Source organism: Acinetobacter sp. YH12227, from assembly GCF_013417785.1.
In the GTDB taxonomy this organism is placed as follows: Bacteria; Pseudomonadota; Gammaproteobacteria; order Pseudomonadales; family Moraxellaceae; genus Acinetobacter; species Acinetobacter gandensis.
The window spans coordinates 1-57,671 of the sequence record NZ_VPDH01000013.1 but is presented as its reverse complement, the minus strand read 5'-3'; the positions used below and the strand labels follow the sequence as shown (position 1 = coordinate 57,671).

Below are 57,671 nucleotides of genomic sequence, written 5' to 3'. Positions count from 1 at the left end.
AAGGTTAAGGGTAAAAATTACAAGCACGAAAAATGCCAAAAAATACCTTGAAAGTTTAACAATTCGAATAAAAAAAATGCAAAAAAAAACGACCCAGAAAGGCCGTTTTTTTCAAAAAACTAAAATTATTTGATTTTAGCTTCTTTGAAGATTACGTGTTGACGGATTTTTGGATCAAATTTTTTGATTTCCATTTTTTCCGGCATAGTACGTTTGTTCTTAGTGGTAGTGTAGAAATAACCTGTACCAGCAGAAGAAACTAGGCGAATTTTATCACGCATGTTCGTAGCTCCTTAGATCTTTTGACCTTGAGCACGAAGGTCAGCAATAACCTTTTCGATACCCAATTTGTCGATAATACGCATACCTTTTGTAGTTAGACGAAGACGTACAAAACGTTTTTCGCTTTCTAACCAGAAACGGTGGTGATGCAGGTTCGGCTCGAACCGGCGTTTAGTTTTGTTGTTGGCGTGTGAGACGTTGTTACCAACGACTGGACGCTTGCCGGTAACTTGGCAAACCTTAGACATGGTGTAACTCCATTGATTTAGCCAACAGCAAATCTGTATGGCCAGTCAAAAAAAACATTGAATTCATTCAAGGGGCGTTTTATACCAAAAATGCGCTTAAAAGACAAGCGATTTTCCACAAAACGAAGCATCAACTGGTGTGATCGTTCATGCCTTGATCGTTTATCGAAGAAGTGTCTTCGAAATCAGTTTGTGAATCGGCTTATTAAACGGTGGCAGAATGAATTTCAAACTATAGAGTTTTGGATTCGACATTACCGAGCGTTCATGCGACAAACTGAAGAAACCTTCTGGACCATGATATTTACCCATACCCGAGGCACCAACCCCACCAAATGGTAGGTCATCCTGAGCAACATGAGTCAATACCGTGTTTTGTCCGAAATGTCCTGAATGGGTACGTTGCGCGACATAGTCGGCACGCGCCTGATCAAAGTCGAAGTAGTATAATGCAAGTGGACGAGGACGGCTATTAATAAAAGCAATAACCTCATCTATTTGATCATATTCCATGATTGGAAGAATTGGACCAAAGATTTCGTGTTGCATAATTTGCATATTTGGTGTGACACCCGTCAAAACAGTTGGTGCAATTTTGCGCACAACATCGACATCTTCTTGTTGCGGGTTGAAACTAATGATTTGTGCACCTTGATCACGCGCATCTTCTAAATAGCCTTGTAGGCGATTGTACTGCTTGTCGTTAATAATCGAAGTATAGTCCTGATTATGAGCAATACTTGGATACATCGCTTCAACGCAAACTTTGTAGTGATCTAAAAAGTCAGCAGTTTTACCACGTGGTAAGAACACGTAGTCAGGTGCAACACAAGTTTGACCGGCATTCCATAATTTACCAACCGCAAGACGTTGGGCAACATCTGCTAAATCAATAGACGGATGTACCAGTACAGGTGATTTACCACCAAGCTCTAAAATGACAGGGACGAGATTTTCTGCAGCTGCTGCCATCACGGTTTTACCGACGTTAGTTGAGCCCGTAAAAATCATCTTGTCGAAAGCCAAATGGCTAAAATCATCTGAAATTTTACCGCCGCCATTTACAACAGCCACCAGCTCTTGTGGAAATGCTTCAGCTAAGGCTTTTTCAAGCACGGCACCAAATGCTGCAGATGAGCTTGAAATTTTAATCATGGCATGGTTACCCGCTGCCAAGGCACAAATCAGTGGCCCAATAGACAAAAGCAGTGGGTAGTTCCATGGAGTAATGATACCGACCACGCCAAGTGGTTGATATTGTACCCATGCTTTTGCTGGCTGATGAATAATGCCGACATGACGTTTGGATGGTTTCATCCAGTCAGTCAAATGCTTGCTATAATATTTGATGTGTTCAAGGCAGGTGAGCAGCTCACCAATCTTGGTTTCACCGACAGAACGATTACCATAGTCTTGATTAATTGCATCAGCAAATTGATCTTGATACTTAACTAAGATACGCTTAAGCCGAGCCAAACGGTCAATACGCTCTTTTGCCGTTGGCAATGGGTAACGTAAGTAAGCCTGTTTTTGCTGTTCCAACATGTCATTTAAGTGTTGGTTATCAAAAGAATGTGGTGTCATTGAAGTTGTTTTTGTCTGACTGTTCATGTCGCACGACCATATCGAAATTTAGCGATTAATTAAATTTTTAGAGCAAATACTCTAAATAGTCAAGTTACTTTATGTGTTAGGGTTCTAATACATTGAAAAAATGGTTGTTTTAGGATGTCTCACACCAAAACTTTAAAAACGAAAGAACGTATTTTGCAGCTGAGTTTGCAGTTGTTTAATGAGCGTGGAGAGCGTTCAGTCACAACCAATCACATTGCAGCTGAACTCGGTATGAGCCCGGGTAATTTGTATTATCACTTCCGTAATAAAAGTGAAATTATTAAGGAGTTGATGGAGCAATATCAGCAAGAAACCTTGGAAATGTTAGCTTTACCTGACGATCGTGCATTGGATGCCAATGACAAGATTCGTTACTTTCAGGTGTTAAGTAGTCAATTATGGGCTTATCGTTTCCTACACCGTGATGTTTATCATTTGGTGGAAAATAACGAAGACTTCCGCAAAATGTACCCACGTTTTGCAGGCCAAGTCATGCAGCAAGGTCAAAAAATTTATCGTGCCTTCGTTGATGCTGGTTTAATGCAAATGACTGAATCTGAAATTGAGGCTTTGACCATCAATTTATGGATTGTACTGACCAACTGGACCAACTTCCTTTATATGTCTGGCCATATTACCGACTCAAATACTTTAGAAGAAAAGTGGGTCTGGCAGGCATTGCGTCAAATGGTGTTTTTGGAAGGTGCGTATTTACGTGGTGAAAGCCGTGAAACCTATGAGCGTCTGCTAGAAACCCTAGGGCCATCAGATTTATTTGCCAGTCTTTCTAGTGCAAAAAAATCGGAAGCTGAATAAGACTATTTAGTCTGGCTTTAAAAAGGGTTAGAATACTCGGCTCTTTTTTCAATTTAACTGATTAGTGATATAAACCAACATGAATATGTCGACCGCTAACACAGCACGCTTACTCATTACTTGTGAAGATAAACCGGGTATTGTGCAAGCTGTATCGAGCTTTTTGTATCATCAAGGTGCAAATATTACTGCACTTGATCAATATGCCACTGAAGCTCAGGGCGGGCGTTACTTCATGCGTGTTGAGTTTGAGCTAGATAACTTACAAAGCCGTAAAGAAAACTTAACCCAAACCTTCGCATCAAACGTGGCAGAGCGTTACAGCATGCATTGGCGTTTGGCTTTGGTGAGTGATGTTAAGAAAGTCGGTATTTTAGTATCTAAAGTTGACCATGCTTTGCTAGAGCTACTTTGGCGTCATGCACGTGGCGGTTTGGCATGTGAAATTACCAAAGTTGTTTCAAATCACGAAACATTACGTGAGTCGGTAGAAAACTTTGGTATTCCGTTTGAAGTTGTTCCTGTGAGCAAAGAAAACAAACGTGAAGCGTATGAGCAAATTGATCAGTTGATGCAAGGTAATGATTTACTTGTACTTGCACGTTATATGCAGATTTTGGATGAAGAATTCGTTCAAAAATGGGAAATGAAAGTCATCAACATTCACCATTCTTTCTTACCTGCATTTGTTGGTGCAAATCCATATAAGCAAGCGCATGAAAAAGGTGTGAAACTGATTGGTGCAACAGCGCATTATGTGACTGCTGACCTAGACCAAGGTCCGATTATTGAACAAGACGTAGAGCGTGTGAGTCATGACTTTACGGTTGAGCAATTACGTGAATTAGGTCAAGACGTCGAACGTAATGTACTCGCACGTGCAGTAAAGTGGCACCTAGAAGACCGTATCATTGTAGATGGTAATAAAACGGTGGTATTCCAATAATTCGGATACACATCGAACAAAAAAAAGGCATACAATAGGTATGCCTTTTTTTATTTGTGATTAAAAAAAGTCATAAAAACGACCGAATTAATAGTTGCAAATGAAAACACTTCTCATTTATTATTGCGGTACTTTAATTGTGCTAACCGATGAGCATGATTGCATTTTCAAAAATTGAACTGTAGTCGCTTCTTCAAGGTAACTGATTTTAATGAGTCAATCTCCCGCTCCAATGATGCAATCTTCAAACCCAATGAAAAAGAAAATCATTACTGCACTCGTTGCCGTTGTGGTTGGGCATGTGGGGGTATTGTGGGCTGTTGGCAACATGAAAACACCTGAACTGAAACCGGTTGATAAAGACCCGATTAAGGTGCGTTTTGTGAAAATTAAGGAGGAGAAGAAACCTGAACCTCCGAAACCAAAACCAGAACCGAAGAAAGAGCCACCGAAGCCAAAAGAAGTCAAAATTGTAGATAAACCGCTACCACCTCCACCGAAAAAAGTGGAAAAAGTAGAACAGGTGAAAAAGAAAGATGCGCCAAAACCAACAGTTGAAGCGGTCAAAAATGTTCCTCCAACACCGGTTGTTTCAACTGTAGTGTCTGAAACTAAAGTCGTGCGTGTTGAACCAAAACCGCCTGCACCTGTTTCACCACCACCTGCACCTCCAGCACCGCCTGCGCCACCAACGCCTAAGACAGTGAGTATTGGTAATGGGGTAAGTTGGATCAAATCGCCAAATGTACAATTTGAAGATGGTGAGTTGAAAGCATCTTGCTCTGTTGAAGTGGCAATTTCAGCGAGTGCAGAAGGTAAGATTGAATCTGCAACAGTGAAAAACTCAACTTGTGGCGCTGCGGTAAACCGTAAAGTAACGGCTGCCGTGAAGCGTGCACGTTTGTCCAAATATATAGATAATGGTGTGGCTACGCCGACGCGTGTAGATCAACCATTTAACTTTAAACTTAAATAAGATTCCGGCTAACCCATTAGGAGTTCGAATATGAACTTTTCAGTTTATTGGCAACATGCAGATGCAGTCAGCAAAACACTGTATTTCGTGTTACTCGCAATGTCGATTGCGACTTGGACCGTTTTTGTCCTGCGCATTATGGGCACTCGTCAGTTAAAGCAAGTAGCGTATGATCACCTTGCAGATGCACTAACTAAACTGAAAGCAAAACTTACTCCTCTTGGTTTTGAGCAACGCAAAGCTGTAGCTGAACAAGCATTGTTACGTCAAATCTCAGTTGAAAAAGCCAATGCAGAAAAGGGCGTTTCAGTCTTAGGTACGATTGCTTCAATTGCACCATTCGTAGGTTTGTTTGGTACAGTTTGGGGTATTTTCCATGCACTTGTTGCAGTAGGTAAAAGTGGTCAAGCGGGCTTAGCGCAAGTGGCAACACCTGTAGGTGAAGCACTGATCATGACGGGCTTAGGTCTAGCTGTCGCAATTCCTGCTGTATTGGCATATAACATCTGTGTTCGTTTTAACCGTACACTTTCAAATGAATTGCAAGATCAAGCACATGGCCTATTAATTGACACCATGTTGCAACAAGAATCTGCTGTAAAGAAAGATGACGTTAAAGCAACTCAGCAAAGTTTAGCTGGAGGTCAAGCTTAATGGCTTTTCAATTGGGTGAAGACAACGATGCTGGCATGAATGAGATGAACCTCATTCCGCTCATCGATATTATGTTGGTATTGATGATCATCTTTTTGGTGACAGCAACTGTTGCTAACCCATCAATTCCATTAACCTTGCCACAAACGACTGCGGAAGTGATTGATCTGCCACCTGAAAGTGTGACGATCAGCATTAACTCAGCAGGGGATATTGCTTGGAATGGCGATATCGTCAGCCTTCAAGACCTAGAAAGCCGCTTAAATGCAGCGGGTCAACAAGAGCGTAAACCTGCGTTAGTGCTAAAAGCAGATAAAGAATCACGTTATGACACTGTAGCGCAAGTGATGTCTCGTGCGAGTGGAGCCGGACTCAGCGATATTGCATTTGCCAGTGATAACTAAGTTTCTAATAAAAAAAAAGCGACCTTAAAAGGTCGCTTTTTTTTTATAAAATAATTACTCTGACTTGAGTAAATCTTGGAATTTACTACGGAGCTTCATTAGTTTGGGTGGAATTGAGAAATTGCAGTAACCCTGATTCGGATTACGTGCGAAGAAGTTCTGATGATAGTCTTCGGCAGGATAGAAGCTTGGCATTGGACTGAGTTCAGTCACAATGTTGAGTCCTTCAGCCTTGAGTTCATCTATACGTTGTTGTGCTTCTTGCTGTTGTAATTCATTTTGATAATAAATTACTGAGCGATATTGTGTGCCAACATCATTGCCTTGGCGGTTCAGTGTCGTCGGATCATGCGTCGCAAAAAAAACATCAAGCAATTGACTAAAGCTAATCTTACTCTCATCAAAATGTATTTGAATTACTTCTGCATGTTGTGTGTCGCCCTCGCAAATTTGCTCATAGGTCGGGTTAACAGTGAGACCACCGGCATAACCACTCACGACTTTTTCCACACCAAGGAGTTGTAGAAAGACTGCCTCTACACACCAAAAGCAGCCACCACCAAAAACAGCCTGTTGCATATCTATACCTATTATTCATTTCTGAATTTTATATGGGGGTTATAACCAATTACTGCAATATACGTCTGTATATTTAAAGCAAATTTCTGTGTCAAAAAAGCACTTTTATTGACGGATCAGTAATAAAAAAGCCTGCAAATGCAGGCTTTTTATAAATGAGTTTAGCGTGGTTGTACTGCGCTTTCATATTGAATCAGTGGGTTACCATAACGATCTAACAATTTGAGTGTTTTACCAAAAACTTGATAGTGCGTCACTTTGGCAAGTGCTTCATTGTACTTTCGATCTAGCCCATTATTATTGAGGCATGCCATTTGTGTACCTGCAAGTGGGCCGAAAGTTAAAGTATCTTTACCTGCGTTATAACTACCCATGATGCGATTACAACCATCCGCACCTGATACCCGTTTTGTTGCGGCATCAAATTGAAGGCTTGGAATATTGTGGGCACTTGGTGCAGTTTTGATTTCTTGATTGCCGATGTAAGTCGCAATCCATGTGCGGTTTTGGAGTTGGTTAAGATTGGTGGTGACATTGTCTTGTGGCGGAACAGTTTCACAGCCTGAAATAACAAGAGAAGAAGACAGTGCTGCAATGACAAATAATTGTTTTAACATGGAAATTCTCTTTAGAATGCACTTGTTCTATATAAACAAATAATGTGCATGACAGCCAGTAAAAATTGTATCAATTTTTAAAATTTAAAAATGATTGACGTTATTTTCACTATTACTATGTGGCAATCCCATCCGAATTTTTTCGGAATATTCTTGGCTACTTAAATGCTTGAGTTGAGATACGCGTGGATTGACGTGGGCTTTTTGGTACCAAGTTTTCATATCCCATTGCGGATTGATCGCTTGTAAGTCATGTAAATAATTAGGTAAATAACCTGAAGCAAATAAGCGATAATCGGTTGGTAATTCGTGCTTTGAAACGGCTTGCACCATGTCAAAAACCAATGTGGTGCAGTTCGAAGTTAGGGTGTTATACCATTTAGGTTGCTTTTGTAGCTCATCAGCTTTATGTAAATATTCAACAAATAAAGCCTGCATTTCAGCTTTAGGCATATCAACGGGAAAGAAATAAACTTGTTCACCACGAGTGTTGCTCCGCGTATAAATTAAATCTTTTTCATCCGATGCAATCAGGCTAAGTTCATATTTGCGAAAGAAACCGCCAATCGCTGAAAATTCTTCATTCTTTTCTTTACGAATTTCAATCGAAAAGGTCAGTGGTTTACGGTCACTAAAATCAAAACTCACCAAAGTGTGGGCAATTTGAGGCCCCATCCAGTAAGAAGTCACAATATTGACCCCATTGATTTTACTGAGATCAAACTGTCGTGTTTCCCAACGTGCACTATAGGAGCCATCGGCGTGCCAATCAAAGTTTCGTACATTGTGTAAGGTGATCAGGTCGCCTTGCTTTTCATAATGTAGTATTTCAGCAACTTCTGGATTCCAGTCACGGTCTTGGCGTGGTGCCATGCCAAAATACCAAAATAAGCTACAAACAAAGCCAATAATATAAATCAGAACGTCTTTACGGCGACTAAAGAAATGTTGGGTGATATAAATGCCAAGAATACTTAATGCGAAGGCAATCCAAATACCAATAATGATACGACTACCGAGCCAGCCAGCAGGTAGTTGAATCCATAAGGCCAAGCACAGCCAAATGGATGAGCAGATGACAAACAAACTAAATAAAGCATGCAGGGTACTGCTGCCTATTCTTTTTAAAATGTAGCTTTTGTCATACTGCTGCATAGTTATTTTTTCTTGGGATTTTGCTTTATTTTCGGTAAGTTGCGAACTCAAAAGCAATATTGGTTTTGTCGTCAATATGTTGTTCTGAAGCGACTTTTTTAAAGTTTGAAGGTATTTCTGGATAGTGTGCATCGCCTTGCACATCCAATTCAACATGCGTCAGTTCAAGACGGTCGGCAATATCCAACGTTTGTTTAAAAATTTCACCACCACCGATAATGAAAATACTGGTTGGTTTGTCAGATGTGGCTACATCAGCAACGGCCTGAGTTAAGGCATCTTCAATACTGTAAGCAACTTTAGTGCCCTCAAAAGACCAAGATGTATCACGGGTAATCACCCAATTGACACGTTTTGGTAAGGTACGTCCCATCGACTCTAAAGTCTTGCGTCCCATCACTACAACGCCACCTTGGGTGATTTCTTTAAAATGTTTTAAGTCAGCGGAGATGTGCCAAGGTAAGTCATTACCCTTGCCGATACAGTGTTGTTGATCCATTGCAACCACATGAACCACTTCTAAATTTTGGAATGACATACCTAAACTCAAACACACATAAAAAGTGTCTCTATTAAAATGCAAAATCCCGCTTTTCGCAAAGCGGGATTTCATTTTTCATTCTGAAATTATGTTTTAAACCGCAACTGGTGCCTTAATCGCAGGATGTGATTCATAGTCTACAATTTCAATGTCTTCAAATTTGAAATCAAAGAGATCTGTAATTTCAGGATTTAATTTTAATTGGCACAGTTCTAACGGGTCACGACTTAATTGGAGTTGCGCTTGTTCGAAGTGGTTGGCATATAAATGGGTATCGCCACCTGTCCACACGAAGTCACCGACACCTAGACCACAAACTTGTGCAATCATATGGGTTAATAACGCATAGCTTGCAATGTTAAATGGTACGCCTAAAAATACATCTGCACTGCGTTGGTAAAGCTGACAAGACAGTTTTCCATTTTGTACAAAGAATTGGAACAATGTATGGCATGGCGGTAAGGCAACATTGCCCGCTTCATTTGGATTCCAACCCGACACAATTAAGCGGCGTGAGTTTGGATTGGTTTTAATTTCATTCACAAGCCATTTAATTTGGTCAAACCCATCTTGCTCGTATAAACCATCCACTTTTTTGGTTGCGCCAAAATTACGCCATTGATGACCATAGACAGGACCCAGTTCGCCTTCAGGACGACCAAAACGTGCAGTTTGTTCCGCCGTTGACCATTCATCCCAGATTGAAACTTTGTTGTCCTGTAGGTATTTAACGTTAGTGTCACCTTTTAAAAACCACAACAGTTCAATCACAATTGAGCGGAAATGAACCTTTTTAGTGGTCAGTAAAGGGAAACCTTTAGAAAGATCAAAACGCATTTGATGACCAAATACAGAACGAGTCCCCGTACCTGTACGGTCGCCTTTATCGCCGCCGTTGTCGAGAATGTGTTGTAAAAGGTCTAAATATTGGCGCATGTCTCTCTCATAGTGGGTGAATTTCTTGAGGCACATATTAGCGTGTTTTTGATGTTGATGAAACAACTCGCAAGCATGCAAAAATGACAGATCTTTGATAGGTCGTTCTCAAATAAGTCTAAAGTGATGACTTTAAATTGATGCTCGATCAGGCTGTTTTTTTCTAATGGTGCATTATAAAGTTGATCATTTAAATGAGAGCGGAAGACGACTTTTGATGGCATTAATGACGCTGTACAAAGAATAACATTGTGATGGATTTTGCATTTTATCAGCAAAGAATTACTGCAAATGCTATGTAGATTTGATTAAAAATTAAACATGTTTTATTTTTTGTAATGACAATTTTAAGATTGAAAATAAGATTTATAAATTAAGAATTTAACTAATGTTTGACCTTGTTGGCTTAGTAAGCAATTAACGCATTTTTAAGCTATTTGTTTAAGAAATCTTACATTTTTTACATGAAAAAACATTCTTTAGGGGTTACTATCACTGCCGTTATCAAATTTGAAGTGCCTCAAAATAAGGCAGGAGTGTGGGTTTTAGAATGGCTTATGATCACAACGTAAACTTGAGTGAAGTGCATGCTCCAGTTCAAGCAAACATCATAATTCGTTCTCAGTCTGGCAAAAATGCGGGAAGACCGAACAGCACAAAAGCTGAACAAAAATCATCCTCCAATGTGATTTCTAAAAATGGTCAGCGTATCGATATCGATCGTCTTACAGGATTTTTACAGGGCATTACCCGCCAATCGAGTACGCAAAAATGTGCACGCAGTGTGCGTTTGGCATTAGAGTCTGCGGGTGCTCGTTTTAATGGGCATCCTGTTGCTGCAGCAGATTGGGGTAGTACACTTCAAAAAATTGGTTATCAGAAAATTAACTTGTCTTTTGATCGTCCAAAGAAAGGCGACATTTATATTATTGACCGTAATCAAAGCAGCCGTTACGGGCACATTGCAGCATATTCAGGCAATGGCTGGGTGTCAGATTATCGTCAGTCTGGTTATGCGGTTTACCGTAATCCAAATGTCAAATATACCTATTATCGTTTGCAGCAGTAATCCCCCCAATTTCAGTTTCAATTGCTTTCACTTCATGAGATTAATATTCAATGCGAAGTGGTATGCGAATCAAGATTTTAATCAAAACGTTTCGCACGATGGCTATATATCGAGACAAGAAAAAATCCAATTAAAGTAAAACTGATACATTGCAGTACCAATAGGCCGTGCATTTCATTGGGTAAAAAATAGATTAAGCACAATAAACATAGAATAGGCAGAATAGCCAAACACCATTTCAATGCCTGTGGAAGCGCTTTGAGTTGATTTATTCTTAGTGTATAAAGCACATCAATCATTAAACCAATGACGAGGCAGAGTCCCACAAAAATGGGCGCTAATTGTGCTTGTTCTGAGCAGATAAAAATGAGAATACACGTGCCTATGCACAATATGAGTTTAATTTGGCGTGTGCAACGTTCGGAATACCAAAAATCTAGCATTTAAGCCTTTCCGTCGTCATGCGTTAGATTATTTTTATTGAGCAGGGCAATGGGGGAAAGTAAGCAAATTGCCAATGCCATAAAGCCAATACCTTGTGCACCTGGAATTAGAATTTCACCATTATTCATGTTGATAAAGACCAAGGCAAGTAACAGCGCAATCGGAATCCAAGTGAGTAGGCGGTAGAGTAAGCCAGTCGGATTTTTTGAGGCAAAATGAATTTTGCAATAACGGCAAATCAAAAAAATCACACCAGTGCCTAAGAACATAAGTATGGCATCGAGTTTTAATGGCTCCATCCAATACAGCACACCTGTAAGTACCACCATTGCAATAAAAAATAAGACTTTCTTTACAACAGCAACCGTCGGATCGAACCAAAATTCAAGCATAAGTGTATGTTTATTGAAATAAGCAAACTAAACTTTAGCATAGTTCGAGCATTGAGTTCAGTGACTGTATTGAAGAGAAAATACAGCACATAAAAAAGCGAGGCATTGCCTCGCTAAATTTGCTTTTAATTAACTATTTTTTTGTGGGCCCCAGTCATATATTTTTTTCTGGTAGGCATACCACATCATCCATAGACCAATCAGAATCATTGGAATTGTTAAGAATTGTCCCTTACTCATCCAACCAATGAATAGTTGACCATTGTCCGGTTCACGGAAGAATTCCACGGTAAAGCGTGCAATACCATAACCAATCAGGAACAATGCTGAAACCGCAAAGCGTGGGCGCGGTTTAGAACTAAACCACCACAACACAATAAATAGAATTAAGCCTTCACACAGCGCTTGGTAAAGTTGAGAGGGGTGGCGTACCAATTGCAGCGGATCTGTCGGAAATATCATGCCGAATGCAAAGTTTGGGTCGCTTACCGCACGGCCATAGAGTTCACCACCAATAAAGTTACCAATTCGACCAAACATTAAGCCTGTAGGGACACAGGGTGCAATAAAATCGAGGGTTTGAAACCACGTCATTTTGTATTTCTTACACCACAGCAGCATGGCGATCATCACACCCAAGAAACCGCCATGGAAACTCATACCACCAGTCCAGACTTGGAAGAGCCAGAGGGGATTGGCAAGGAATTGTTCAAAGCCGTAAAAGAATACATAGCCAATACGACCGCCAACAACCACACCCAAAGCACCGTAAAAAATCAGATCAGAGACCATTTCTGCTGTCCAACCACGCTGTTTAGCGCGGTAAGTCGCAAGCCCCCAAGCAAATAAAAATGCCAATAAGTACATCAGGCCATACCAGTGCACCTGTAAAGGGCCCAGTGATATCGCCACAGGGTCGATATTTGGATAAGTCAGCATTGCTGTTCCTTGTCATTATGTTTTGCACAGATTTTAGCTGAAAGCTTGGAAAAATGTTGTACATTCAATGTGTAAAGATTTTGAGAGTCTATTATGTGCATCGTGGCTTTTGCTTGGCAGGTGTTGGATGACACACCACTTTGTCTGATTTCAAACCGAGATGAGTTTTACCAGCGCCCCACTGCAAGTTTGCAACAATGGGCGGATAGTCCAATTATTGCGGGACAAGATTTGCAGTCTGGCGGCACATGGATGGGTATAACGCCAACAGGACGTTGGGCCGTTTTAACGAACTTTCGCGATGGCACTGATCAAACCAGCTATCCAACGTCTCGTGGACATTTGATTCAATCCTTTTTAGAGTCTGAACAAACCCCGATTCGTTTTGCTCAAGACTTAGAGAAAAAACAATGTGACTATGCGGGCTTTAATCTTTTTATGGGGGATCGGCATCAGGCGGTCTACATGAGCAATCGTGGTGAAGCACCACAGGTTCTTCCGAAAGGCGTGTATGTGGTGTCGAATGGTTTGATGACGGAACATTGGGAAAAAACCAAACATTTACGTAAGCGCTTTACCCAAGAGTTCTTACCGATGTTGCAACAATCCCATATCTTACAAAGTGAGTTAGAGAAGACAGCTTGGGATATTTTGGAGGATGAGCGCAAGATTATTACAGACTTATTGCCGCAAACTGGCATTAGTCAGGATATGGAAGAGCTATTGTCTTCGACCTTTATTCAAAGCCCTATTTATGGGACACGCTGTTCTAACTTCTTACGCATGACCCATGAACAATGGTCTTGGCTTGAAAAGCAGCAGCAGGGTGAGTTCAAAGGAAAAATCACGGAACAAGTGGTATTTTTTAAATCATAAAAAATGCCGACATAAGTCGGCATTTTTTTTGGAATGACTTAAGAGGCTTTGGTTTCAGTCTTTTTCTTTTCTACTGATGGCATCAAGTCTGCTGTTAAATAACCGACACTTGCACTATAGCCATTGTTGTAATTGGCTAAAGTTGCTGCTTTTAAGTCCTCAGATAAGCTCTTCATGTCACCCGCATGTTGGAAGTTACTCATGATATAAGTCCAACCATTTACTGAGTCTACTGCATGTAAACCAGTCGATTCTGCACCTGCAGGGGTTGAGAGTAAACGTACAGGATCTGCTTTGGTATCCACGTTATAAGCCCATAAGAAGTTATTTGGATGGTTACCACTGTCTTCACCAATGAATAAGGTGCGTAGTGTTTCAGAGAACTTCAAATTGTCAGGGCTTGCAATTTTATCTGGATTTGCTGTGTTACCTAAGCTATCCACTGTGATGTCCTCACCCATCAATAGCATTTTCGATTGATACGGAATCCATTCACTGTTGATAGGCTGCCCATCGGTTGTGTTCTGTCCTGCTGTTAAATCGTGTGCTAGTACGCCACCTGCAGTGATTTTCTTCGTGAATGAAACATTGTGTGCGGCAACCCAAGCTGCATTGTCTTTGATCATTGAATCTTGAATATTTGCTAAAGCAGAATACGCAACTTTGTCTTTAATGTTGATGGTGGTTCCCTCCATCTTCGTGAAGGCCATGCTGCCACCTTTGAGTGCTGCGTAGCGGTGGGTTTCAAGGAAGGCTGCTGCTTTTTCCATACCTGGTTTTACTTTTACCCAAAGCTTCTTCTTGGCCAAAATAATTTCGGTATATGATGCGTCATTTGGATTAGTTGTTAAACTTTCCATGATGTCGCTAGGTTGGATATTGTCAACATTAACCATTTTTTCAATTTCTTGACTAGTTGCATGACCTAGCTCAATCCATTTGATTTGTCCTGTACTGCTCTCTGTCAGTTCAGATACATATTTAGCGACATAAAGTTTACCTGCTGACAAATCTTTTGCGACATCGGCAATGAACATAAAGAAGCCACCGTTGGTGTAGTCATCACCCATAATTACGGTACGGTTATCGGGCATGACATGTACCAGTTCATGCGAAATACGGCCCATACAGAAGTGTTTAACAATACTACCACTGCCGTCTTTATTTACGATCACTTCAGGTAAATGACCATAGTTATATGGTTTAGCTGCGGCCTCATCACCAAAGAAGTTTTTGCTGATTCCTTTTGGACTTGGTCCACCAATGCCTTGTTCAAATGCATCAGGTTCATATTCTTCACTAGATAAATGTGTGTTCCACGGTGACATGCTTGCACCACAAGTAATCCATAAACCATGAACTGCAGAGGTATCGACATTAAAGTATTTTTTAAGCTCTAAATGACCTGTTGTTTGGTTCTGGTCTAATGTCAAAATTGCAATTGGGGAGGGTAAGTTGCCATACTCGCTCGCGCCTGCTAGGTTTTGTGAGGCATATTCAAATTGCACAACATGGAATACTGGGTTATTCACACCTTCGACTTGAGCACCGTCTAAATGAATAAGTGAGGAGCCATCTGGGCAGTCTGAAAAGAATTGGCGTGGCGACGCTGGAACAGATGTATCCATAATTGGGTCGCCGTTGGCGTTAAAATATCCCCCAGCAATAATTTCACCACCGCCCCATTTAGGCACAGTATTGCCTGTTTCAAAAAAGCTTTTATAACCAAGTTGATACTCTGAACTGGTTGAGTCATCCCAGTCGATTTTGAGTTTCGAACTGACTGATGTTTTAGCACGGTCTGCAATTGCAATAGGCGCTGCCATCGCTGTAAATGTTGCAGCTTTTAGATTTGCAGGTTTTGTTACAGGTGGTGTTACCGCTGTGTCATTGTCACTATCATTACAACCGCTCAATGCTGCTGCAGTAGTCATTGCCCCAAGCGGTAAAAAAGGGATTCCCGCAAACCATTTTAGAAGATCACGACGACTTGGCTGATTTGTTGTGGCTGTCATAGTAAGTCCATATCAATAATTGTAAGTAAGTCGAGCTAGATTGTATGAAGCAGAAGTGACGTTTTATTTACAGTTTAGGGTCAATTTGAAGACAGTATTTGATAGGGCAATAGATACGACATGAAATAAAAAATCCTCCATACAGTGTTGGAGGAAATAAGATAGAAGTTTGTAATTCTCAAGTTTTAGTGGCTTGTTGTTTTTCTTTTCTCTAATAATTTTCCGAAAAATAAACCAATTTCAAATAACAGCCACATGGGTACCGCAAGCATAATCATCGAAAGTGCATCAGGTGGTGTGACAAACATCGCAATGAAAAAGCATCCCACGACAATGAAACGACGCTTTTCAGCGAGACTCTGTGTGCTAACGACACCAATTAAAATTAGGACTAAAGTAATAATTGGGATTTCAAAAGTGAGTCCAAAAACCAAAAAGAGTTTCAAACAAAAACTGAGATAACTATTGATATCCGTCATTGGAGCGACGCTTTCAGGCGAGACACTGATAAAAAAATGTAAAATTGCTGGAAGCGTAATGAAGTAGGCAAACGCGATCCCGATATAAAACAGTGCGATACTACCCACAAGCAGTGGAACCGCCAAGAAGCGCTCTTTCTCATATAGTGCAGGTCGCACAAAAGACCAAATTAAGTAAATGATGACTGGCATTGCTAACACCAGAGCAACAAATAGATTTAATTTAAACGGTGCCATAAATGTTGCTGTGACATCTGTCGCAATCATGGTTGAGTTGACTGGCAGTTGTTGGCGTAGTGGCTCAGATAACAGTTGATAAGTCGTATTGCGAAAAGGCAATAAACAAAAGAACAGCAACAGGGTAATGCCGACGATTTTAAATAAATACTTGCGCAGTGTAATTAAGTGCTGCATGACAGGCATTTGTTCTAATTCTTCATCTTGGCCTGTGTTTGAGTCTGGCCTTGTTGACACTTGATTCATACGGCTATCTTCAATTGGGGCTGAATAGGTATATTTGCTGCAGTAAACAAAGGTGTACCATGTTGTTTAAGATGGTTGATTGAAAATGGTGTTAATGGAGAGGGTGTGAGCCACTGATATTCATATGCAGTCGTATTTTCAGTTTTTGTTGTTGGAGCTGATTTACTGAGATGATCGAGTTGTTTTTGTAAGCGTTGTTCTATTTCGGTCATACGCTCAATTTCTTTTTGGATTTCCTGACGAAATTCAGAAAGCTTTAGCTCACGATCTACCTCAGTTTGAACGCTATTCATAAAACGTTTGGCTTTGCCATACCATTTGGCTGCAAAGCGTGCTGCTTCAGGTAGTTTCTCAGGACCTAGAACTAATAATGCAACGATCGCAAAGCATAAGAGTTCCGTCATACCCACATTTAGCATGGCAGTGCTCGCTTAGCTTTTAATAGAACTTTCGGTGCTTTTGACATGAGCATCAATCGTTCGTGGTTCATTTAGCTGAGCTGCTTCAGCTTCCTCATCACGGATTGATTTTTTAAAGTCTTTCACGGCACCGCCGACATCTTTACCTAAGTTCTTAAGTTTGGCTGTACCAAAAAGAAGAATAACCACAATTGCAAAAATTAGTACGTGCCAAATTGATAGTCCCGCCATGGGTAGATCCTCATCATTTTTCGTTTTCCCTATATCAACAGGCTTGTGTGACATTGCGGTGACGATGATGTTTCAATTTCAAGACAAAACGATCGCTTCGCACAGATTTTGAGAAAAAGCAGTGTATGATGATTCGGTGAAATTTCAAGGATATTGAAGTGACGTTGCTGCTCCCTCTGTTGGCCTTTCTTAGTGGTTTATTCCTTGCATCCACCCCATTGGCAACACGGTTGAAAACAGGCTTTTCAAGTCTTTTAGCACGTTGCTTTATTCCGATTGTTATTGTCTACAACATGGTGTTTTATCAGGCTGGTAGCTTTAGTCTGATGCTATTCAGTTTTGTCGTGGCAGTGCTCTTATTTTACTTTTTCTTATACTTTTCAAAGAATAAATTAAGCGCCCTGTGTTTTAGTTATGTCAATATGGCATGGTTAGGCTTTCCTTTTGCGATTGCGTTGTTTGGCACAAAAATTAGTCCAGCAATGGTGGCGCTATACATCGGTGGCTCTATTTTTGGTAATCTCTGGGCAGTGACGGCTGTGAGCCAAACATCGTTAGCTTTTTCGTTTATTTTAAAAAAAGTGCTCTGTGCTCCACCCATGATTGCTTTGATTCTGGCCCTTATTTTTCGTTCCGTTGGGGTGCAATATTGGTCACAGCATGATCTGATTGATGTAGTTTATAGTGCAGCCAAATTTGGTATGAGCTTCTTTGGCATGTGTGTATTGGGCATGTGGTTGAGGCACACCAAAGTTGAGAAAGCAGACCTGTGGCAAAGTAGTCAGACGGCTTTGTTAAAATTAGCATGTGGCGCGGTGCTGTGTGGGCTGAGTTATCGTTACCTCGCTATTCCTAATATTGAACAATATATTGGGGTCATGTTCTTATTGTTCTGTTTACCGCCAGCAGCCAATATTGTGGCTTTGGAAACGCATTATCAGGGGACAGGCACGTCGGCAAAATACATTGCTTCAGGTACGATCATCAGCTGTGTCGTGGTGAGTATCTATGGTTTATTACTGCATGTATTCGCTTTAATTTAAACACTCACTTTTAGCTAGACATGCATAGTACTGCTGCGCAACGGTGATAGAGAGGAATATAGAGAATCTTTCGCCACCGTCCTCCCCGAGGGGAGAAGGGGCAACATTATACAGCTTAGTTTTTATTGTTCTAAACTGGCTTTAAACAGTTGCATCGCCTGACCACGATGGCTGATTTTATTTTTTTCTTCTTTACTCATTTCTGCACTTGAAAGCCCTAACTCGGGTAACAAGAACAGTGGATCATAACCAAAACCATTTTCCCCACGAGCAGCCTCTAGTACTTCACCTTTCCAAATGCCTTGGAAAATTTGTGGGAGTGGGTCTTCTGCATGTTGTACCAATGCTAAAACACAAACGAACATGCCTTCGATGACTTCGCTTTCTTTACGAAGTGGTTTGAGGTCTGCGAGTAATTTACTGTTATTGGCTGCATCATTGCCATGTTCACCTGCATAGCGTGCAGAGTATATGCCTGGTGCACCGCCCAATACTGGTACGCAAATCCCTGAATCATCAGCAATCGCAGGTTTACCCGAAATTTTAGAAGCATGACGGGCTTTAATAATGGCATTTTCGACAAAGCTTAAACCGTCTTCAATGGCATCTTCAATATTAAGTTTGCCTTGAGCAATCACTTCAACAGGTAAGTTGAGCTCTGCAAATAATTTTTCAAATTCCGCAATTTTACCTTTGTTATTGCTTGCGAGGACTAATGTGCCTTGAGATAACCAATCAGTTGATGCCATGTGAAGGATCCGTGCTTTAAAAATTATGCGGTTATTTTAACAAGTCCGACTCATGGATAGGCAATAAAAAAGCACCCGAAGGTGCTTTTTATAGATTCAAAACTTATTGAGCTTGAATCCATCTGTCGGCACGGTCACGTGCTTGACGAATTTGGTCTTGGCTTAAGTTGGCAGCCAAAGCGGTTTTCTTACCTTCCGATAAGCTAATTACTTTGTTGTCGAGCATGCCATCACGGGTAGATAGCTCATACCATTGGTACGCACCCATATAGTTTTTCTTTTGCTCTTCCATCATGGCTAAGTTGAAGCTCGCACGGTTATCACCACGGCTAGCAGCTTTTTCAAAGTATTGACGCGCCAAAGTTTCATCTTTTTTTGTGCCAATACCATCCGCCAACATACGGCCAACATTTAATTGAGCCGCAGAAAGGCCTTGGTCCGCAGCAGCTTTGTACCAAGCAAATGCTTGGCGCTCATCTTTGCTAACGTCTTTACCTTGTTGGTACTTGGTGCCTAAGTAAAACTGTGCACCTGCTTGGCCTGATTTCGCAGCTTTAGTTAGGCTATTGATATCCATAATTGAATATTGTGCAGCTTGGCTAGAAACTGAAGATGATGGAGCAACATAATCCGCATGGGCTTGTATGCTAAAAAGTCCAATCAGTAGTGTCGTGCTTAATAATAATTTTTTCATAGAGCGCTCACTCGATAAATTGCGACTTCACCAAATAGATTTGGGAGACGTTTACTCAGTAAACTGTCTTGTTGATCCCCATTCACGGCAAGTCGGTTAATAATCCGGATGTTATTTTCAGCACACAGCGCTTCAAAATCGCGGAAAGTACATAAATGAATGTTGGGCGTGTTATACCACATATAAGGTAACGCGTCCGAAACCGGCATCATTCCTTTCAAAGCAAGGAAAGATCGCGTCTTCCAATGCGCAAAGTTAGGAAAAGTAATGATCGCTTGTTTCCCCACACGCACCATATCACGTAAAAGAACGTCAGGTGCATCTACAGCTTGCAAGGCTTGTGCCATAACCACATAGTCGAAAGACTGGTCGGCAAAACGACTTAAACCTAAATTTAAGTCCTGCTGGATGATATTTAACCCGCGACTGACTGCAATTGCAATCTTTTCTTGATCAATTTCTAATCCATATGCACGAATATTGTGCTTTTTACTCATATGAGAAAGCAGTTCACCATCACCACAACCCAAGTCGAGGACGCTTGAATCCGGCTTAATCCAACGTTCAGCAAGTTGATGATCAATACGCATTAGTTGCTCTCCTTCGCAGTTGTTTTGAGATGTTCTTCACCGCCCAGGAAGGCACGTAAAGTTTTCACATACAAAGGAATAGGGAATAAGAAAGAGTCATGACCTTGTTCCGCTTCAATATCCACATAACTAACAGGTTTATGATTGCTAATTAATGCATCCACAATTTCTTGCGAACGTTGTGGGGTAAAACGCCAGTCTGTTGTAAATGACACCAAAAGGAATTTACATTTGGTATTGGCCATGGCCTTTTTCAAAGACTGTTCGTATTCACGAGATGGATCAAAGTAATCCAATGCTTTGGTCATAATGAGATAGGTATTGGCATCAAAGTTACGGCTAAATTGTTCACCTTGATAACGCAAATAGCTTTCAACTTGGAACTCAACATCGAAACCATACATAAATTTGCCCGACTTTAAGTCACGACCAAATTTTTGTTTCATCGCTTCTTCAGACAGGTAGGTGATATGACCGACCATACGTGCCAAAATCAACCCACGTTTTGGATAGCTATCATTTTCTAAATAGCGACCATCATGGAAATCTGGATCAGATAAAATTGACTGACGCGCCACTTCGTTGAAGGCAATGTTCTGTGCAGATAATTTTGGGGCACTGGCAATGATTACACATTTATGCAAGCGCTCTGGGTAGTCCACAGACCATTGTAACGCTTGCATGCCACCCAGTGAGCCACCAATAATCGAATACCAAACATCAATTCCTAAACGGTCAGACAACATGGCTTGGGTTTTGACCCAGTCACGAACTGTCACCAGTGGAAAATCAGGGCCATAAGGGCGGTTGTCATTTTCAGGGTTTGGTGATGTTGGACCTGTAGAACCGCTACAGCCACCAATATTATTTAGCGCAACCACAAAGAATTTTGAAGTATCAATGGCTTTGCCTGGGCCAATACATGAATCCCACCAACCTGGTTTTTTATCATCTTCATGATGATAACCTGCGGCATGGTGATGGCCTGAAAGCGCATGACAAATCAAAATCGCGTTGGATTTATCTGCATTGAGTTCGCCATAAGTTTCAACCATGAGTTCAAAACGCGGGAGAATGCGATCACATTCGAGCTCTAACGGCTCTTCGAAAATGAACTTTTGTGGGGTAACTAAGCCCACTGAGTCGTTTGGAAAAGACACAGGAAATATTCGCCTTAAATCTTTAGTATGAATAATAAAAGGATACCACTTGAGGGTATCCTTCTAAAGTCATTTTAGTGCTATTTATTATTGCTATTGCTTATACCGCAGCAGCCATCACTTGCTCAGTGCTCAAAACACCTTGCTCGATCAAACGGTTAGTACTAGCAATAATTGCTTCAATCGATGCAGTGACAATGTTGTCATGTACCCCAGCACCAAATGCTGATTTACCCGTGCCTTTCACTTGAATCTCAACCAATGCCAATGCTTTTGCATGTGCACCAGAGCTAATGCTACGTTCTTCATAGCTTAAAACATCAATTGGTAACTGAAGTGCATTTAAAATGGCAGAGATTGGGCCGTTGCCTTCACCGCGCAATTGTTGCGTTTCACCATTTACTTCAATATCAAGTTCAATGACTTGTTTGCCATTTTCATCGTGTAAACGATAATTTTTCGCTGCGTAATGTGAGTCTTTTGCAGCAACATAAGTTTCTTTGAATAAAGACCAAATTGCTTGCGCTGAAATCTCAGTACCTTGTTCATCCGTTTTTTGTTGCACAATTTGCGAGAATTCAATTTGAATACGGCGTGGCAACACAACGTTGTAATTCGATTCTAACAAATACGCAATACCACCTTTACCAGATTGTGAATTGACACGAATTACAGCGTCATAATCGCGGCCCAAGTCTTTAGGGTCGATTGGTAAGTAAGGCATATCCCACATTTCTTCGTTCTTTTGGAACTCGAAACCTTTTTTGATGGCATCTTGATGCGAACCAGAGAATGCGGTGAAGACCAAGTCACCAGCATATGGGTGGCGAGGGTGTACAGGCAAACCTGTGCATTCTTCAATTGTTGAGATAATTTCGTTAATGTTAGAAAAATCTAAGTTAGGTGCAACGCCTTGGGTATACATGTTTAATGCAATTGCTGCGACGTCTACGTTACCTGTACGCTCACCGTTACCGAAGACACAACCTTCAACACGGTCAGCACCTGCCATGATCGCCAATTCAGATGCTGCAATACCACAGCCTCGGTCATTATGACAGTGCACAGAAATAATTACCCCGTCACGACGTTGTAAATTACGGTGCATCCATTCGACTTGGTCGGCATAGACATTTGGACCTGACACTTCAACGGTTGCTGGTAAATTCAAGATCACTTTGTTCTCAGGAGATGCTTCCCAAATTTCAGTGACAGCATCACAGACATCTTTCGCAACTTCTAATTCTGTTGCAGTAAAACACTCTGGACTGTATTGGAATACAAATTCAGTTTCAGGCTGTTTTGCTGCATATTCTTTGACTTTAGTTGCAGCATTGATCGCCAATTGTTTAGCGCCCTCAACGTCCACATTCAACACTTTATTGCGGAATGTTGGCGAGTTTGAGTTATATATATGCACGATTGCACGTTTTGCACCTTGTAGCGATTCAAAAGTACGTTGAATCAAATGATCACGTGCTTGAACCAATACTTCGATGTAAACATCATCAGGAATATGACCACCTTCAATCAACAAACGGGTAAAATCGAAGTCGATTTGAGATGCAGAAGGGAAGCCGATTTCAATATGTTTGAAACCAATTTTCACAAGCATTTGGAACATTTTGAACTTTTGTTCAATGTTCATTGGCTCAAAGATCGCTTGATTACCGTCACGTAGGTCGGTACTCATCCAGATCGGCGCTTTATTGATTTCGTTGTTTGGCCATTGACGGTCTGGTAAGTCAACACGTTGGTACATGCGACGGTATTTTTTGCTTGGATCTGCCAACATCATGTGAAAACTCCTTAGATAGTACCGTGAGCAAAATGTCGTGGATAAACGGCAGGTATTACTTATATAGATTGTGTCTATTCTAGCAATTTACAAGTTTAATTTCGGAGTCATTAGTCGAAAGTCTGAAAAATCCTTTAGGATTCGCATGACTTAGCTTTACCGCAGAGCTTGTAAATGTATAACTAAATATTAGTCTATATATTCCGGAAATAATTTCCTAAATTTGCGTCAGTCACGCATAACGGGAAAATATTTTTCTATAAAAACACTATTTTTGAAAAATATAATCTTCATTGATCTCATCGATGGTAGCTGTTCCCATCAACGCCATGGTAATTTCAAGTTCTTCTTTTAATATTTTCAGCACATGCGCCACGCCTAAAGCACCGGCCGTAGCCAAACCGTAAATGCATGGGCGCCCCACCAATACTGCAGCTGCACCTAAAGCAATGGCTTTAAATACATCAGAACCACGGCGAATCCCGCCATCATATAAAACTGGAAAATCTGCAGGCACGACTTTCTTTATGAGTTGTAAGGCCGTGAGTGGAGCAATACAGCCATCTAAAACGCGACCACCATGATTCGACACAATAATCCCTTGCACGCCATGTTGTAGTGCTAACTTGGCATCGTGAGGATTAACAATGCCTTTTAAAATAATGGGCAGTTCAGTTTGCTGTGTAAGCCAAGCAATATCATCCCATGTTGGGGCGATTTTCATCAAACCATTAAAAACGGGATGATCACCGTCTTTTAATTCGGGTAGGGGAATATGGGCAGGCGTATGCGGATGCTGCATACCTTCAGGCAAATGGAAAAAAACGCGGCGTTCACGGTCGCGAATACCGGTATGTGGAGAGTCTACCGTCACCACAATGGCTTTAAACTGCTGAGCTTCAGCCATTTTAACGAGGACTAAGGATTTTTCACGTTCACCTTGCCAATACAACTGAAACCATTTGTACGGATTGTCTTGTTTTAAAGTCCGCATATCAGTATTGGTGAAAGTACTGAGAATCATATTGCTCCCCAAAACCTCTGCGGCGAGCGCAGTTGCTGCCTCTGCTTCTGGGTGGAATTGTTGTTGGTGTCCGATGGGTGCGACAAAAATTGGATGCGGAAACTGTTGCCCTAAAATTTCACACGCTGTATGGCCTTGGGTTAAGTCCTTGAGCATACGCGGCAGTAGTTGAATGTGTTCAAATTGAGACAGATTACCAAGCACACTATGTTCATCCATCGAGCCGCCTTGTAAGTACTGCCACACCATGTTGGAAAGGTGTTTTTCAGCCTCGACTTCATAATCTGCAATCGTTTGCAAATGCGCTGGAATTTGAGTCAATGGAGCTAGAACGGTTTCAGTGTGCATAGTTTTTCTATTCTTAATAGCAAAATGTCTTAAAAGTTAAGAAGTCTTAAAGGTAAATTTATGAAAATGCTAATTTAAATTTCAGCCCATTTACGAAGTAGGTTGTGATACAGACTGGTTAGTTTGACCACTTCTGCATGTGCATCTCCCAACTCCATACGCAAATTTTGAATGCTTTGGTCAAGATTGAACAGCATATGGCGATCTGCATCATCTCGAATCATACTTTGTAGCCAAAAAAATGAAGCGATGCGGCAACCCGCAGTCACAGGTGTCACTTCATGCACACTGGTCGATGGATATAAAATCATATCGCCTGCAGGCAGTTTAACTTCGTGATAACCATAGGTATCCTCAACGACGAGTTCACCGCCTTCATATTCCTCAGGTTCACTTAAAAAAATCGTGCAAGATAGATCAGTGCGAATGCGTTTATTGCTGCCGTGTATCCAGCGAATTGCGTTATCGACATGAAAACCAAAAGTCTCGCCATTTTCATAACGATTAAAATAGGGAGATAAAATGTTTAAAGGGAGGGCCGCCGAAGTGAACAGGGCATGGTGTGATAGTTTATGCAAAATGATATCGCCCAAATGCTGGGTGAGCGGATGTTCAACATCGAGTTGCTGATTATTTTTTACATTTTTTGAGAGCGAACCGGTGGTATTTTGCCCATCAATCCATTCCACCTTTGCCATTTCAGTGCGGAAGTATGTGACTTGTTCTTTGCTCAATACATTTGGGATATGGTGAATCACAGCCTGACCTTTTGAAAATGTAATGTTTTTATGCTTTGATCATATACAAAAATAGCCTCTATGAAGAGGCTATTTAGGATAAATCCCATAAAATATTTATGGGATTTTATTTTAAAACCAGTATTTAAACTTAGTATTTAAAGTTTAAAGAAAGTACTGCACTACGGCCTTCAGCTTCTGCAGCATAGTGAGAAGAATATGCTTTGCTGAAATAACGTTTGTCAGAAAGGTTATTTACATTCAACTGTAAGTTAACATTTTTGTCGATTTCATAGCGAGCCATAGCATCATAGCGTACATAGCCGGGTACAAACTTAGTATTAGCAGTATTGCCATAGACTTTATCAGAAGCTATAGCGCCACCACCAATCGTCAACTGTGGTAATACTTTATAAGTAGTCCACAATGTCGCACTGTTTTTAGCCATTTGCGGTAACTTATTGCCTTTATCGCTGCTGTTGTAAGCAACTTCTGTTAACTCACTATCTAAATAGCTATAGCCTGCTGCTACAGCCCATTTATCCGTAATATTACCGTTTAAGCCCAATTCAAAACCATCAACTTTACTTTCACCGACATTGGCAGAAGTATTTGCATCAATTGCAACACGTGTATTTTGTTTTTCAGTACGGAAAATTGCAGCAGTCACATTTGCACGTTTATTAAAAATGTCCCATTTTGTGCCAATCTCATAAGTACGTGCTTTTTCTGGGTCTAGATCATTGATTGATGCTGAGTTACCAGAACCAATAGAATCATTACCGTCGCCATCGCCTGCATTGATCCCGACTGGGCTTGCTGAAGTCGCATAACTTGCATAAATTGCACCATTTTCAGTTGGTTTGAAGGTCAGACCTGCATTCCAACTCCAGAAATCGGTGTTGCTTTCATATTTAGTGCCTGCAGGAATTTTAACTGCAGAAGCACCACGGCCTGAGGTGCCTTCTTTATTATACAGTAGCTCAGTATCAAATTTATCCCAACGAGCGCCAAGATCTAATAACCATTGAGGGTTAATTTCAATGTTATCTATAAAGTAAATACCTGTAGTTTTTGTCGTTTGAGTCGTTTTTGCTTTATTCGCAGCAATTGAACCTAACCAAGCATCTTTAGAGTTTGGATTGTTGGTTGAAGTGCACCAGCCGTTTGGGTTGGTAATTGTACAAGCACCTGAAGCGATACTTCCGCCAATTTGTGCGGTATTCGGATCAGTTATATCATAGCCGCCAACATCTGTTTCTTGGTTGCTATATTCTGCACCTAAATTAAAACGATGACTCAAAGATCCAGTGTTGAATTTGCCTGCCAAGTACAGTTGATCGCCCCATGTATTACTATCGGTAATACGTGAGTTCGCACGACGCCAAATGCCTTTATCTTTCAGCTGACCAGTAGTTGTATCAATGAAGTTACCTTGAGAGTCATCTGGTTGAGTCCAGAGATAATCATTTTTAGATTTTGAATACGTCGTTACATTTGAAATTGTTAGATCATCAGTTAGATCATGCTCTAGTTTAATTGTACCAATTTGGTTTTCTTGCTTTTGAAAATCGCGGTCTTTCCAACCGTAATAAACACCTTGAGGTACATCAATTGGTTTTCCATTGCCATTTAAATTAAAGTTCGGATTAGTAGATCCAAATGGATTGTTATATGGAACACCTGAGTCAGGAAGATCATCAGTTTTTAAATAGTAATAGCTTAAAGTTGCACGTGTTGGTGTATCTAGGCCAAAAGTAATACTTGGTGCGATACCTACACGCTTATATTCTGCGCCGTCATCACCTTGCCCAGCTTTATTGTTGTGGTGACCCATTACTGCAACGCGAGCAGCAATGCCATTACCAAAATCTTTATTTCCGTCTAAAGTAATACGTTGATAATCATCAGTACCTGCACCAACAGAACCTTCTAAAGAATCACCTTTTTTAGCGACTTTAGAGATCATGTTAATGCTACCACCAACTGAACCGCCACCGCCAAGAGTAGAAGCGGAACCTTTAGTGACTTCAACTTGTTCGATTGCAAACATTTCTCGGTTCTGTGATGTTCCACCACGTACGCCATCTACGTAAATAGAGTTTTCAGAGGTATAACCACGAATAAATGGACGGTCTCCATTTGGGTTGCCACCTTCACCAGCACCTAGGGTAATACCAGGTACATTACGTAAAGCATCGCTTAAAGTTGTAACTTGAGTATCTTCCATCAATTGCTTAGAAATAACAGAAACTGATTTTGGTGTATCAAGTAGAGGAGCAACAAATTTAGTATTCGCTGATTTATCAACTTTTAAGCTCGGTGCTTTTTCAGCGACAACTTCTTGGTTAATGGTTGGAAGTTGAGTTGTTTGTTCTTGTGCAATTGCATTTGCTGCAATTACAGATAAAGAAGATGCAATTGCTGAAGAAACAATTTTCTTACGTGTTTTAATGAAGGCCATTTCGAACCCAATTTCGAATAGTGAATTTGTATGCGAATAATAATGATTCTTATTTTGTCTTACATCTTTATGTAATTGTAAATCACGATAGATAATCATATTGTGATAGTCCTACTTAATGTAATGATATAACAAGTATTGATTAAGACTATGTTTTTATTAAATATTGATAAAATGTATTGTTTTTTTATGTTTAATTGAGATTATAAATATAGACATGATTGTGAATTAAATAAGAATAAATCGTAAATTGTTGATGTAAAAAAACCTGCCGAAGCAGGTTTTTTTATAAAGTGTTATTTAGAATTTAAAGGTTGTACTTAATTGCACACGGCGACCTTCTTGGGTGTTGCTGTAAATATTATATGGACTACCATTTATAACTTCATACTTATTAAAGTCTTTGTCAAAGATATTATAAAGAGCTACGCCAACATCCCATTTATCATTAACTGCATAATTTGTACCTAAATGCACTAAGCCATAAGCTTCGTAGTCACCTAGGGCATTATAAACGGTCAAATCATCACCCGTTAAATTTGTGGTTTTGAAACGAGAGCGCTCAGTACGATATTCACCACGAAGCCATAAGTCTGCATTGTCTGCTACATTCCACTTTAAAGTAGCATTGAACATATGTTCAGGCGTGTCTTGTAACTTTTTACCTTTGTCTTTGCCTTTAGTTACTTCTGTTTCTGTCCAAGTGTAATTAAAGTTTAATTTCCAATCTTCGGCAAAGCCCCAGTTAATACCTAACTCTGTACCATAAATTTCGACTTCATCGACATTGTCTGGACGAGTAACTGTAAATGCACGATCACTTGATTGGTTCAGCCACTGCCAAGGTGTTCCGAGGCCAGTCAAATAGTCAGCACAGGCTTGGTTGACTAAACACTCTCCTGGTTTTCCACCCGTATTTACAGATGTATCTGTAATTGCACCGCTCACAATTTTGTCTTGAACCGTGCTTAAAAAGCCAGTTAAGTTAATATTTAAATTATTGTTCGGTGTGAAATATACGCCAAGTTCAAAATTATCACTTGTTTCAGGTTTTAGATTTTGATTACCAAAAATAGGTTGAGCCCCTTGACGACCTAAATTCACAACACCATTTGTTAGCTGTTCTAAGCGTGGTGCTTTATAACCTTCAGAGTATCCACCTTTAACCGTCCATGTATCATTAACATTCCATACTGCATAAGCACGTGGGGTAATGAAATCACCAAATGTGTCGTGGTCGTCATAACGTAAACCAAGTGTCAGTGCTAAGTTTGGTAACACATTCCAGGTATCTTCAGCAAATAAACCAATCTGTGTAAAACTTACTTCAGGTTTTGCAGCACGTAATCCATCTGAAACACTGGCATCCCACCATTGTCCCCCAAGCGTTAAACGATGGTTCTCAATTGCATTGACCGATAATTTTGTATCAAAAATCGTATCTTTACTCTCAATTGTTCGTGGAGTTTTTGTGGTTAAATCACCGTTTTGCATACGAGATGGGATAAGGCGGCCGACAGTTTCACTTTCATTTCGAGTCAAACTACTGTCTAAATCACCAATATTTGTACGCCATTGATGGGCAACAACATACTTGTCTCGATTAAACTCCATTTCGTCATCATAACCACCCGCTGGACCGACTGTACCCAATTGGAAGCCGGTAGAGTTTTTAGGGTTTTTATACGATTGACGGTGTGATTCTACATCGAGAGATAAATCATGATTCTCTGTTGGGGTTAAAGTTAAGCGAGCACCCAATGTATCAAGTTTGCCTTCAGATGGATTATTTCCGGTACCTAGAGCAGATTGGTCAATGTCACGTGTAACATTTGATTCATCACGCTCCCAATGCTTGGCACGAATTTGCAAACCTAGCAGATCTTGTACGATTGGTCCTGTAGCGTAAAGGTCGACACTGCGTTGATTACCGAAGTCTGAACTTTTTGGAAGAATAGAGCCTTCTAAACTAATTGAACCTGTCCATTCATGTGATACTTTTTTGGTAATAATATTAACGACACCACCCATCGCATCTGAACCATAAAGCGTAGAGGCAGGGCCACGAATGATTTCAATACGCTCAATTGCAGAAAGTGGAGGGATAAAATTATTCTTCGTTTCTCCAAAACCATTTGGAGTAATGTCACCAGTACTATTTTGACGACGACCATCAATCAAAACTAGCGTATATTCAGAGGGTAAACCGCGGATACTAATATCTAATCCACCCGTTTTTCCCGCTGTAGGGCTAATATCAACACCCTCTACATCACTTAACGCATCAGCAAGAGATGTAATGCGTTTTGTTTTGAAATCTTCTTTAGTTAATACCGTAATTGATGCCGGAGCATCTGTTACTTTTTGTTCAAAGCCCGCTGCAGAAACAACAATGGTTTCCATCTGTTGAGCTTGAGATTCAGTCGTTTCAGCATGTGCGAAACTCGTAGTAGTTACAATTGCCCCAAGTAAAGCCGCTGAAATTGGATTGAGATTAAAGTTACTCATAATAGAATTCCAAAAATGGACGAGATAAAAATATGAAAATGAATATAAATCAAACATCAAGAATAATAGTGAGAAAGTTTCTCATTTTCAATAATTAATCAAAAAAACATCAATATTATTCTTTAAAAAGCTATCAGACGTACGAAAAGAAGGGAGCGCATCGATAGGGTATATAGTGCTATAATCGATTTTTGTATATATTTAAATGTTGTCATATAATGTGGCACTTTTTTTTAAACTGTTAATTAACAAAATATCGAGGAAGCCATGCAAGTAACTTCTGAAGCGGTTTCGGGCGTTGCCCGTCGTTTAACTGTATCTGTACCGACGAGCCGTGTTAACGAGCAATTTGAAGCTCGCTTGAAACGCACTGCCAAAACTGTGAAGATCAACGGCTTCCGTCCAGGTAAAGTGCCTGTAAACGTTGTACGTCGTGAATACGGTGCTGGTATCTATCAAGAAGTTGTGAACGACGTTATTCGTGACACAGTTTTTGAAGCAATCCAACAAGAAAAAATCAACGCTGTTGGTATGCCAAACATCGACAAAACTGAAATGAAAGACGACGCTTTAGTTTTTGAAGCAACTGTTGAAGTTTATCCAGAAGTTGAAGTGAAATTCGAAGGTCTTGAAGTTGAACGTAAAGCAACTGACGTAAGCGACAAAGACGTTGACACAATGCTTGAAAATCTTCAAAAGCAACGTGCTTCATGGGCTGAAACTAAAGGCATGGCTAAGAAAGACATGCAAGTAACTTTCGACTTTGAAGGTACTGTTGATGGTGAGAAGTTTGAAGGCGGCGCTGCTGAAGACTTTAAACTTGTATTGGGTTCAGGTCGTATGATCCCTGGCTTCGAAGACGGCATCGTTGGTATGAAGAAAGGCGAAGAGAAAGTTATCGACGTAACTTTCCCAGAAGATTACCAAGCTGAAAATCTTGCTGGTAAAGCTGCTCAATTCAAAATCACTGTTAAGCTTGTTGAAAAACAAAAACTTCCAGAAATTGATGCTGAATTCCTTAAAATCTTCGGTTTAACTGAAGAAGAAGGCGTTGAAAAACTTAAAGCTGACGTTCGTAAAAACATGGAACGTGAAGTGAAAAATGGTCTTCGTAACCAAGTGAAAGGTGCAACTTTTGATGCACTTGTAGCTGCGAACGAAGTTGAAATTCCAGAATCTATGCTTGCTCAAGAAATTGACCGTCAACGTCAACAAATGATCCAGCAATTCACTCAACAGTTTGGTGCTCAAGGTGCGAAAGCATTTGACTCAAGCATGCTTCCAGATGAATTGTTCAAAGAACAAGCTGAAAAAGCAGTAAAACTTGGCGTATTAGTAAGCAAAGTATTGGCTGATGCTAAACTTGAAGTAGATGCTGCACGTGTTGATGCTTATATCGAAGATATGGCTTCTTCTTATGAAGATCCTAAAGAAGTAATCGAATACTTCAACAACGATAAACAGCAACGCGCTCAAATCGAATCAGTAATTTTAGAAGACCAAGTTGTAGATTATATCTTAGCTTCTGCTAAAGTAACTGACACTAAAGTTAGCTATGAAGACTTATTGAAAGAGCAACAAGCTCGTCAACAAGGCTAATTACTAGCTCTGTAAAAAAAGGCGCATTATGCGCCTTTTTTTATCGCTGCAAGCCCTTATATAAGTTGTCCTAATTTCACAATGCATATGAAAAAAATATCTGTTATTTAATTGGGAATCTTTTGCAATTTCGACAAATATCCCTCATATTGTGATTTATGGGTTGAGTCAGAAAAATTTAGGAATAAATAACGTATGTATGTTCCAACAATTGAAAACGCACTAGTGCCAATGGTAGTTGAGCAATCTTCTCGTGGTGAGCGTTCTTTTGATATTTACTCACGCCTTTTGCGTGAACGTGTGATTTTTTTAACCGGTGAAGTAGAAGATAACATGGCGAACTTAATTGTTGCGCAAATGTTGTTTTTAGAAGCTGAAAACCCAGACAAAGATATTCATTTATATATCAATTCACCAGGTGGTTCGGTGACTGCAGGTATGGCAATTTACGATACTATGCAATTTATTAAACCGGATGTTGTGACTTACTGTATGGGTCAAGCTGCATCAATGGGTGCTTTCCTGCTGAATGCTGGAACCAAAGGTAAGCGTTACTGTCTTGAAAATGCCCGTGTCATGATTCACCAACCGCTCGGTGGTTTCCGTGGTCAGGCATCGGATATTGAAATTCACGCACGTGAAATTCTATTTATTAAAGAACGTTTAAATCGTTTAATGGCTGAGCACAGTGGTCAAGACTATGAAACTGTTGCTCGCGATACTGACCGTGACAACTTTATGACAGCACAAGCTGCTAAAGAATATGGTCTAGTGGATGAAGTTTTATCTAAACGTCCATAAGTTTTAAAAAATTAATTATTGGAGTGAATATGTCCGAACATCCTCAAGGACAAAAACATTGTTCATTTTGCGGTAAAACGCAGTCTGAAGTCGGGAAACTGATTGCAGGTGAGGACGCGTACATCTGTAATGAGTGTGTGGACGTATGTCTTGACCTGGTTCAAACCAGTCAACAAGTTGAAACCAATGACTGGGCGACTCGACCGCTTCCAAAGCCGCATGAAATTCGTGCTGCGCTCGATCAATATGTGATTGGTCAAGATGTTGCGAAAAAGACTTTGTCTGTTGCGGTTTATAACCACTATAAACGTCTGAAAGTCGGTACAAGTGGCAAGAAACCTGAAGATGGTGTTGAGATTTCAAAAAGTAACATCATGTTGGTTGGACCGACAGGTTCAGGGAAGACATTACTTGCTCAAACGCTTGCGCGTCTACTTGATGTTCCATTTGCTATGGCAGATGCAACAACATTAACTGAAGCAGGTTATGTGGGGGAAGATGTTGAGAACATTGTTCAAAAGCTTCTCCAAAAAGCTGATTACGATGTAGAAAAAGCCCAAAAAGGCATCATCTATATCGATGAAATCGACAAAATTACCCGTAAGTCTGAAAACCCATCGATCACACGTGATGTGTCGGGTGAGGGCGTACAACAAGCATTGCTGAAAATGATTGAAGGCACGGTTGCCTCAATTCCTCCTCAAGGTGGTCGTAAGCATCCGCAGCAAGAATTCATTCAGATTGATACCTCGAACATCTTGTTTATTTGTGGTGGTGCATTCTCAGGTCTTGAGAAAATTGTGCAACAGCGTCAAGAAAAAGGTGGTATTGGCTTTACTGCTGAAGTGCGTAAAAAAGATGAAACGAAGAAGTTATCTGATTTGTTCCGTCAAGTTGAAGCGACTGACTTGGTAAAATTTGGTTTAATTCCAGAATTTATTGGTCGTTTGCCTGTCATTGCAACTTTGGATGAGTTAGATGAAGACGCATTGATGCAAATTCTAACTGAGCCAAAAAATGCTTTAACTCGTCAATATCAATACCTATTCGACATGGAAAATGTAGATTTGGTTTTTGAGGATTCAGCACTTCGTGCTGTGGCGAAAAAAGCATTGGATCGTAATACAGGTGCACGTGGTCTACGTTCTATCTTGGAAAATTCATTGCTTGAAACCATGTATGATTTACCAAGCCGTAGTGATGTGGGCACTGTTGTTGTTAATGAAGCGGTAATTAATGGTGAGGCTGCGCCTGAATTTAAAGCAGAGCGTCAACCTAAGAAAACCGAAGAAGTAGCACCGAAGTCAGATTTAAAAGTTGTAAATACTAAATCGGCTTAATCGCTATTCGTCTGAAACGTGTGTAAATCTCAGATTTGCACACGTTTTTTATTTCCAAAAATAAAAGGGCAATGTTAATCTCAGCGAGAAGGTGTGGATGCCTGACAATCAAAATTTAAAACAAGATATGTAAAATAAAAAGCACGCAGTGAGGGATAATCATGCGTAGTGTAACCATTATTCTTTTAAGCAGCCTAGCTTTGTTAGGTTGTCATGGAAAATCTGCTGTCGAACAAAACACAGCTTTAGCCTCAACCCTTAAACCTGTAAATCCAGACCAAGCAATAGGCCATATTGAGCAATATCGTCTAGGGATGTTCACGATTGGCGGTTGGGTCAATCAGAAGCAAGGTAGACATTTTCAGGACGTAAAACCACAGCATGATCAAGCTGCGGTAGTATATTTGTACCGTCCAGATACGAAGTGGAATCGTCAAGAAATTGTCGCGACAAGCTTATTTCTAAATAGTGAACGCATTCCAAGTTTATTGAATAATCATTACTACTGGGTGGAATTGCCAGCAGGAAATTATCGACTGTCTTCAAGCCGTCCTTTAGGGATTAACCATTTTCAGAAACCTAAATATTTAGATTTTACAGTGGAAGCAGGGCAATCTTATTTTATTAAATACGATGAAGAAAATTTATCTTCAAAGCGAACGGTATCAGGCCCGATTTTATTAATGCCTGAAAAAGTTGGGCGTAATGAAATTGCTTATACCGAATTAAAATCAAACAGTTTTAACTTTGTGGCTGAAGATCAAAATTCAGGAAAAGTTCGCCGTAGTGCACAAAAAATTAAAGCACCTCATTATGATCCAGCGGAAGACGTACAGTTGACAAAGCCGTTTAAAATTTGGGATCCACGTACTTGGTAGTTCTGTGATTTTAAGTGATTAAGATCAATTCGTTTTAATTAGCATGAACTAAATCCTGAGCATAAAAAAAGCACCCATTGAGGGTGCTTTTTTTATTTTGGCAAATTAGTTTGCAGCAGCATCAACTACCGGAATTTTACCAATTTTTGCTTGCCAGATTTTTGGTGCAGTCGCATGTACAGATGTACCATTTACGTCTACAGCAACAGATACAGGCATATCTTTCACGACAAATTTGTAGATTGCTTCCATACCTAGGTCAGCAAAAGCAACAACTTCAGCTTCACGAATTGCTTTAGATACTAAGTAAGCAGCACCGCCCACAGCCATTAAGTAAGTCGCTTTGTTGTCTTTAATTGCTTCAACAGCAGCAGGACCACGGTCTGCTTTACCGATCATGCCGTACAAGCCAGTTGCTTCAAGTACTTGACGTGTAAATTTATCCATACGTGTTGCAGTTGTTGGGCCTGCAGGACCAACTACTTCATCACCAACTGGATCTACAGGACCTACGTAGTAAATGAACTTGCCTTTCAAATCAACAGGAAGTTCTTCACCATTGTTGAGCATGTCAACCATGCGTTTGTGCGCAGCATCACGACCTGTATAGATTGTACCGTTAAGAAGCAATGTATCACCTGGTTGCCAAGCGTTCATTTCTTCTTGTGTGATGTTGTCTAGGTCAACACGTTTAGATGTTGATGAATCCCAAGTTACCGCAGGGTAGTCTTCAAGGCTCGGCGCTTGAATCTGCGCAACGCCTGAGCCATCTAATTGGAAGTGTGCGTGACGAGTCGCTGCACAGTTCGGGATCATACCCACTGGTTTACCCGCAGCATGACATGGGTAATCTTTGATTTTGATATCAAGAACAGTGGTTAAACCACCAAGACCTTGCGCACCAATACCTAAAGCATTAACTTTTTCGAAGATCTCAATACGGAGTTCTTCCATTTTGTTTTGTGGGCCACGACGAAGGAGTTCGTCCATGTTGATTTCTTCCATTAATGCTTCTTTTGCAAGCATCATGGCTTTTTCAGCAGTACCACCAATACCAATACCGAGCATGCCAGGAGGACACCAACCTGCACCCATTGTTGGAACAGTTTTAAGTACCCAATCTACGATCGAGTCAGATGGATTCAACATCGCAAGTTTAGACTTGTTTTCTGAACCACCACCCTTCGCAGCAACAGTGATATCGACTTTGTTACCTGGAACAAGTTTGTAGTGGATTACTGCAGGAGTGTTGTCTTTGGTATTTTTACGACCGAAAGCAGGATCAGCTAAAACTGATGCACGAAGAATGTTTGAGTTTTCAAGATAACCTTGACGTACACCTTCGTTGATCGCATCGTCTAGGCTCATGGTTAAATCAAATTTAACGTCTAAGCCCACTTCAAGAAATACGTTCACAATACCCGTATCTTGACAGATAGGACGGTGGCCTTCTGCACACATACGAGAGTTAATTAAAATTTGTGCAATTGCGTCTTTAGCGGCTTTGTTTTCTTCACGGTCATATGCACGGCTCATCGCTTGGATGAAGTCTTGCGGGTGATAGTAAGAAATAAACTGAAGCGCATCTTTTACCGATGTGATCAAGTCATCTTGCTTGATAATAGTTGTCATACAAATATCTCTTGAGCGGGCTGATAGCTAGCGGGCTAAATTATAAGACAAAAAGGCGCTTTTGTGGGTATTTCGCTTAATCTTTGGGCGAAAGTTTAATAGGTTACTTGCTAGATCTTGGTGGTTGTCATAATTGAGCTGAAAATAGCCAATTTACTGTCATATTGAGTGAAATAATTGTCATAAAAAGGACATAAGCGAATATAATATTTTTATAAATAATTGATTATTATTGGTATATCTAGATTTTTTAATATTTCACATTTGTCATATAACTGTCATAAAACTTTTACATAATGACCTCATCAAACTTAGAGTGTGAAATATATGGTTACTCCAGTGTTATCTGTTATTGGTTTTTCTCTGTTTATCGCAGCAACTTGGTTCTACGGTCAACAAGAAGATCAAGCCTAAAGCTTTATCTTCTTTTTTTTTTGCTTTAAATTTTAAAAAAATAAATACAAACTGATCTTCAAATCTTCAAATCTTCAAATCTTCAAATCTTCAAATCTTCAAATCTTCAAATCTTCAAATCTTCAAATCTTCAAATCTTCAAATCTTCAAATCTTCAAATCTTCAAAGCTTCAAAGCTTCAAATCTTCAAATCTTTTGCTCATTTTCTATTGAATTTAAATTTTGCATGAAACGTTATATGCTTTGATTCAAAATTTATGCAGATGTGATGCATGATGCTTGAGTTTCTTCTCCCATTTTTAATCGCCATCTTTCTATTAACCGTTACTCCTGGCCTTGATACAGCATTGGTCATTCGTACGGCTGCCGTACATAAAGTGAAAGGCTTTGCAAGCGGCGCTCGGAATCACCTTTGGTTGTTTTGCTTGGGGAGTTTTGGTGGCTTGTGGCGTGGGAGCATTGCTGGCAAGCTCAGAGTTAGTATTCAATATCATGAAATGGGTGGGCGCAATCTATTTGCTGTGGTTGGGCTTTGGATTGTTGTTTAAACCTCGTCAAGTGATGGATATTTCAGTAGATAGTCCTGCTCAAGAAAATGTATTTTTAAAAGGACTTTTAACGAATATTTTAAAGCCTAAATTTGGTATCTTTTATGTGTCCTTCCTGCCGCAATTTGTTCTAAGTAGTGAGCATACAACGATGTGGTTATTTGGAATGGTCTTGGTACATGTTGTCTTAGGGTTATTGTGGTCGTTGTGTTTGATTCGCTTGATGAAACCTATTTTGAAATTGATTTTACAACCTAAAAACTTAGCGAAGATTTATCAGGTTGCAGGTGTAGTTTTTATTATATTTGCACTGAAACTCGCAGTAACACCTCGATAGTGATACTTGAATACATTTTTGAAAACTAAAAAAAGAAAATTTATAAACCTCATAAAAAAACCACCCTATCTTACGAACGGGTGGTTTTTTTAAAGGCTAATCTTAAAAGTTAAGCACTTTGTTGTTCAGACTGAATTGCGGTTAAGGCAATGGTAAATACTATATCATCGACCAACGCACCACGTGACAAGTCATTTACAGGCTTGTTTAAACCTTGCAGCATTGGACCAACGCTGACAACATTTGCAGAGCGTTGAACTGCTTTATAGGTTGTATTACCTGTATTTAAGTCCGGGAAAATAAACACATTGGCACGACCAGCCACTTTAGAGTCAGGTGCTTTTGAACGTCCAACACTTTCTACCGATGCAGCATCGTATTGAAGTGGGCCATCAATTAATAAGTCAGGACGACGTTCTTTGGCAATACGTGTTGCTTCAGCGACTTTTTCCACTTCGGCACCTGCACCTGATGTTCCTGTGGAGTAGGAAATCATGGCGATGCGTGGATCAATACCAAAAGCTTTTGCTGAATCTGCAGACTGAATCGCAATCTCCGCGAGTTGTTCTGCATCTGGATCTGGGTTAATTGCACAGTCTCCATAGACATATACTTCATCAGGTAACAACATGAAGAATACTGAAGATACCAACGAATAATCTGGTGCAGTTTTAATCAGCTGGAAAGCAGGGCGAACCGTATTGGCTGTGGTATGAACAGCACCTGACACCAAACCATCCACTTGATCCAGCGCTAACATCATGGTGCCGAGTACGACGGTATCTTGTAGTTGATCCTTCGCTTGAAGTTCGTTTAACTTGCCTTTACGCAGCTCAACCATTTTCTCAACATAGTTGTCGCGAATTAGATCTGGATCAATAATTTCTAAATCATGTGGCAATTCAATGTTACGTGCTTTAGCAACTTCAACGACAACTTCTGGTTTTGCCAAAAGAATACAATGCGCAATACCACGTGATTGGCAAATTGCAGCCGCTTGAATGGTACGTGGCTCATCACCTTCAGGCAGTACAATGCGCTTTTTCGCTGCAATCGATTTTTGTACCAATTCATGGCGGAATGCAGATGGAGAAAGACGAGGTTGATAAGAACCATTCAATATTTCAGTAATCCAATCTGCATTGATGTGGCTTGAAACAAAACGTGTGACTTGCTCGCCACGTTTAACATCATCCACTGGAATTTCATTGCCTAAGTTTGAAAGCTGCTGCGCCGTTTCAAAGGTACTTAAAGGCGTATGTAAAATTGGCAGCCCTTGTTTGATTGCTGTTTGGCAGAAGTCCAAAACTTGTGGATTTGGTTGATGATGTTCAGTTAACACTAAACCAGCCAAAGGAATACCGTTGCTGCTTGCTAAGCTAGACGCCAACAATACATCAATACGATCTGATGCACTGATGATGAGCTCACCTGCGACAAATTTATGTAATTCATGTTCAATATTTGATGCAATCAGGCTGCTATGTAATACACGACGGTGAGCCGCATCGCCTTGATTAATCCAATCTGCTTGAATGTGTACAGCCAAATCTGACATGCGTGGTACGCTCAGTGTATTGCTGAACGGAACTAAACCAATTACAGGTAATTGTGTGCTACCAATTTGTGGATGTGTGCTTTGAATTGACGCAACAAATTTTTCTGTATCACTGATTAAACGTAAACTTGGATCAATGGTAACAGGAATCTGTGCAGAGTCTTCTGGTAGGCCACGAGTACGCATAAACAATACACCAGCGGTACGTTCAGATGCAGCACCACCAAATTGACGGACTAAGTTATCAATTTTATCGGCTGTTTTTGCAGGATTATTAATGTCTGCTGTACCAACAATAATCACTTTGGCATCAAGGGCTTTAGCGAGTGTTGCATTTAACTCTGAAGCGAAAGTATCACGGCTGCTTGGTAATAAACCTTCAACAATGATCAGGTCGTGCTTTTTGGCAATTTCACGGTGTAAGCGAACAGCTTCTTCAAGCAATTCATCACTTTCACCTAAATTGAGCTGTTGAACAACAGTTGCATGGCGTATTGGTTCAACAGTTTCACTGTTAAAAAGATGACGATACAGGGCAGTGGTACGATCGAGTGAGCCTGCATCGCTTTCTTGTGAAAATGGTTTGAGAAAGCCAGCTTTGACACCTTGGCATTCCAATGCATAAATTAAGCCTAAGCATGCAGATGTTAAACCTACACCTTCCCCAGTTGGCACGAGTAAAATTGTTTTCATACAGTGTCTAAATCAAATCTAAAAATGAAATATTTAAGGCATTAGGGCTGATGCGATTGCTTATGCAATCGCAGCGTAAGCATCAGACTTTTTTGCAGCGGCTTTTACCTCGTCTACAACGTGTTCAGTTTCTTTTGCGATACGACCTTCTTCATCAGTCGGTACAACCCAAATTTGTGGACCTGTACCGTGGTCAATACGACCTTCAGTACCACGCTTTAAGTTATTGTTAAGGTCTTTACTTAAATTAAAGCCAAAATGCGGTAAGTAAGAAACCGTTTTTTCACGAATGTAAGCTGAGTTTTCGCCGATACCACCAGTGAAGAATAGACCATCAATACGTGGTAGACCACAGCTTAAACCTGCTAAAGATTTTGCTAAACGGTAGCAGAAAACTTCAATAGCAAGCGCTGCATCTTCATTGCCTTGTTCTGAGGCTTCAATCAACGTACGCATGTCATTAGACAAGTCAGATAAACCAAGTAGGCCTGATTGGCTGTTGAGCATTTTGTCGATTTTGTAGATATCCCAACCTAAGTTTGAAGCAAGGAAACTATGGATACTTGGGTCAACATCACCACTACGTGTACCCATCACGACACCTTCAAGTGGAGTTAAACCCATTGATGTATCTACAGATTGACCATTCCAAATAGCACAAGTCGAACTACCGTTACCAAGATGTGCTGTTAACCAACCACCTTGTTTGAAGCTGCCTGCCAACATTGAGCCACGTTCAGATACATAAGCATGGCTTGTACCATGGAAACCGTAACGGCGAACGTTGTGGTGTGTATATAAGAATTTTGGTAATGCATAGCGGTATGCGTGAGATGGCATAGTTTGGTGGAATGCCGTATCAAATACAGCCACTTGTGGAAGTTCTGGGAACAAACGCATTGTTGCGTCGATACCTACCAAGTGTGCTGGGTTGTGAAGCGGTGCAAGAGGGGTTGCTTCACGAATACGTTCAATAATTTCAGGTGTTAATAATTCGGCTTTAGTCAAAGTACCGCCGTGTACAACACGGTGACCAATTGCTTGAGGGTTATGGTGAGATAAACGCTCAAGAATAGTTTCAAGGGCTTTTTCATGGTCAGCATGTGGAATTGAAAGCTCAAGTGCTTCACCACCGGTAGTGACTCCTTTAATACGTGCATCAGCAGAGCCCAGATTTTCGGCAAGACCAAAAATACGATCTTCACGGCGCTCAGAAACTAACGCATATTTGATAGAAGAAGATCCGCAGTTAATTACTAATACTGATGTAGACACGATTAAATACCCGATTCTAATTGAAATACTTATCCATAATTTTGATCTGAATGCAGTGTTTTATATTGGTGCAATTTAGATCTGTGATGATGTTTTAACATGGGTTTTTTTATCGTCCTAGATAGACTTTAGGAGATTAGACTTAAGCACTATCGACCATGAAACCAATAATAATTAAAATTTATCAGTTCATAGTTTTCATTTATTAATAAAATAGTACTTAAAACGCATATCCTTTATTTCCATTCTTTTGAACATAACATGTCCAATCTATCTTGTATTGGCTAATTTGTAGCTAAATTTCTAATTTTTCACTTAATTGTAGATAAATCGGTAAGGGCTTTCTACTCACCGAGCTTTTAACGGTTACTGAATCGTTTTATTTTTTATTTGAGTCCTATTGAATTTTTATCGCTATGACTTGTGAACGCAGAGTCTAGTTATTTTTAATAGCCGTTCTATATTGTTTGAACGGCTTAAATGAATGGATCCATCCCCCCCCCAAAAAAAAAGCTGTGCTATTTAAGTCATAGCACAGCTTTAATTTGAAGTTTTATTTGAACGTATGAATAGTTCAAGCTAGCCAAGTTTTATTGACGAATTTGACCATCACCGAAAACCACCCATTTTTGAGAGGTCAAGCCTTCAAGTCCAACTGGGCCGCGGGCATGAATTTTATCGGTTGAAATTCCAATTTCCGCACCTAGACCATATTCAAAACCATCAGCAAAACGAGTCGATGCATTAATCATCACTGAGCTTGAATCTACGCGTGCTAAGAACTGACGTGCAAGGCTGAAGTTTTCGGTAATAATGGAGTCAGTATGATGTGAACCATATTTGTTGATATGTTCAATGGCTTCATCTAGACCAGACACGACTTTCACAGCCAAAATTGGACCTAAATACTCGGTGTACCAATCTTCTTCAGTTGCAGCAATCACAGATGAACCCAAAATGCGTTGCGTTACTGCACAGCCACGTAATTCCACTTTTTTCTCTGCATAGAGTTCTGCGATGCGCGGTAAGAACTCTTCCGCGACATTGTCGTCAACCAATAAGGTTTCCATGGCATTACATACGCCATAACGATGGGTTTTCGCATTTAGTGCAATCGGTAATGCTTTTTGTAGATCTGCTTGTGCTTCAACAAAAACATGGCAATTACCATCTAAATGTTTAATCACAGGAACGCGTGCATCATTGGTAATACGTTCAATCAGGCCTTTACCACCACGCGGAACGATCACATCGACATATTCAGACATGGTAATTAACTGACCGACAGCTGCACGATCAGCCGTATTAATCACTTGTACAGCATGTTCTGGTACACCAGCAGCTTTTAAACCATGTTGAATCGCTTCAGCAATTGCTTGATTCGATTCTAAGGCTTCAGAACCGCCACGCAAAATAATCGCATTGCCTGATTTTAATGCCAACGATGCAGCTTCAAGCGTTACGTTTGGACGTGATTCGTAAATCATGCCCACGACACCTAAAGGAACACGCATTTTGCCCAGTTGAATGCCAGAAGGGCGGAATGCCATATCTGTAATTTCACCAATCGGGTCAGTGAGACCAATGACATCTTTTAGGCCTTGTAACATGCCTTTAAAGCGTGTGGGGGTAAGTTCTAAGCGATCAAGTAGAGCACTATCCAAGTTATTGTTATGCGCTTTTGTCATATCCACTTGGTTAGCGGCCAAAATCGCAGTCTCACTGTTCTGTAACGCAGTGTAGATTGCTGATAAGGCATTGTTTTTGGTCTGGGTAGAAGCGCCAGCAAGCACACGAGATGCTTTGCGTGCTTGTAGTCCTACCGTTTGCATATATTGTTCAATCGACTCTTGCATAGCGGTTTGATCACTTAGAAATTTTATCTTGATATTAACAGCCTGCGCCTGAACAATGAAGCACCAATACTGAGTTTAAGTAATTGATCACTGCGCGAATTAACATTTTGAAATTGTTTTATAGTTAAAAGTAGATAAGCGGCATGGATATTGGTTGCTTGTAAAATGAACATCTGTATAGAATGAAACAATAGCGACATTGAAGTCGTACAAATAATGATTAAAGAGCAGGATGCTGAGTCGAGCAGAGTTCTCTGAATGAATTCCTGACAATAAAAATAAGGCAGGAATGGAGGAAAGGAATATGAATTCCATTATCCAAATGGATCCAGAAGTACAGGAAAGTACGCATTACAGTTTTTTTGATCTTTATGACAAACAAAGCTTTAAGCAGCCAGCCAGAACAACATGGATTGATGGCTGGAAAGTTGAATATATGGCAATCGCACAGCCTGAAACCATTCACCGTACGCCGATTGTGATTATTGGTGGTGCATTTCAAAACTTTAATTCCTACAAATATTGTGTTGAACAACTCTTTGCAGCTGGGCCGATCATTCTAATTGATATGCCATCGATGGGTTCAAATCAGCAGATTACCAATGTCGATAGTGGTATTTCAGCGGGTACATTGGAACTCGGTGATTTAGCCAAAATGCTCGGTGTGTGGATGGATATTGTTGGCCTAGAAAAAGTCTCTGTGATGGGAATGTCGCTCGGTTCTGTCGTGGCAGCGGGTTTGGCGGATCAACGTCCTGAACTGATCGATCGCATGATTTTAATGGGTGTGATGCAGAAAACCCGTAAAAGCTGGCGTATGTTACTCGAAGAGTCGCTGCATTTGATGAAAGAGCAGCGCATGGATGAGTTTGGCCAAGCGGTGATTTTGTACTTGGTAAATCATGCCAAATTGGATGTAACGCGTATGTCACCGACAGCAAAGCGTTTATTCTTTAGGCAAATGGCTGAATTTACCAATACTGAACAAGAGCGTTACGACATTAACTGTAATCGCTTACTCCGTTTGCAAGATGTGCCCATTCCACAATGTGATGTTTTAGTGTCCTGTGGGCAGTATGACAGCTTTACTTTGCCACATGAAAATGCCGGGTTTGCGTTGCAATGCCCAAATATGCAATTTGCCATGATTGCCAATGCTGATCATTTACCTCAATTACAACGTCGTAAAGAAACCATGAACTTATTTGCGACTTATCTCAGAGGTGAGTCCATTCAGCACTTAGATGGCATCATTCCAATGAGCCGTGAGCAAATGCAAAAAATTGAGCGCCGTGGTGAGGAGCGTATACAGGTTCATCAACCATTTACGCATCTATCGTATCGACACTCAGAATTGTGTATGGAGGTCGGTATTGTAGATTTGAATTACTTTGGTGTACTGCTCGATATTTCTGAGGGGATGGCTGACGTAGCAGCACAGTACCCGCGTGATTTAGCCTTGCATTTAGAGGATGATGAAGGCGAATTTAAAATTGAATGCCTCATCTTTGAAATTGAAAATCAACAAATTCGCGCGCTGTTTAAGCATGGCAGTTTTGATATTGCAGAACGTTTATTACGTTTTGTCGCACGTCAAAAAGAAGAGATGATGTTGTTAGAAGCAGTAGGATAAAGCTTTGAATATTTGAAAAAAACAGCGTATTAACGCTGTTTTTTTATGCTTGTATGCACCATCCAAACTAAATCCCCCAAATGCTCATCTGTATTCTGAAAGGGTATCACTTGCTCGGCTGTTTCTTGTGAAAAATATAAGGCAGGTTGAACGACATCGACTGCACTAAATCCGGCCTTGCTAAAAAATTGCTGCAATTCTTCTGGGGTTTGAAAATGGAAGGCGAAGGCGCTACGTGACATCACCTTAAGTAGTTTACTGCTGGCCCAAATAAAGCGTGCAAGACGATTTTTAACCGGTTCTGGATAGATGTCTGTTAGGTAATGTAGTTCTTGAAATGAAGCACCGTATTTGCAAATTCCTTCAAGTAATTGGTTTAATAGGTTTTGATCAAAATAATTAATGAGACCTTCACTTATGACTACCAATGGACGCTCGGGATCAAAAACATTAAAGGCGCGTTCAAAGTCTTGACTAAAAATATCTGCTGTTAAAACTTCAGGCGATTGTTGATCAATTTTCTGTAAGGCTTGGGTCTTAATTTTTGCCATATCAGGCAAATCAAGTTCACGATAATCAATTTGTGGATGTTTACTACGGAAATTCCAGCCTCGTGGCGATAGTCCACAGGCTATTTCAAGTACTTGTAAATTTGGAAATTTTGCAATGAGTTGATCAAGATGTTGATCAATCATGGCATGACGCTGTTTTAAGGTGGAACGCATGCTGCCGCCAACATTTTTTTCTGCCCAACTTTCGAGTGGGTGTACCATGCGTGCTAAAAATTTACCTTTGCTGGTGGCAAAGACTGGATGTGAAATGCCCATGCTATACCAAATATATCCAGTGTAATGGGCGGTAAATGAAATATGGCGATGTTCCGATAAACTGTCTGTCATGTCATCCTGACCTAATGTTGTTTTAATTGTTTAGGCTTAACCGAATTGATAGCGGCAAGCTGTATTTGTTTGTTTTTATCATATAAAAAAAGGAACACCTTGTCGTGTTCCTTTTGTGATCGATCAATTCAGCTTAAACCTTAGCAATATTGATTTTTAAAATCGACAATGCGGTTTCGAACAGTCTGCCAATCAGTGCCAAGTTCTATAGCTTGCCCCATCGCAATTTGAGGGATTTTACCGCGCATGCGTTCCAAACGCTCTTGGTTTGGCAAGGCTAGATTTTGAATGCCATCGAGTGCAACACATGCAGATTCACGGCTATTGCATACTAAGCCCATGTCACAACCTGCATTTAAAGCGGCTTGAATACGAGCGTCAGCGTCACCAGCCACGCATGCGGCTTGCATACTTAAATCGTCAGAAAATAACACGCCATCAAATTGTAATTGCTCACGTAACACTTTTTGAATCCAATACGGTGAGAAACCAGCAGGATTTGGATCGACTTGTTCATAAATCACATGCGCGGGCATTAAGGCATCAAGTTGTGGTTGCAGTTGAATAAAACTTTGCATGTCTTTTTGGTAGATTTCATCATAGCTGCGATGGTCAATTGCAGCTGCGACATGAGAATCCGCTTTCACCGAACCGTGGCCTGGGAAATGCTTTCCGGTCGAGGCCATACCCGCACGTTTCATGCCTTTTAAGAAGGCACTTGCTAATGGAATAATGTCTTGCATATTTTTTGCAAAGCCACGATCACCAATGACATCGCTAACATCATTAAGATCCAATACCGGTGCGAAACTAAAATCAATACCCACCGCAAGCACTTCCGTCGCCATTAACCAGCCACATTGATCGGCAAGTTCTAAGGCTTTTTCAGGTTCACTTAAGTATAGTTCGCCAAACTTACCCATCGCAGGGAGGAGGGTGAAGCCTTGTTTCAGGCGTTGTACACGACCACCTTCCTGATCGACAGCGATTAATATATCAGGACGAATCTGACGCATATGATCGGTTAAAGCACGAACTTGTTCAGGAGATTCAATGTTGCGGCCAAATAAAATCATGCCGCCGACTTGCGGAGCCTTTAATAGTTCAATATCTTCTTGAGTGAGTTCTGTGCCAGCAATGTCGAGCATTAATGCGCCAATCATATTCGGGGGTCCGTGTTGGAATTTTTAAGGAAAAACAATACCTGAATTCTGCAATGATTTGCTACACTTTGTCAGCAGAGATTATGATAAAACTACACGACATAAACATATTAAGTTGTTTAAGATTTTGAATATATTCAATTCAAGTCGAAAACCAACACGGTGATATTGGTCTAAATACCAAGGAAGTACGAATTATTTATGAAACTTCAAACAATAGCTTGTGCCGTTGCGATTGCGACAGGTGGATTCTTTTTTACCCATGTAGTAAATGATGCAATTGCTGCCAATAATACTGAAGCAGTTGCAGCTACCAGCATTCAACCCACTCAAGAGCAGGCATTAGTCTCGCGTCAACTCGCGACTTTGGTAGACCGTCAACACTATTTAAATCAACGTTTAGACGCCAATACCTCTAATCGTATTTTAGATTTTTATATCGATAGTATTGATCCGGAACATACATTGTTTTTGGCACCAGACATTGAAAGCTATAAAAAGCGCTTTGGTTCGACTTTTGGTGCAAACTTAAAAGCTGGTAATTTAGCAGGCCCATATGAGATTCACGCTCAATATCGTGATCGTTTAAAACAGTTCTATACCTATATGTTGGAAGAACTGAAAAAGCCGCAAAATTTAAATCAACCGAATACTTATATTGAAACTGATCGTGAAAAAGCGGCCTTCTTTAAAACGACTGATGAACAACGCGCGCATTGGAATAAAATGTTGGTTTCACAGTTAATCAACTTAACCATCAGTAAAGAAGAAGAAAAAGCCAAACAGAAAGCGTTAAAAGATAATCCTGAGTTAGCCAATGGCCAGGATTTAACTGGCCCTGAAGATCTAACTCCAGCGCAGACTTTGACTAAACGTTATACGCGTCAACTTGAACGTATTAGCCGTTTGAAAAGTGATGATGTGCTTGATAAAACCCTTAATGCGATGATGTTAACCTATGATCCGCATAGTAACTATTTCCCACCTGTAGATGCGATGGAGTTGAACCGTCAAACCACACTACAGCTGGAAGGCATTGGGGTATCGATTCGTCCAGAACGCGGAAATGAAGATTACACCAAAATTGAAACCATCGTAGAAGGTGGCCCAGCCAGTAAGTCTGGCCAAGTCAAATCAGGTGATCGCATTATTGCTGTGGCACAAGATGGCGATAAAATGGTGGATGTCATTGGTTGGCCGAGCAACGAAATTGTAGGGCTGATTCGTGGTAAACGTGGCACCAAAGTGACTTTACGCCTATTAGGCGCGGGTGCTGCGATGAACCAAGCGCGTAATGTGACGATTGTTCGAGATGTGATTCAAGAAGAAGATGCTGGTGTGCGATCACGCACGGTTGAAATCGAACGTGAGGGCAAAAAGCATAAATTTGGTGTGATTGAAATTCCATCATTCTACTTAAACTATCGTGCACGTCGTGCAGGTACTGAATATCGCTCTGTTTCAGAAGATACCAATAAAGCATTGAAAGCCTTAGATGCTCAAAAGGTCGAAGGGATCATCATTGATTTACGTAACAACCCGGGTGGCTCTCTTGAAGAAGTTGCGCGTATGTTGGGTCAAGTGATCAAATCGGGTCCTGTTGTTCAAATTCGTGATGGTAATGGTAACGTGAGCGTATTTGAAGATGACGATGGTGGTGCACAAAGCTATGCAGGCCCGTTAGCTGTATTGATTAATTTGGCTTCTGCTTCAGCAAGTGAAATTTACTCTGCTGCAATCCAAGACTATGAACGTGGTGTAGTGATTGGTAGCACGACGACAGGTAAGGGTACAGCTCAAGTTCAATTGGATACCTTGGCTTATGGTCAGGCAACCTTGACCCAACGTAAGTTTTACCGTGTGACTGGCGGCAGTACCCAAAATAAAGGTGTTGTGCCTGATATTAAACTGGTTGATATCTACAACGAAGAATTCGGTGAACGCAAATCCAAAAATGCATTACAGTGGGATACGATTCCAACAGCACCCTTTAAACGTGAAGGCTCGATCCAAGCTTATGTACCTGATTTGATTAAGTCATCACAACAACGTGTCAGCATTGATCCGCAATTTAAGTACTTGGAACAACGTACAGCTATTGCGAAGAAAACCGATGAACAAAAGCGTATCGTGCTTGATTTAAACAAACGCAAAGCAGAACTGTTAGCTCTAGAGCAAAAATCTTTAGATGCTGAAAATCAACGCCGCAAAGTGGTTGGTCAGAAACCATATGCGAATTGGGAAAGTTACCAAGCATCGATGGATGCTTTGGTAGAAGCTCGTGCGAAAATGAAAGCTAACCAACGTCCAGCTTTACCTGAAGAAGAAGTATTTGTTGCTGAAGCGGCAAATGTATTATTGGACTATGCAAAACTGCAAGGAACAGCAGCAAAGCCAACCACTAAATAATGCTAAATTAATTGTGCTCAGTGACTAAATGCCGAGTTTTTAGATTTATGGTTGAAAAAAGCAGCGAATTTCGATTTGCTGCTTTTTTTTTGCGATTTTTTTTTGTTATTCATGAAACTAGGTTGATATTGAAAAGGGTCAGATAGCTAGAAAATAAAGATATGATTGTTTTGACCATATAATTTGTAAAGTTAAGTGTTTAAGATAGGTTGTACTTTTTCAGCATAATTTTTTAATTTAGTGATTGAAGTCAAAGATTTTTTTTAAATTTTACCAGTTAACTGAAAACTTGAAAGAAACACTTGACCGAAACTCTATAGTATTGGATTCTAAGCAAATAACGACTGAAATAGCCGATTTTCAAAAGCTAACAAGTTGTAAGAAAAGAGAAAAATATTGACGATAGTGGTTAAATGAGCAACGGGAACCTAAGCGGAACGCTATATGACCCATATACATTATGATTACAGTCTGGTCGCCGGTTCTATCGTAGTTGCGTTACTGAGCTGCTACTTTGCAGTTTCATTGGAGCAAATGCTGTTTCGTGGAACTCGGCCTAGATATGAAAATATCATATTAATTATTAGTGGTGCGATTTTAGGTGCTGCGATTTGGTGCATGCATATTGTAGGTATGATGGGGAGTCATTTACCTGCAAATCATAGTTTTGATGCCGGTTTAACTTTTACTTCTTATTTAATTGCGTTCATTGCTTCAACTTTTGCCGTGTGGTTGACCACACGTCCAACGCTTCCATTGCCGCGTTTAATCCTTGGTTCTGTGCTCATGGGCCTGGGTATTTCTGGCATGCATTACACCGGTATGCTCGGGTTAATGGTCGAAGGTTATGAGCAACATTATTCTCCACTCATTGTGATTTGTTCTGTGCTGGTTGCTGTCAGTGGGGCGGGTTTAGCCTTTTGGCTGACATTTAAAAGTAAATATGCAGGCCGTAAACGCCAAGCGATGAACATATTTGTAGCTTTGATGCTGACATTTAGCATCGTAGGTATGCATTATATGGCGATGACAGGTGTCAATTTCTATCCATTAAATTCGATGGATGCAGTTGTCGCTGCACATTTGAGCCAGAACTTATTATTGTTCACTGTACTGTTTGTCACCTGCTTGGTGCTTATTGCTGCTTTTAGTGTTGCAGTGCTTGAACAGCGTTTGGAACAGCGAAATATTCAGCTCATGCGCGCCAATCGTGAATTGGCAAATCAAGCTGTTCAAGACAATTTAACCCGACTGCCAAACCGATTATTTTTAGCTGAGTATGCTCACTTTTTATTTACCGAGCACCGAGTTCACCAACAAGAAATCGCCTTTTTATATATAGATATTGACCGTTTTAAAGCGGTGAATGATGTTTTTGGTCACCATGTTGGAGATCAATTGCTGATTCAGATGGCGACCAAAATTCATCGACTTTTAGATGAAAAATCTAAATTATTACGCATTGGTGGCGATGAATTTTTGATGGTATTAGAGTCAGCTACAGTCGAAACCGCTGCTGAAATGTCTGAAAAAATTTTAGAGCGGATGCAAGAGAGTTTCTTGATTGCGGGCAAAGAAATAAATATTTCAGGCAGTATTGGTATTGCGATGTATCCTGAGCATGGCTCAAATCTACAAGACTTGCTGATTAATGCAGATGCAGCCATGCTCACATCAAAGTATCAAGGACGAAATACTTACTCGGTGTTTAGTTATACCGTCGATCAGCATGAAGAAAAGAGTCAAACTAAACTGATCAACGATCTGTATAAAGCCGTAGAAGAACATCAGTTTGTCTTATTTTATCAACCCAAATTTAATGCCAAAGACCGTGAAATTTGTGGCGTTGAAGCGTTAATACGCTGGAAGCACCCAACTCTGGGTATGTTGACACCTAACATGTTTATTAATGGTGCTGAAAAAACCGGTTTGATTATTCCAATGGGTTATTGGGCGTTGGAAGAAGCATGTAAACAAATTCAACTGTGGGAAAAGTTGGGTATGCCGCTTTACCCGATAGCGGTTAATCTATCTGCGGTTCAGTTTGAGCATAAGCATTTATTTAATACTTTAGAAATGCTATTTGATCGTTATGAAATTAGTCCTGCGCATTTAATTATTGAAATTACAGAATCCACGGCAATGCATCATATTGATGCCAGTATTGCAACCTTCGAACGCTTACGTAAAATGGGCATTAAAGTTGCCATTGATGATTTTGGTACAGGGCATTCGAGTTTCTTATATCTGAAAAATTTACCTGTCGATGAATTAAAAATTGACCGTGAATTTATTCATGATTTAACACCAAATTCGAAAGAAGAAATGATTTTAGAAAGTATTATTCAATTGGCAGTGAAGTTAGGATTAAACGTCACAGCGGAAGGAATTGAAACACCATTACAAGCCGATATTCTAACGCGTTTAGGCTGCCAACAACTTCAAGGTTATTTGTTAGGGTTACCCATGGAAGTGGCACGACTTGAAGAAAGTATGAGTCTTAAATCTTAGTCACGAAAGCAAAGCACCAGCAATTTGAAACTCATAAAATTTTGAATTTGTCAGATTAGATATTTTATGTAGAAAACAAAAGATCCGCTTAGATATATTGATTCATCAGCACATTTTTAGAGAAGTTTGCTCCAATGTAATTGTATAAAACAAGAAAAGTTTAACATTTTACTTCTACCCACTGTGGTTGATTATTTTTAATGGTCAATCTGATACAATATCGCCAATTTCCCGTATTGATCAGATCTGATCTTTTGCACTGCGAGTTTGCAGTAGGTGCCCTTCATGAGTTTTAAAGAAGAATTAGCGGCGCAGGTCGCTCAGCGACGTACATTCGCGATTATTTCCCACCCCGATGCTGGTAAGACAACAATGACAGAAAAACTGTTGTTGTGGGGGCAAGCAATTCAGGTTGCTGGTATGGTGAAAAGCCGTAAATCTGACCGTGCAGCAACATCAGACTGGATGGAAATGGAAAAAGAACGTGGTATTTCGATTACCACGTCTGTGATGCAGTTCCCGTTTAAAGACAAAATGATCAACTTACTCGATACCCCGGGACATGAGGATTTCTCGGAAGATACCTATCGTACTTTAACCGCAGTGGACTCTGCGTTAATGGTAATTGATGGGGCAAAAGGTGTCGAAGATCGTACGATTAAATTGATGGAAGTGTGTCGTATGCGTGACACACCGATTATTTCTTTCGTTAACAAAATGGACCGTGAAATTCGCGAGCCACTTGAACTACTCGATGAAATTGAAAACGTACTTAAGATTAAATGCGTACCTTTAACTTGGCCTTTAGGCACAGGCCGTGACTTCACAGGTGTGTTCAATCTGATCGAAGAAAAATTCTATGTCTATAAAGCAGGTTTTGGTTCAACCATTACTGACATCGAAATTCGTGATGGTTATGACCATGCTGACCTTCGTGAAAAAGTTGGTGAGTTGGCTTGGGCAGCTTTTGAAGAATCATTAGAATTGGTGCAAATGGCAAATGAGCCATTAGACCGTGAGGAATTCTTAGCGGGTCGTCAAACCCCTGTATTGTTTGGTACAGCTTTGGGTAACTTTGGTGTAGACCATGTATTAGATGCATTTAGTAACTATGCACCTGAACCAAAAGCTCATCCAACTGCGGTACGTAATGTTGAAGCAACCGAAGAAGGATTTACTGGCTTTGTATTTAAAATTCAGGCCAATATGGATCCAAAACACCGTGACCGTATTGCATTCATGCGTATCTGTTCAGGAAAGTATGAAAAAGGTCTGAAAATGAAACATGTGCGAATTGGTAAAGACGTACGTATTTCAGATGCTTTAACGTTCTTAGCAGGCGACCGTCAGCATTTAGAAGAAGCATGGCCGGGCGATATTATTGGTTTACATAACCACGGTACAATTCAAATTGGTGATACCTTTACTTCAGGTGAAAACTTACAGTTCACAGGTATTCCACACTTCGCACCGGAAATGTTCCGTCGTGTACGTCTCAAAGATCCTTTGAAATCTAAACAGTTACAAAAAGGTTTAAAAGAGCTTTCAGAAGAAGGTGCGACACAGGTATTTATGCCACAAAACAGCAATGATTTAATTGTTGGTGCTGTGGGTGTACTTCAGTTTGAAGTAGTGGCGTATCGCTTAAAAGAAGAATACAAAGTGGATTGTATTTACGAGCCAGTCAGCATTAATACGGTACGCTGGGTTTCATGTGATGATGAACGTAAATTCAATGAATTTAAGAAAAAAGCACATGACCAATTATCAGTAGATGGTGGTGGTCACTTAACTTATCTTGCACCAAGCCGTGTTAATTTACAGTTAATGCAAGAGCGTTATCCAGACATCGTATTCCGTAATACACGTGAACACTAAGTCTTTCTTTTACAGAAATAAAACAGCTTCCTCGTGAAGCTGTTTTATTTTGTGATAGAGTTTTTAATTAACTTTTATTTGACATGTTGATGTCTAGGACAGCATGAATATTTTCAAGGACGCTGCGGCGATTGCCCTCATGGGGAGTGCATTATTTTTAAGTGCATGTGATTCGGGAAAAGAAAAAAAATTAGCTGATCAGCAAAGCGATGCAGCATCAGAAGCTGTGGTGACAAACCCTGATGTTTTGCCTTATTTAAATATTCAGGAACAAGATGCCAAAGTGGCACTGCCATTTTGTGAAAATAAGAGTTGTATCGATATCAATATACAGACCATCGATACTGTCGATACTTGGTTGAATGGATGGATTGAAAAAAATCAGGCCACAGTGATTCAAGATCAAGTCGGCTCCAAACAAAATATGAGTTTGCAGCAAGCGGTTGCAGCTTATGTAAAAAAATCAGATGCTTGGCAAGCAGAAATAAAAAGCAATAAACCCTATGAACTGGCGCTATATACCCGTGTGCCATATCAACGGAATCAATATGTATTGTTACAAGTGGGTGTAGATACCAAGCAAGAAAATATTACGGTGAAAGAGCGTTATTACTTTTTTGTAGCAGATCGACGCAATCAGAAAAATATCACGCCACTAGATATAGTAGATGCCAAGCAGCAGCAAAATATGAATCAATTTGTGCAAGATGCTTATGCCAAATGGTTAGATGAGCAAACGGCAGAAGTAAAAAAAGCCGCGCCAAAAAAATTATACTGGGGGCAAGCCGATTGGTTCTTTGATCAAGAAGGTGTGGGTTTACATTACAGAACCGATGAAATCGTGAAAGATGGTAAACAACTGGATATCTATTTAACCAAAGCACAGACACAACAAGTCTTGAAAGCTGATGTTTATCAGCATATGTTTTAATAATATCTAGATGGTTAACTTTAGTTGACAAAGTTGACGTACTACAGTGAATAAATTGAAAAAATACAGGTTATCGCGATGTTGCAACAGAAAAGTATATGGATCAGTTCAGTTCTTGCGGTGTCTATTGGTTTGACTGCATGTCAGCCACAACAAGCTGAACCTGAAAAAAAACCAGAAACCCAAAAGAATGAACAAGCTGATTTAAGTCTGAAACTTATTGGTGATTCTGAGAAATTACAACTGAATTTACCTGAATGTGATGGCAATGGCTGTCCAGAAATTTCAGTGGAAAGGCTAAATAGTAATCAGGTATTTATTGATCAATTTATTGATGCGGAAATACTCAAACAGTTGGGCCAAATTTTGTCTGTATCACCTGTAGAGGAAAAAGATATCGCAGCAGAAGGTGCTGCAAGTGAGCCAGCGGCATCTGACGTAAAATCTGCTTTAGCCAATGTTGAAACGCCTAAATTAAAACTGGAAAAAGCCACTCAACCGTATATGCAGGCTTTTTTAAATTTAGATAAAGAGCTTAAAGAATTAAGTGCTAATCAACAAATTAGTTTGATGATCAAACCTAAAATATTAAATGCTGATAAGCCTTTGGCAACAGTGGTATTAAATACCAGTTCATATTTGGGCGGTGCACATGGTGCGTCTTCACAGCAGTATTACAATTTTGATTTGAGCACACAAAAACAAGTGCAATTGAATGACATATTGCTACCTAAGCAAAAAGCTCAACTTGAAAAACACGCGCATGAAGTTTTTAAAACTTGGGTTAAAGATTCAAAACTTGCAAATAGTGTTGAAGAATATGAACAAGCATGGAAATTTAGCTTGTCTGAGAATTTTTATCTCAGTCAGCAAGGTTTAATTTTGCAATATGCCGAATATGAAATTGGGCCTTATGTGGTGGGTCTACCACGTTTAACTGTGCCATATGACCAGTTAAAAACAGTCCTGAAAAAACAGTATTTACCTGTGCCTGAACCTGTTGCGACGTCAGAAGCAGCGACTTCGAAATAAGTATTTATGAGCTATTCACTGTTTGATACGCATACGCATTTTGATGTTCCCGAGTTTGATCCAGATCGGGAGCAACTGGCTTATGCAGCAAAGCAAGCTGGGGTGGAACGCTTGATTTTGATTGGTTTTGTGCAAGAGCGTTTTGCTGACTTATTGAAAAAACAGCATATGTTGAATCAGTTACAAGATGCGCCGCACAGTTATTTTGCACCAGGCTTACACCCATTTTATATCGAGCAGCATTGTTTAGAACATCTGAGTGATTTAGAGCACTTACTTCGTACGGAGGATTGTGCTGCGATTGGTGAAATTGGTTTAGATACTTTTTTAAAGCAGCATAAGCAGCCAGCAATTGTTCAAAAGCAGCAGGAGTATTTTTCTGTGCAAATTGCGTTTGCACAGCAATTTGATAAGCCGGTTCTTTTACATATTCGCAAGTCACATGCTGAGGTTTTAGCTTTGTTGAAGAAACATCAATTTAAGCAAGGTGGCATTGCCCATGCTTTTAGTGGTGGGGTAGAGGAAGCCAAAGCATTTGTGAAACTGGGTTTTAAAATAGGGGTTACAGGTCAAATCACCAATCCAAATGCCAAAAAGCTGCATCAAGTGGTTCAGGCTATCGGTGCTGAACATTTGGTCTTAGAAACAGATTGTCCTGATATGACGCCACTTTGTTGCCAGTTGTCTGCACAGCACAGAACCCGTAATACGCCAGTCAATTTACCTTATGTATTGCAAGGTTTAGCACAGAGTTTGCAAATGCCTGAATCTAAATTGGCTGCTGTACTTTGGCAAAATTCTTTGCAGGCCTTACATTTAGCAAATTAAACTAATACGCGTCCTATTCAATATGTGTATTGCTGCCTAAGCGAAGCCGAATAGGGCATTTTCTAAAAAAAGATGCATTATGCAATTTCTAAAATGCTTTAGACTTGGCATTATGCTGTTAAATTATTTTGAGTGAGACTCACATGGCACAAGGACTATTGGCAGGCAAACGCTTTTTAATCGCGGGTATTGCAAGTAAATTATCTATTGCATTTGGTATTGCTCAAGCACTTCATCGCGAAGGTGCAGAGTTGGCATTTACTTATCCGAATGAAAAACTAAAAAAACGCGTTGATGATTTTGCTGAACAATTTGGTTCTACATTGGTTCTTCCATGTGATGTTGCCGTAGATGCTGAAATTGAAAATACATTTGTTGAATTGGCAAAGCACTGGGACGGTTTAGACGGTGTTGTACATTCAATTGGTTTTGCGCCTGCACATACTTTAGATGGCGATTTTACGGATATTACAGACCGTGAAGGTTTTAAAATTGCACACGACATTAGCGCATATAGCTTTATTGCGATGGCTCGTGCAGCGAAGCCTTTATTGCAAGCTCGCCAAGGTTGCTTACTAACATTGACTTATCAAGGCTCTGAGCGTGTGATGCCGAACTACAATGTAATGGGCATGGCTAAAGCTTCTCTTGAAGCGGGTGTACGTTATTTAGCGTCTAGCTTAGGCGCTGAAGGTATCCGTGTAAATGCAATTTCTGCAGGTCCAATTCGTACTTTAGCTGCTTCAGGGATCAAATCTTTCCGTAAAATGTTGGATTTGAATGAGAAAGTAGCGCCATTGAAACGTAATGTGACTATTGAAGATGTAGGCAATGCTGCTTTATTCTTATGCTCTCCTTGGGCAAATGGTATTACTGGTGAAATCATGTATGTTGATGCTGGCTTCAATACTGTTGGTATGAGCGCTGAATTAATGATGGCTGGTGAATAATTTACTCCTCTCTTTTATGGGAGGTGGGTAGGCTATTTTTACACCCTCATCCCGACCTTCTCCCAGAGGGAGAAGGAGAGTAGAAAGCCAATAAAAAAGACCGCAAAAGCGGTCTTTTTTATATCTAAGGTAAAGCGATTAAGCTTGACCGTAAGCGTCCGCTGAACACACCTTATGAATTCATCCTATAAGCCTTAATTTAGTCCCCACTTAAAAACAAGTGGGGACTAAAATTTATGACTACAAATCACCAGACATCCATCGCATCTCTTGCGA

Annotated in this window: 50 protein-coding genes and 1 pseudogene; 21 read left to right on the top strand and 30 right to left on the bottom strand. The window is 40.3% G+C overall.

Annotation, left to right across the window (positions count from 1 at the left end):
• Nucleotides 1-125: 125 nt before the first annotated feature.
• The 3 genes from rpmG to FTV09_RS04695 form a co-directional block, all read right to left on the bottom strand.
• Nucleotides 126-281 (bottom strand): 50S ribosomal protein L33, encoded by a 156-nt coding sequence (gene rpmG / locus FTV09_RS04705; protein WP_001205031.1) that lies wholly within the window; start codon nt 279-281, stop codon nt 126-128.
• A gap of 12 nt (nt 282-293) precedes the next feature.
• Nucleotides 294-530 (bottom strand): 50S ribosomal protein L28, encoded by a 237-nt coding sequence (rpmB, locus tag FTV09_RS04700; protein WP_031952295.1) that lies wholly within the window; start codon nt 528-530, stop codon nt 294-296.
• Nucleotides 531-692: 162 nt separating this feature from the next.
• Nucleotides 693-2,141 carry a coniferyl aldehyde dehydrogenase gene (locus tag FTV09_RS04695; protein WP_067763766.1) on the bottom strand — a complete coding sequence of 483 codons (1,449 nt, stop codon included), beginning with the start codon at nt 2,139-2,141 and terminating at the stop codon, nt 693-695.
• Between the two features lie 117 nt (nt 2,142-2,258).
• On the opposite strand from FTV09_RS04695, the gene FTV09_RS04690 reads away from it, so the two are divergent.
• The 5 genes from FTV09_RS04690 (at nt 2,259) to FTV09_RS04670 (ending at nt 5,940) form a co-directional block, all read left to right on the top strand.
• Nucleotides 2,259-2,960: a TetR/AcrR family transcriptional regulator gene (locus FTV09_RS04690; RefSeq protein WP_067763763.1), complete on the top strand. Its 702-nt coding sequence runs from the start codon at nt 2,259-2,261 to the stop codon at nt 2,958-2,960.
• A 79-nt stretch (nt 2,961-3,039) separates the two neighbouring features.
• Complete coding sequence (gene purU, locus FTV09_RS04685) at nt 3,040-3,906, top strand: formyltetrahydrofolate deformylase (RefSeq protein WP_067763760.1); 867 nt, start codon at nt 3,040-3,042, stop codon at nt 3,904-3,906.
• Between the two features lie 211 nt (nt 3,907-4,117).
• Nucleotides 4,118-4,882 (top strand): TonB family protein, encoded by a 765-nt coding sequence (locus tag FTV09_RS04680; protein WP_067763757.1) that lies wholly within the window; start codon nt 4,118-4,120, stop codon nt 4,880-4,882.
• Nucleotides 4,883-4,912: 30 nt separating this feature from the next.
• Complete coding sequence (locus FTV09_RS04675; protein WP_067763754.1) at nt 4,913-5,536, top strand: MotA/TolQ/ExbB proton channel family protein; 624 nt, start codon at nt 4,913-4,915, stop codon at nt 5,534-5,536.
• Nucleotides 5,536-5,940, top strand: coding sequence for a biopolymer transporter ExbD (locus tag FTV09_RS04670; RefSeq protein WP_067763750.1), 405 nt, complete (start codon nt 5,536-5,538; stop codon nt 5,938-5,940). The genes FTV09_RS04675 and FTV09_RS04670 overlap by 1 nt, the downstream gene beginning before the upstream one ends.
• A 54-nt stretch (nt 5,941-5,994) precedes the next feature.
• Here FTV09_RS04670 and msrA read toward each other — a convergent pair whose 3' ends face one another.
• The 5 genes from msrA to thyA form a co-directional block, all read right to left on the bottom strand.
• A complete protein-coding gene (msrA, locus tag FTV09_RS04665; RefSeq protein ID WP_180057012.1) occupies nt 5,995-6,519 on the bottom strand; it encodes a peptide-methionine (S)-S-oxide reductase MsrA in 525 nt (174 codons plus the stop codon).
• A gap of 161 nt (nt 6,520-6,680) precedes the next feature.
• Complete coding sequence (locus FTV09_RS04660; RefSeq protein ID WP_067763744.1) at nt 6,681-7,136, bottom strand: META domain-containing protein; 456 nt, start codon at nt 7,134-7,136, stop codon at nt 6,681-6,683.
• A gap of 84 nt (nt 7,137-7,220) precedes the next feature.
• Nucleotides 7,221-8,291 (bottom strand): DUF4105 domain-containing protein, encoded by a 1,071-nt coding sequence (locus tag FTV09_RS04655; RefSeq protein ID WP_067763741.1) that lies wholly within the window; start codon nt 8,289-8,291, stop codon nt 7,221-7,223.
• 25 nt (nt 8,292-8,316) lie between these two features.
• On the bottom strand, nt 8,317-8,829 hold the full coding sequence (locus tag FTV09_RS04650) for a dihydrofolate reductase (protein WP_067764140.1): 513 nt from the start codon (nt 8,827-8,829) through the stop codon (nt 8,317-8,319).
• A gap of 96 nt (nt 8,830-8,925) precedes the next feature.
• Nucleotides 8,926-9,768 carry a thymidylate synthase gene (gene thyA, locus FTV09_RS04645; RefSeq protein WP_067763722.1) on the bottom strand — a complete coding sequence of 281 codons (843 nt, stop codon included), beginning with the start codon at nt 9,766-9,768 and terminating at the stop codon, nt 8,926-8,928.
• Nucleotides 9,769-10,318: 550 nt separating this feature from the next.
• Here thyA and FTV09_RS04640 point away from each other — a divergent pair.
• Nucleotides 10,319-10,837 (top strand): peptidoglycan amidohydrolase family protein, encoded by a 519-nt coding sequence (locus tag FTV09_RS04640; protein ID WP_067763719.1) that lies wholly within the window; start codon nt 10,319-10,321, stop codon nt 10,835-10,837.
• A 77-nt stretch (nt 10,838-10,914) separates the two neighbouring features.
• On the opposite strand, the gene FTV09_RS04635 is transcribed toward FTV09_RS04640, so the two are convergent.
• The 3 genes from FTV09_RS04635 to lgt form a co-directional block, all read right to left on the bottom strand.
• Nucleotides 10,915-11,280, bottom strand: coding sequence for a hypothetical protein (locus tag FTV09_RS04635; protein WP_081410294.1), 366 nt, complete (start codon nt 11,278-11,280; stop codon nt 10,915-10,917).
• The gene (locus FTV09_RS04630; RefSeq protein WP_067763716.1) at nt 11,281-11,673 is read right to left on the bottom strand and encodes a hypothetical protein; all 393 of its coding nucleotides are present in this window, start codon (nt 11,671-11,673) and stop codon (nt 11,281-11,283) included.
• Nucleotides 11,674-11,802: 129 nt separating this feature from the next.
• Nucleotides 11,803-12,612 (bottom strand): prolipoprotein diacylglyceryl transferase, encoded by an 810-nt coding sequence (gene lgt / locus FTV09_RS04625; RefSeq protein WP_067763713.1) that lies wholly within the window; start codon nt 12,610-12,612, stop codon nt 11,803-11,805.
• A 93-nt stretch (nt 12,613-12,705) separates the two neighbouring features.
• On the opposite strand from lgt, the gene FTV09_RS04620 reads away from it, so the two are divergent.
• Nucleotides 12,706-13,488, top strand: coding sequence for an NRDE family protein (locus tag FTV09_RS04620; RefSeq protein WP_180057010.1), 783 nt, complete (start codon nt 12,706-12,708; stop codon nt 13,486-13,488).
• 38 nt (nt 13,489-13,526) lie between these two features.
• Here the strand turns inward: FTV09_RS04620 and FTV09_RS04615 are convergent, their stop codons facing one another.
• From FTV09_RS04615 to tatA, 4 genes are all read right to left on the bottom strand, one after another.
• A complete protein-coding gene (locus FTV09_RS04615) occupies nt 13,527-15,503 on the bottom strand; it encodes a PhoX family phosphatase (protein WP_180057008.1) in 1,977 nt (658 codons plus the stop codon).
• A gap of 185 nt (nt 15,504-15,688) precedes the next feature.
• Nucleotides 15,689-16,465, bottom strand: a complete 777-nt coding sequence (gene tatC, locus FTV09_RS04610) for a twin-arginine translocase subunit TatC (RefSeq protein ID WP_004692449.1) — start codon at nt 16,463-16,465, stop codon at nt 15,689-15,691.
• Nucleotides 16,462-16,884, bottom strand: a complete 423-nt coding sequence (gene tatB, locus FTV09_RS04605; protein WP_058868900.1) for a Sec-independent protein translocase protein TatB — start codon at nt 16,882-16,884, stop codon at nt 16,462-16,464. The genes tatC and tatB overlap by 4 nt, the downstream gene beginning before the upstream one ends.
• Before the next feature lie 12 nt (nt 16,885-16,896).
• On the bottom strand, nt 16,897-17,115 hold the full coding sequence (tatA, locus tag FTV09_RS04600) for a Sec-independent protein translocase subunit TatA (RefSeq protein ID WP_004692445.1): 219 nt from the start codon (nt 17,113-17,115) through the stop codon (nt 16,897-16,899).
• 158 nt (nt 17,116-17,273) lie between these two features.
• Here tatA and FTV09_RS04595 point away from each other — a divergent pair, with 158 nt between their 5' ends.
• Nucleotides 17,274-18,158, top strand: a complete 885-nt coding sequence (locus tag FTV09_RS04595; protein WP_180057007.1) for a permease — start codon at nt 17,274-17,276, stop codon at nt 18,156-18,158.
• Between the two features lie 122 nt (nt 18,159-18,280).
• On the opposite strand, the gene rdgB is transcribed toward FTV09_RS04595, so the two are convergent.
• The 9 genes from rdgB to FTV09_RS04550 all read right to left on the bottom strand — a co-directional run bounded on the left by rdgB (nt 18,281) and on the right by FTV09_RS04550 (nt 30,230).
• The gene (gene rdgB / locus FTV09_RS04590; protein ID WP_180057005.1) at nt 18,281-18,907 is read right to left on the bottom strand and encodes an RdgB/HAM1 family non-canonical purine NTP pyrophosphatase; all 627 of its coding nucleotides are present in this window, start codon (nt 18,905-18,907) and stop codon (nt 18,281-18,283) included.
• Nucleotides 18,908-19,010: 103 nt separating this feature from the next.
• The gene (locus tag FTV09_RS04585) at nt 19,011-19,601 is read right to left on the bottom strand and encodes a tetratricopeptide repeat protein (protein ID WP_218949687.1); all 591 of its coding nucleotides are present in this window, start codon (nt 19,599-19,601) and stop codon (nt 19,011-19,013) included.
• Nucleotides 19,598-20,191, bottom strand: coding sequence for a methionine biosynthesis protein MetW (gene metW, locus FTV09_RS04580; RefSeq protein ID WP_180057003.1), 594 nt, complete (start codon nt 20,189-20,191; stop codon nt 19,598-19,600). Before metW ends, FTV09_RS04585 begins: the two co-directional genes overlap by 4 nt.
• The gene (locus tag FTV09_RS04575; RefSeq protein ID WP_067763680.1) at nt 20,191-21,351 is read right to left on the bottom strand and encodes a homoserine O-acetyltransferase; all 1,161 of its coding nucleotides are present in this window, start codon (nt 21,349-21,351) and stop codon (nt 20,191-20,193) included. The genes metW and FTV09_RS04575 overlap by 1 nt, the downstream gene beginning before the upstream one ends.
• A 100-nt stretch (nt 21,352-21,451) precedes the next feature.
• Complete coding sequence (leuA, locus tag FTV09_RS04570) at nt 21,452-23,149, bottom strand: 2-isopropylmalate synthase (protein WP_067763677.1); 1,698 nt, start codon at nt 23,147-23,149, stop codon at nt 21,452-21,454.
• Nucleotides 23,150-23,417: 268 nt separating this feature from the next.
• Nucleotides 23,418-24,521 (bottom strand): alpha-hydroxy acid oxidase, encoded by a 1,104-nt coding sequence (locus FTV09_RS04565; protein ID WP_180057001.1) that lies wholly within the window; start codon nt 24,519-24,521, stop codon nt 23,418-23,420.
• A gap of 74 nt (nt 24,522-24,595) precedes the next feature.
• Entirely contained in the window at nt 24,596-25,279 is a 684-nt protein-coding gene (locus FTV09_RS04560; RefSeq protein ID WP_180056999.1) for a Fe2+-dependent dioxygenase, read from the bottom strand.
• 130 nt (nt 25,280-25,409) lie between these two features.
• Complete coding sequence (locus FTV09_RS04555) at nt 25,410-27,722, bottom strand: TonB-dependent siderophore receptor (protein ID WP_180056997.1); 2,313 nt, start codon at nt 27,720-27,722, stop codon at nt 25,410-25,412.
• Nucleotides 27,723-28,022: 300 nt separating this feature from the next.
• The gene (locus FTV09_RS04550; RefSeq protein WP_180056995.1) at nt 28,023-30,230 is read right to left on the bottom strand and encodes a TonB-dependent receptor domain-containing protein; all 2,208 of its coding nucleotides are present in this window, start codon (nt 30,228-30,230) and stop codon (nt 28,023-28,025) included.
• A gap of 267 nt (nt 30,231-30,497) precedes the next feature.
• On the opposite strand from FTV09_RS04550, the gene tig reads away from it, so the two are divergent.
• From tig to FTV09_RS04530, 4 genes are all read left to right on the top strand, one after another.
• Entirely contained in the window at nt 30,498-31,829 is a 1,332-nt protein-coding gene (tig, locus tag FTV09_RS04545; RefSeq protein ID WP_067763665.1) for a trigger factor, read from the top strand.
• A 195-nt stretch (nt 31,830-32,024) separates the two neighbouring features.
• Nucleotides 32,025-32,630 (top strand): ATP-dependent Clp endopeptidase proteolytic subunit ClpP, encoded by a 606-nt coding sequence (gene clpP / locus FTV09_RS04540; protein WP_067763662.1) that lies wholly within the window; start codon nt 32,025-32,027, stop codon nt 32,628-32,630.
• Between the two features lie 29 nt (nt 32,631-32,659).
• Nucleotides 32,660-33,970 carry an ATP-dependent protease ATP-binding subunit ClpX gene (gene clpX, locus FTV09_RS04535; RefSeq protein WP_067763659.1) on the top strand — a complete coding sequence of 437 codons (1,311 nt, stop codon included), beginning with the start codon at nt 32,660-32,662 and terminating at the stop codon, nt 33,968-33,970.
• A gap of 161 nt (nt 33,971-34,131) precedes the next feature.
• A complete protein-coding gene (locus tag FTV09_RS04530; protein WP_180056993.1) occupies nt 34,132-34,848 on the top strand; it encodes a DUF2846 domain-containing protein in 717 nt (238 codons plus the stop codon).
• A 105-nt stretch (nt 34,849-34,953) separates the two neighbouring features.
• Here FTV09_RS04530 and FTV09_RS04525 read toward each other — a convergent pair whose 3' ends face one another.
• On the bottom strand, nt 34,954-36,480 hold the full coding sequence (locus tag FTV09_RS04525) for a fumarate hydratase (RefSeq protein WP_180056991.1): 1,527 nt from the start codon (nt 36,478-36,480) through the stop codon (nt 34,954-34,956).
• Nucleotides 36,481-37,169: 689 nt separating this feature from the next.
• On the opposite strand from FTV09_RS04525, the pseudogene FTV09_RS04520 reads away from it, so the two are divergent.
• Nucleotides 37,170-37,779 (top strand): annotated as a pseudogene (locus tag FTV09_RS04520) (LysE family translocator).
• 109 nt (nt 37,780-37,888) lie between these two features.
• Here FTV09_RS04520 and pta read toward each other — a convergent pair.
• The 3 genes from pta to FTV09_RS04505 all read right to left on the bottom strand — a co-directional run bounded on the left by pta (nt 37,889) and on the right by FTV09_RS04505 (nt 43,161).
• A complete protein-coding gene (pta, locus tag FTV09_RS04515; protein ID WP_180056989.1) occupies nt 37,889-40,030 on the bottom strand; it encodes a phosphate acetyltransferase in 2,142 nt (713 codons plus the stop codon).
• Nucleotides 40,031-40,090: 60 nt separating this feature from the next.
• Nucleotides 40,091-41,305, bottom strand: coding sequence for an acetate/propionate family kinase (locus FTV09_RS04510; protein ID WP_067763638.1), 1,215 nt, complete (start codon nt 41,303-41,305; stop codon nt 40,091-40,093).
• A gap of 590 nt (nt 41,306-41,895) precedes the next feature.
• Nucleotides 41,896-43,161: a glutamate-5-semialdehyde dehydrogenase gene (locus FTV09_RS04505; protein WP_067764134.1), complete on the bottom strand. Its 1,266-nt coding sequence runs from the start codon at nt 43,159-43,161 to the stop codon at nt 41,896-41,898.
• A 304-nt stretch (nt 43,162-43,465) separates the two neighbouring features.
• Here FTV09_RS04505 and FTV09_RS04500 point away from each other — a divergent pair, with 304 nt between their 5' ends.
• Nucleotides 43,466-44,794 (top strand): alpha/beta fold hydrolase, encoded by a 1,329-nt coding sequence (locus FTV09_RS04500; RefSeq protein ID WP_067763634.1) that lies wholly within the window; start codon nt 43,466-43,468, stop codon nt 44,792-44,794.
• Nucleotides 44,795-44,823: 29 nt separating this feature from the next.
• On the opposite strand, the gene FTV09_RS04495 is transcribed toward FTV09_RS04500, so the two are convergent.
• The gene (locus FTV09_RS04495) at nt 44,824-45,693 is read right to left on the bottom strand and encodes a class I SAM-dependent methyltransferase (RefSeq protein ID WP_180056987.1); all 870 of its coding nucleotides are present in this window, start codon (nt 45,691-45,693) and stop codon (nt 44,824-44,826) included.
• A gap of 140 nt (nt 45,694-45,833) precedes the next feature.
• Complete coding sequence (gene nagZ / locus FTV09_RS04490; protein WP_067763628.1) at nt 45,834-46,856, bottom strand: beta-N-acetylhexosaminidase; 1,023 nt, start codon at nt 46,854-46,856, stop codon at nt 45,834-45,836.
• 201 nt (nt 46,857-47,057) lie between these two features.
• On the opposite strand from nagZ, the gene FTV09_RS04485 reads away from it, so the two are divergent.
• The 7 genes from FTV09_RS04485 to FTV09_RS04455 all read left to right on the top strand — a co-directional run bounded on the left by FTV09_RS04485 (nt 47,058) and on the right by FTV09_RS04455 (nt 57,395).
• Nucleotides 47,058-49,265, top strand: a complete 2,208-nt coding sequence (locus FTV09_RS04485) for a carboxy terminal-processing peptidase (protein ID WP_180056985.1) — start codon at nt 47,058-47,060, stop codon at nt 49,263-49,265.
• A gap of 444 nt (nt 49,266-49,709) precedes the next feature.
• Nucleotides 49,710-51,776 carry an EAL domain-containing protein gene (locus FTV09_RS04480; RefSeq protein ID WP_180056983.1) on the top strand — a complete coding sequence of 689 codons (2,067 nt, stop codon included), beginning with the start codon at nt 49,710-49,712 and terminating at the stop codon, nt 51,774-51,776.
• Between the two features lie 285 nt (nt 51,777-52,061).
• Complete coding sequence (locus tag FTV09_RS04475; RefSeq protein ID WP_180056981.1) at nt 52,062-53,654, top strand: peptide chain release factor 3; 1,593 nt, start codon at nt 52,062-52,064, stop codon at nt 53,652-53,654.
• Between the two features lie 103 nt (nt 53,655-53,757).
• The gene (locus FTV09_RS04470; RefSeq protein ID WP_067763616.1) at nt 53,758-54,585 is read left to right on the top strand and encodes a hypothetical protein; all 828 of its coding nucleotides are present in this window, start codon (nt 53,758-53,760) and stop codon (nt 54,583-54,585) included.
• A gap of 78 nt (nt 54,586-54,663) precedes the next feature.
• Nucleotides 54,664-55,617, top strand: a complete 954-nt coding sequence (locus tag FTV09_RS04465; protein ID WP_180056979.1) for an RsiV family protein — start codon at nt 54,664-54,666, stop codon at nt 55,615-55,617.
• A 6-nt stretch (nt 55,618-55,623) separates the two neighbouring features.
• Nucleotides 55,624-56,445 carry a TatD family hydrolase gene (locus FTV09_RS04460; RefSeq protein WP_180056977.1) on the top strand — a complete coding sequence of 274 codons (822 nt, stop codon included), beginning with the start codon at nt 55,624-55,626 and terminating at the stop codon, nt 56,443-56,445.
• Between the two features lie 143 nt (nt 56,446-56,588).
• A complete protein-coding gene (locus tag FTV09_RS04455) occupies nt 56,589-57,395 on the top strand; it encodes an enoyl-ACP reductase (RefSeq protein WP_180056975.1) in 807 nt (268 codons plus the stop codon).
• Nucleotides 57,396-57,671 lie beyond the last annotated feature (276 nt).

Bases quoted from the DNA above. Each gene is read 5' to 3' on its own strand.
- FTV09_RS04530 (WP_180056993.1), top strand. From the start codon at position 34,132: ATGCGTAGTGTAACCATTATTCTTTTAAGCAGCCTAGCTTTGTTAGGT.
- tatA (WP_004692445.1), bottom strand. From the start codon at position 17,115: ATGGCGGGACTATCAATTTGGCACGTACTAATTTTTGCAATTGTGGTT.
- FTV09_RS04695 (WP_067763766.1), bottom strand. From the start codon at position 2,141: ATGAACAGTCAGACAAAAACAACTTCAATGACACCACATTCTTTTGAT.
- FTV09_RS04465 (WP_180056979.1), top strand. From the start codon at position 54,664: ATGTTGCAACAGAAAAGTATATGGATCAGTTCAGTTCTTGCGGTGTCT.
- FTV09_RS04660 (WP_067763744.1), bottom strand. From the start codon at position 7,136: ATGTTAAAACAATTATTTGTCATTGCAGCACTGTCTTCTTCTCTTGTT.
- FTV09_RS04495 (WP_180056987.1), bottom strand. From the start codon at position 45,693: ATGACAGACAGTTTATCGGAACATCGCCATATTTCATTTACCGCCCAT.
- rdgB (WP_180057005.1), bottom strand. From the start codon at position 18,907: ATGGCATCAACTGATTGGTTATCTCAAGGCACATTAGTCCTCGCAAGC.
- FTV09_RS04470 (WP_067763616.1), top strand. From the start codon at position 53,758: ATGAATATTTTCAAGGACGCTGCGGCGATTGCCCTCATGGGGAGTGCA.
- rpmG (WP_001205031.1), bottom strand. From the start codon at position 281: ATGCGTGATAAAATTCGCCTAGTTTCTTCTGCTGGTACAGGTTATTTC.
- purU (WP_067763760.1), top strand. From the start codon at position 3,040: ATGAATATGTCGACCGCTAACACAGCACGCTTACTCATTACTTGTGAA.
- tatB (WP_058868900.1), bottom strand. From the start codon at position 16,884: ATGCTAAATGTGGGTATGACGGAACTCTTATGCTTTGCGATCGTTGCA.
- msrA (WP_180057012.1), bottom strand. From the start codon at position 6,519: ATGCAACAGGCTGTTTTTGGTGGTGGCTGCTTTTGGTGTGTAGAGGCA.
- nagZ (WP_067763628.1), bottom strand. From the start codon at position 46,856: ATGATTGGCGCATTAATGCTCGACATTGCTGGCACAGAACTCACTCAA.
- rpmB (WP_031952295.1), bottom strand. From the start codon at position 530: ATGTCTAAGGTTTGCCAAGTTACCGGCAAGCGTCCAGTCGTTGGTAAC.
- FTV09_RS04565 (WP_180057001.1), bottom strand. From the start codon at position 24,521: ATGCACACTGAAACCGTTCTAGCTCCATTGACTCAAATTCCAGCGCAT.
- FTV09_RS04455 (WP_180056975.1), top strand. From the start codon at position 56,589: ATGGCACAAGGACTATTGGCAGGCAAACGCTTTTTAATCGCGGGTATT.
- FTV09_RS04615 (WP_180057008.1), bottom strand. From the start codon at position 15,503: ATGACAGCCACAACAAATCAGCCAAGTCGTCGTGATCTTCTAAAATGG.
- FTV09_RS04650 (WP_067764140.1), bottom strand. From the start codon at position 8,829: ATGTCATTCCAAAATTTAGAAGTGGTTCATGTGGTTGCAATGGATCAA.
- FTV09_RS04475 (WP_180056981.1), top strand. From the start codon at position 52,062: ATGAGTTTTAAAGAAGAATTAGCGGCGCAGGTCGCTCAGCGACGTACA.
- FTV09_RS04555 (WP_180056997.1), bottom strand. From the start codon at position 27,722: ATGGCCTTCATTAAAACACGTAAGAAAATTGTTTCTTCAGCAATTGCA.
- FTV09_RS04630 (WP_067763716.1), bottom strand. From the start codon at position 11,673: ATGCTTGAATTTTGGTTCGATCCGACGGTTGCTGTTGTAAAGAAAGTC.
- FTV09_RS04675 (WP_067763754.1), top strand. From the start codon at position 4,913: ATGAACTTTTCAGTTTATTGGCAACATGCAGATGCAGTCAGCAAAACA.
- FTV09_RS04680 (WP_067763757.1), top strand. From the start codon at position 4,118: ATGAGTCAATCTCCCGCTCCAATGATGCAATCTTCAAACCCAATGAAA.
- FTV09_RS04670 (WP_067763750.1), top strand. From the start codon at position 5,536: ATGGCTTTTCAATTGGGTGAAGACAACGATGCTGGCATGAATGAGATG.
- FTV09_RS04500 (WP_067763634.1), top strand. From the start codon at position 43,466: ATGAATTCCATTATCCAAATGGATCCAGAAGTACAGGAAAGTACGCAT.
- FTV09_RS04655 (WP_067763741.1), bottom strand. From the start codon at position 8,291: ATGCAGCAGTATGACAAAAGCTACATTTTAAAAAGAATAGGCAGCAGT.
- clpP (WP_067763662.1), top strand. From the start codon at position 32,025: ATGTATGTTCCAACAATTGAAAACGCACTAGTGCCAATGGTAGTTGAG.
- thyA (WP_067763722.1), bottom strand. From the start codon at position 9,768: ATGCGCCAATATTTAGACCTTTTACAACACATTCTCGACAACGGCGGC.
- pta (WP_180056989.1), bottom strand. From the start codon at position 40,030: ATGAAAACAATTTTACTCGTGCCAACTGGGGAAGGTGTAGGTTTAACA.
- FTV09_RS04505 (WP_067764134.1), bottom strand. From the start codon at position 43,161: ATGCAAGAGTCGATTGAACAATATATGCAAACGGTAGGACTACAAGCA.
- clpX (WP_067763659.1), top strand. From the start codon at position 32,660: ATGTCCGAACATCCTCAAGGACAAAAACATTGTTCATTTTGCGGTAAA.
- tatC (WP_004692449.1), bottom strand. From the start codon at position 16,465: ATGAATCAAGTGTCAACAAGGCCAGACTCAAACACAGGCCAAGATGAA.
- lgt (WP_067763713.1), bottom strand. From the start codon at position 12,612: ATGCTGACTTATCCAAATATCGACCCTGTGGCGATATCACTGGGCCCT.
- FTV09_RS04460 (WP_180056977.1), top strand. From the start codon at position 55,624: ATGAGCTATTCACTGTTTGATACGCATACGCATTTTGATGTTCCCGAG.
- FTV09_RS04640 (WP_067763719.1), top strand. From the start codon at position 10,319: ATGGCTTATGATCACAACGTAAACTTGAGTGAAGTGCATGCTCCAGTT.
- FTV09_RS04480 (WP_180056983.1), top strand. From the start codon at position 49,710: ATGACCCATATACATTATGATTACAGTCTGGTCGCCGGTTCTATCGTA.
- tig (WP_067763665.1), top strand. From the start codon at position 30,498: ATGCAAGTAACTTCTGAAGCGGTTTCGGGCGTTGCCCGTCGTTTAACT.
- FTV09_RS04550 (WP_180056995.1), bottom strand. From the start codon at position 30,230: ATGAGTAACTTTAATCTCAATCCAATTTCAGCGGCTTTACTTGGGGCA.
- FTV09_RS04525 (WP_180056991.1), bottom strand. From the start codon at position 36,480: ATGACAACTATTATCAAGCAAGATGACTTGATCACATCGGTAAAAGAT.
- FTV09_RS04635 (WP_081410294.1), bottom strand. From the start codon at position 11,280: ATGCTAGATTTTTGGTATTCCGAACGTTGCACACGCCAAATTAAACTC.
- leuA (WP_067763677.1), bottom strand. From the start codon at position 23,149: ATGATGTTGGCAGATCCAAGCAAAAAATACCGTCGCATGTACCAACGT.
- FTV09_RS04485 (WP_180056985.1), top strand. From the start codon at position 47,058: ATGAAACTTCAAACAATAGCTTGTGCCGTTGCGATTGCGACAGGTGGA.
- FTV09_RS04585 (WP_218949687.1), bottom strand. From the start codon at position 19,601: ATGAAAAAATTATTATTAAGCACGACACTACTGATTGGACTTTTTAGC.
- metW (WP_180057003.1), bottom strand. From the start codon at position 20,191: ATGCGTATTGATCATCAACTTGCTGAACGTTGGATTAAGCCGGATTCA.
- FTV09_RS04690 (WP_067763763.1), top strand. From the start codon at position 2,259: ATGTCTCACACCAAAACTTTAAAAACGAAAGAACGTATTTTGCAGCTG.
- FTV09_RS04620 (WP_180057010.1), top strand. From the start codon at position 12,706: ATGTGCATCGTGGCTTTTGCTTGGCAGGTGTTGGATGACACACCACTT.